Genomic DNA, 47,284 nt, shown 5'->3' with positions numbered 1-47,284 from the left:
GAACGAAGGCTGCGAGCTTTTGATCTTTAAAAGCTCGCAGCCTTCGTTCCTCGTCAGCGACTACAGAGACTTGACGCCCATGACCACCCTCACCCATTTCGATACTCCGGTCAGCGAGCCGATCAACAGCCAGATTCTGCAGATCGTCGTCGACCACCTCACCGACATCAGCGCCATGGAGATCGCGCCCAGCAATCTTCTGTACAGCATTTACCAATATGCCATTGGCTTTGAAGTACACCTTTACCTGCAAGCACTCGACGGATCCAGGGGCATTGCGGTTGAGCTGATTGTGGCGACTGACGCTCAAGACCCGGAAAAAGTGACCGGCTTCGCCCTGTATCTGCCCGTCAAGGATGATCCGCAAGCCTGCGGCATCGCCTACATGGCCGAATTGGCCAGCCATCGTCACCTGGGCGTGACCCGGGCACTGGTCGGGGAAGTTGTGCGGCGCCATCCCCATACCGAGCTGACTTGCAGCGTGGCCAAGGTGGGGGAATTTGCAGCGATGGGCCTGCAAGTCATCGGCACCCGTGGCCCGCAAGTGTTGATGAATACCCTCGATCACAGCACCGACGGCCTGATGGGCGTGCTCGATGTCGCAGCGATCTACAGCTCCACCGAAGTTCGCCAGATTCACACCTACCTGCTGCAACGCAACGGCAAGAAGGCAATGCTGGACGCCGAGAAAAAACGCGATCGCCAGATCGATCAACTGACCGCCAGGGCAAAAGCCTTTGTGGCCCAGGCAAAAGACTAAGCCGCTGAAATAACGCATCATGGGCGCATTACGTTGAGAGGGAACCTGTATGCGTACTCACTTTACCCTGGCCCGTGCTGGTGCCTTGACCCTGGGGCTGGCGTTCAGCGTTTCGGCCCTCGCCAGCGAAGAGTCACAGCTGATCGACTCGATCAACGCGTATCGCAGCCAGATCCAGCGGTGTGCGGGGCAAGCCTCGCAAGAGCTGCCGCCGCTGTCCGCTGACACCCGGCTGGTATTGCCCGCCAGCAGCTTTGGTGACTTGCAGGAAGCGCTCGGGCGGGCGGCATACCCGATGGTCAACGTACAGGCGATCAATCTCTCCGGCCCCCGTGATGCGCAGGCCGCCATGAAAGCCGTGCAGGAAAGCTTCTGCCGCGTGGTACTGGACCCCCAGTTTGTCGATATTGGCGTCAGCCATGACCAGCGTGAATGGCGCATCGTACTGGCCCGCCCCCTGCTCACAGCACGCCTGGGCGACTGGCAGGCCGAAGGGCAGAAAGTCCTGGAGATGCTCAACAGCGCCCGCAACCAACCCCGTCAGTGCGGCACGCAGGCCTTTGGCCCCGCCGCGCCACTGACCTGGAACGCCACCCTGGCAACCGCAGCCCAGACCCACTCGCGGGATATGGCCAACAACAATTATTTCGACCACAAGGGTCGCGACGGTTCAACCCCGGGCGATCGCGCAGAACTGGCGGGCTATATCGCCCAGCAGATCGGCGAAAATATCGCGGCCGGACAAGACACCACGCGCAAGCTGGTCGACGGCTGGCTGGCCAGTCCTGGCCATTGCGCCAATGTGATGAACCCGGAGTTTCGCGAGTTGGGCGCAGCCTATGCAGTAGACCCGAAAAGTGACGCAGGGATTTACTGGACGGCCCTGTTCGGTACTCAGTAAGAGCACGACACGCAGTAAGAGGCTGTGGGGAGGATGTTCGAGGGGGGGGGTGTAGCGAGGTAAAGCAGCCCCACCCGAACAGTGTCGGGTGGGGCCGTTTTTTTACAGCGCCATGTCAGCCGCTGGGTTGCTTGGCGCAGGCTTGGCCGGCGCGGCAGCAGGTGTTGCCGTGTGAGTTGCAGCCGGGATCGCCGGCGGCGGAGTCAATTGCAGGACTTCAGCCGTGTAGGCCCACTCTTGAGCAACGCGATCAGGATCACCGTTCAGCTTGGTGCCATAGCTCGGCACGATCTGGTGTAGCTTGGCTTGCCACTCTGGCGTCGCAACCTTGTCCTTGAACACGGTTTCGAGCACGGTCAGCATGATTGGCGCCGCGGTGGATGCACCAGGCGATGCGCCCAGCAGACCTGCGATGCTGCCATCTTTGGCGCTGACAATCTCGGTACCGAGTTTCAGCACGCCGCCTTTCTCTTCGTCACGCTTGATGATCTGAACACGCTGACCGGCCTGCCACAGGCGCCAGTCTTCAGATTTGGCGTTCGGGAAGTACTCTTTCAGCGCATTGAAGCGATCTTCGTCAGACAACATCAGTTGGCCGGCCAGGTACTCAACCAGTGGGTACTGTTCGATGCCGACTTTGGTCATTGGCCAGATGTTGTGGGTCGTGGTGCTGGTCAGCAGGTCGAAGTACGAGCCTTCCTTCAGGAACTTGGTGGAGAAAGTCGCGAACGGGCCAAACAGGATTACGCGCTTGCCATCCAGTACGCGGGTGTCCAGGTGCGGAACCGACATCGGTGGTGCGCCAACCGAAGCTTTACCGTAGGCCTTGGCCAGGTGCTGCTGCGCAACGGTAGGGTTTTCGGTGACCAGGAACGAGCCGCCAACCGGGAAGCCTGCGTATTCCTTGGCTTCAGGAATGCCGGACTTCTGCAGCAGATGCAGTGCACCGCCGCCTGCGCCGATGAATACGAACTTGGCATCAGTCTCGGTTTTAGTGCCGTCTTTCAGGTTTTTGTACACCACACGCCATGAACCATCTTCATTGCGCTTGATGTCTTCAACTTCGCTCGACAGTTTGAGCGAGAAGTTAGGCTTGGTTTGCAGGTAAGCCGTGAACTGGCGCGTGATTTCGCCGAAGTTTACGTCAGTACCGATAGGGGACCAGGTGGCCGCGACTTTTTGAGCCGGGTCACGCCCTTCCATCATCAGCGGAACCCACTTCTTGATCTGCACCGGGTCTTCGGAGTATTCCATGCCCGCGAACAGAGGGCTGGCCTGCAGGGCTTCGTAGCGCTTCTTCAGGAACTTGATGTTGTCATCGCCCCACACAAAGCTCATGTGCGGAGTGGAGTTGATGAACGAACGCGGGTCTTTCAATACGCCGTTCTTGACCTGCCACGACCAGAACTGACGCGAAACCTGGAAAGCTTCATTGATTTCAATGGCTTTCGGGATTTCAACGTTGCCGTTCTTGTCTTCTGGCGTGTAGTTCAGCTCGGCCAGGGCAGAGTGGCCGGTACCGGCGTTGTTCCAGCCATTGGAGCTTTCGAGGGCAACGCCATCGAGACGCTCGATCATCTCCATGGACATGCCAGGCTCCAGCTCATTGAGCCAGACACCCAGAGTAGCGCTCATGATGCCGCCGCCAATCAGCAGTACATCCACGTGTTTAGGCTCGGCAGCGTGCACGGAGGTAATCCCCATGGTCAGCGCCAGGCCCAGTAGCCCCTTGTTCACTTTTTTAAACATGTTGTAGTACCTAAGATAAAACGCCATCTACCCGACACGCAGCGCATGAAATTCTTCGACTCACCACAGGCTTGTCGCCTGCAATCGAGCCGACCCTCAAACCTTGAACGGGCAGATATATAAGGCCTGTGCACGTTACAGACCTCACTTTATGCACCTTGGGCGCTGATCTCTTGTTGGTTTTGGCTTCAGCTACTTGGGTAACATTTTTTGTGCAGCACTTGCGGCTCCTTGATGTCCGGCCTGCTCGCAGCTCCTTCCGGGGAACTGGTGTGGACACGACGATCCACTGCGGCCAGCCGACTAACCGCGTCATTCTACCTCAGGTGGCACTTTGGGCGAAGTGGCAGTCGTTGCAGTGGCCAAGCGCCCGTGTCAGGTATAATCGCGCTTTTGCTCCGCCCATCAACAGGATTCACCCATGTCTTTAAGCAAGCGCACCCAGGCACAGATCGAACGTCGCCTGATCACCACCCTGACCGAGGCCTGTGAAACAGCCAAAACACAGATCCCGGGGTTTGTCTGGCTGACTCACGTGGTCGACTACGAGGCCTTCCCGGCCAGCCTGAAAGTGGTCTGGGTATTCGACACGCAAGCCAGCAAAGACTTCGCCCTGGCAGATGGAGAAGCAAGCTTCATGGGTGAACTGACGGCCCGGGCATTGGCGGATGCCCAGGTGAAAGTACGCAATGGATCGGCCCACGTGTTTTTCGATTCCGAAGAAGAATGCCAGCGCAGCTGTGGTGGAAACTGGCCAAAACGTCTGGCCCAGAAGCAAACGGGGCGTGGCTGATCTGTGGCAAAAGACATTGAAAACCCGTGCATTGCAGTTTGCCAGTTGAGTGGCGAGCTCTGCGTGAGTTGCGGCCGTACCAAGGAAGACATCCGCAAGTGGCGGAGCATGAAGCGCCCGGAAAAAATGGCCGCCGTGCAACGCGCCAGCACGCGGCTCAAGAGTTTGCGCAAAAAGAACAGCTGAGCCCTTACGCCAGGTACTTGCCAAACCAGTCCAGCGTCCTGTTCCAGGCCAGCGTCGCCGCGGCTTCGTCGTAGCGCGGCGTCGAGTCGTTATGAAAGCCGTGATTGACCCCCGGGTAGATATGCGCCTCATAGCGTTTGCCGTTGGCCTTCAGCGCCTGTTCGAAGGCCGGCCAGCCTTCGTTGATTCGCGTATCCAGCCCGGCGTACTGCAGCATGAGCGGTGCCTGGATACGGCTGACCTCATCGGCTGCGGGCTGGCGTCCGTAAAACGACACCGCCGCCCCCAGTTCCGGATAGGCCACTGCAGCCGCATTGGCCACCCCGCCGCCATAGCAGAACCCGGTAATCCCCACTTTGCCGGTACTGGCGTCGTGCTGCATCAGCCATTCCACCGCGGCAAAAAAGTCGTTCATCAACTTGGTCGGGTCGACCGTTTGTTGCAGCGCCAGGCCTTGCGCGTCGTTGCCGGGATAGCCGCCCACTGACGTCAGGCCATCGGGCGCGAGGGCGATGTAGCCCGCTTTGCCCAAGCGCCTGGCCACATCTTCGATATACGGATTGAGCCCGCGATTCTCATGAACCACCACCACGGCGGGCAACTTGCCCTGCGCCTTGGCGGGGCGCACGAGATAGCCGCGAACCTGGCCGTTGCCCTTGGGCGAGGGGTACATGACGTACTCGGCCACGATATCCGGGTCGGTAAAAGAAACCTGTTCGGCGAGCGCGTAGTTGGGGCTCAGGGCTGTGAGCACGGAAAGCGCCGTCCCCCCCAGGGTGAACAGCGCGGCACGATCCAGAAACTCGCGACGGTTGATCTTGCCATGGGCGTAGTAGTCATAAAGCTCAAGCAACTCAGGGGCAAAGTCTTTCGCGGTAAGACGAGTCATCAGTGCACTTCCTATGGCCGGTTGTGTTTAACCATAGAGCAATTTGTAGCTAAATGCGTCTCAGAACTTTTACCTGATCCTGTGGGATACCATACGCGCCATGCCCGATGCATGTCGGGCCCCAACGCTTCGACTACACAACCTGAAGGGGTATCAAACGGTGAGAATTGCACTTGTGCTGCTGTTGAGCGTGCTGTCCATGCAGGCCTTCGCGGCGAATATCGGCGAGCGGCTGACGCCCTGGACCCTGCAGGACCAACACGACCAGCCCTATACCCTGGACACGAAAACCCGGGTTCTACTGGTGGCGCGCAACATGGACGGTTCCAAACTGCTCAAGGCGGCCCTTGAAAACCAGGCTAAAGGCTATCTGGAAGCACGCCATGTAGTGTTCCTGGCCGATGTTCAGCGCATGCCATCGCTGATCAGCAAGTTCATCGCCATTCCCGCCATGCGTGACTACAACTACCGCGTGGTCCTCGACCGCGACGGCACCATTGCCGCCAACTACCCGGGCGCCGAAGACAAGGTGCTGTGGCTGCAACTGGACAACGGCACCCTGGTTTCCCAGCAAGAATTTGCTACCGCTGACGAGTTGCGCGAGGCGCTGGAAAAACTGCCGGTTCAATGATTGTCCGGGGCTCCGCCATCACGGCTTCGGGCCCCTTCCTCCTGCCTCACTCTTGAGCGCTGTGCACCACCACCAGCAGTTGTGCCTGTTGCTCGCCCACCGAACGGATGCGGTGAGGTTTCTGCGCGTTGAAATGCAATGCATCCCCGCGATTGAGCAACACACGCTCGTTCATGAAGTCCACTTCGACCTGCCCTTCGTGAACAAACAAAAACTCCTCGCCCACGTGCTCCTTGAAGGCCTTGTCGATGAAGTCGGCCGGCGGGTAGATCATGAACGGCAGCATGCTGCGCTCACCCACCTGATGGGCCAGCACGGCATAACCCAGGCTCTGGTCATTGGCCGCCAACGATTGACGTTCATCGCTGCGCACCAGGCTGTAGCTGTCGAGCTGGACGCTTTCTTCGCTGAATAACTCTTCGACCTTCACATTCAGCGCTTTGGCCAGCTTCAGGGCCGCCGCAATCGACGGCGTATTAAGCCCGCGCTCGATTTTCGACAGATAGCTCTTGGTCATGCCGGATTTTTCAGCCAAGACCTCCAGGCTCATCCCCAGTTTTTTTCTTAGCAATTTCAATCGGATAGACATAAAAAACGGCCAGCTCACAAAAAAGGAAACGACTCATGCTTGCCAATGACACAATGTGTCATATATGATCTTTCGTGTCATTTGCATTCACCCATACCCTTCCCGGAGATGAGTGAACGGCGCACTAGACGCTTATTGAACGCATCAGAGGACACCTTAATGGGTAAGACGCTAACACTCCCCAAGGACCAATTGATCAAGCAAGCACTGCAGCAGATGCAACACACCCTGGCGGATAATACGTGGACTGACCGGCAAAAGCTGGCACTTACCTGCCGTATCTTGTTTGAAAACGGCCATGACTCAGGCCTGGCCGGGCAAATTACGGCTCGCGGCCCGCAACCCGGTACCTACTACACCCAACAGTTGGGGCTCGGGTTCGACGAAATCAGCGCGGGCAATCTACTGTTGGTCAACGAGGACCTGGAGGTGCTTGAAGGGCACGGCATGCCCAACCCGGCCAACCGTTTCCACAGCTGGGTGTACCGGGCCCGCCCGGACGTAAACTGCATCATTCACACCCACCCTACCCATGTCAGCGCATTGTCGATGCTGGAAGTTGCGCTGCAGATTTCCCACATGGACCTGTGCCCGCTGTATGACGACTGCGGGTTTCTTGACGGCTGGCCGGGTGTGCCGGTGGGCAATGAAGAAGGCGAACTGATTGCCGCTGCACTGGGCAACAAACGGGCGGTGCTGCTTTCCCACCACGGTCAGTTGTCGACCGGCGCCAGCATTGAAGAAGCCTGCGTGATTGCGCAGTTGATCGAGCGTGCCGCCAAGCTGCAATTGCTGGCCATGGCCGCCGGTGAAATCAAGCCGATCCAGCCTGAGCTGGGCCGCGAAGCCCATGACTGGATTGCCAGGCCCAAACGCCACACCGCCGCCTTCAACTATTACGTGCGCCAGAACCTTCGTCGTCATGCCGATTGCCTGAACTGACCACCACTTCCCTCAAGGACATTGACATGTCGACACCTGATATCCACGGCATCATCGGCTATACCATCACCCCTTTTTCCGCTGACGGCGAACACCTGGACCTGGATGCCCTGGGGCAATCCATAGACCGCCTGATCGACAGCGGCGTACAGGCCATCGCGCCTCTGGGCAGCACCGGCGAGGGCGCCTACTTGAGTGACCTTGAATGGGACCAGGTGTGCGACTTCAGCATCCAGCACGTGGCCAAGCGGATCCCGACCGTGGTCAGCGTTTCCGATTTGACCACCGCCAAGGCCATACGCCGCGCGCGCTTTGCCCAGGCCCGGGGTGCCGATGTGGTCATGGTGCTGCCTGCGTCCTACTGGAAGCTCAGCGAAGCCGAAATCCTGGCCCACTACCAGGCCATCGGCAGCAGCATCGAATTGCCGATCATGCTCTATAACAACCCGGCCACCAGCGGCACGGACATGTCGCCCGAGCTGATCCTGCGGATCTTCAACGCCGTGGAGAACGTCACCATGGTCAAGGAAAGCACGGGAGACATCCAACGCATGCACCGCCTGCAACTGCTGGGCGAGGGCCAGGTGCCGTTTTACAACGGCTGCAATCCTCTGGCACTGGAAGCCTTTGCCGCAGGCGCAAAGGGCTGGTGTACCACTGCCCCCAACTTGATTGCAGCACTCAATCTTGAGCTGTACGCGGCCGTTCTGGCCAATGACCTGATACAGGCGCGGGCGTTGTTTTACCGCCAGTTACCCCTGCTGGATTTCATCCTCAAGGGTGGCTTGCCGGCAACCATCAAGGCCGGTTTGCGCACCACCGGGCTGGACGTCGGCAACCCGCGCTTGCCGGTATCGCCACTGGACGATGGCGCCTGCAAACAGCTTGAACGTCTGATCGCCGCCTTGAGCTGATGAGTCCGGTATTTTTCTGGGTTTATGTGGTGTCCGTTCGCAGCCTCGCTCCGCTCCTCAGCGACTACACCATCCTTGCGACGACGAAAACTCTTCCAGCACTTGCAGGGTTAATGGCACACAACATCCAACACCAGCGGCACCGCTCTTTTGGTGATCACGATCCGTGATCACGGCATCACCATATACGATTGGCACTCAAGGCCGGGAGGGGTTGAAAGTGGTGGCATTGCCCCACTCATAAATCCAATTCAAGGAGGCACCCATGCCCCAATCCCTGCCAACCCTGTGCGGTTCGATCATGGGGTCGCCGTTTTCCCTCTCCGCAAAAATCCACAACGCTGCCTACGCCGCGCTGGGCCTGGACTACACCTTTGTCTGCTTTGGCGTTGAAGACCCGGTGGCCGCCGTAGCGGCCATCCGGGCATTGGGCATACGCGGCATGAACGTGTCCATGCCTTACAAAACGGCTGTCATGGCACATCTGGATGTGATCGACGAGTCCGCCCAGGTGATTGGTGCGGTCAACACCATCAATAACATCGACGGTGTTCTCACCGGCTACAACAGCGACTACCTGGGCGCTGTGCGCGCCCTGCAGGAAGTCTGCGAACTGAACAACAAGCGGATTGCCGTGATCGGTGCCGGTGGCGCTGCCCGGGCGGTGGTTTACGGCTGCCTGCAAGCTGCCGCGCAGGTCACGGTGTTTAACCGCAGCAGCGAGCGCGGCAAGGCACTGGCCGAGGATTTGGGTGCGCAATGGGGCGGCTGCGTCGATGCCTTTTCAGCCCATGACTTCGACATCGTCATCAACGCAACATCGGTGGGTTTCAAGCAACCGGACAGCAACCCGCTGGACGGCCTGCTGGCCAGCCACCTGATTGTCATGGACGTGGCGTTCATGCCCGTGCAGACCGCCCTGCTGCTGCAAGCCGCCGCGCTGGGCTGCACCACGATTTGCGGCACGCGCATGCTCGTGCACCAGGCTTGCCGGCAAATCGAGTTGTACACCGAACACGACGCTCCCATCGACATCATGGAGCAGGCCATGCTCCAGGAAATACAGAGACTGAAATTGTAAGCAACCCTGCTGCCTATCGATAACAAGATGCCGTAAAGGCACCTACCAGAAGGTACCAACATGACTCATGATCATTCTCCATCTGACATTGACCTGGTCCCCGAACCGCAAGCACACAAGAAAGACTTGCACCGCGCTGCCTGGGCCTGCTCCCTGGGCAGTGCTCTTGAATACTACGATTTTGCTCTCTACACCCTGGCCGCAGCACTGATTTTCGGGCCGCTGTTCTTTCCTGAACAGACCCGCACCATGAGCCTGATAGCCAGCTTCGGCACTTACTTCCTGGGGTTTGCAATACGGCCTCTGGGCGGTGTTCTGTTCGGCATGATCGGAGACCGCGTAGGGCGCAAGTTCGTGCTTACGTCCACGGTGCTGCTGATGGGTGTTTCCAGCACCCTGATCGGCGCCCTGCCCACTTTTGAACAAGTGGGCTACCTGGCACCGGTACTGCTGGTGGTTCTGCGTCTGCTTCAAGGCCTGGGCGCGGGTGCCGAACAGGCAGGCGCAGCCGTCATGATGACCGAGTACGCCCCCGAAGGCAGACGCGGCTTCTATGCCGCCCTGCCGTTCCTGGGCATCCAGCTGGGCACCATTCTCGCGGCCCTGGTGTACTTCATGGTGATCAGCAGCAGTGACAACGTGCTGGAGAGCGGACTGTGGCGCATACCGTTTTTCAGCAGCGTGGTGATTGTTGCCCTGGGCCTGTATATGCGCTTGTCGCTCAAGGAGTCGCCGACATTTATCCGCCTCAAGGCACTCAAGCGCGTCTGTGAGAACCCGCTTAAAAGTGCAATGAAACACTCCAGGCCCACCTTGCTGCTCGGCATTGGCCTGCGCCTGGGAGAGAACGGTGGATCTTCGATTTATCAGGCCCTGGCGGTGAGCTACATCGTTGGCGTGGTGGGTCTGCAAGGGCCGGTGGGCGTGCTGACATTGATCTGCGCCGCCAGCCTTGGCGCGCTGACGGTGCCGATTGCCGGCAAGCTCAGCGATCGCTTTGGTCGTGTGGTGGTCTACCGGGCCTTTGCCATGCTGCAACTGGTACTGGCCTTTCCGGTGTGGTGGGTGCTGAGTCAGGGCAACGTGGTGGCGAGCATCATTGCCATCTCCATCGCTCTGGGAATCGGTACATGGGGGATGTTCGGCACTCAGGCTGCGCTCATGCCCGAATTGTTTGGCTCGCGTCACCGCTATATGGGCGTATCGATCGCCAGGGAAGCTTCGGCCGTGATCGCCGGAGGCATCGCGCCACTGATTGGCGCAGGCCTGATAGCCCTGGTCGTGGCAAGCCACGATGCCAGTGCCGGTATCGGCGCCTGGCTGCCGATTGCCTGCTACTTGTCGCTACTGACACTGATTACCCTGTACACCACCTTCAAGACCCCGGAAACCCTCAACCGCGATCTGGACGAGCCCCGTGATGCCTGGGAAATGATGCCCGCCCATAGCGTCACGAACGTGACACCGCAGCCCGTCGTGCCGTGATGTTCATCGACTGCGGGGGCGAGCCTGATCCCTCCCGCAGCCGTACTGCCCTGCTTCAACCCTCGATAAACACCTTCAGGGGTGGCTCGTGCATCAGGAAGTTCTGGTGCGAGATGTTCCAGGCATAAGCGCCCGCCAGGGTGAACACCAGCAAGTCACCTATCGCGAGGTGCGCCACTGGCTGCTTTCGGGCCAGCACGTCCTTGGGTGTACACAGCTGCCCCACCAGCGTGACCTTCTGATGGCTGATCTGTGCGGGCTGCGCACCTCGAACTACCGTGAACGGATGGTCGTGGCCTTGAGCCGCAGGCGTGCGGAAGTGATGGGTACCGCCGCGGCCTATGGCAAAGAATTCGCCGTGACTGCTTTTAATGTCCAGTACCTGCATGACGTAGTAGCCGCATGCAGCGCTGATAAAGCGGCCGATCTCGAACCGGATGCGGGTGGCACCCATGTCGAACTCATCGATCAGCCCCTGCAGGCCCTGACAGAACCCTGGCCAGTCGAACGACTGCGCCGGGTCCTGATAGTTGATGCCCATGCCTCCACCGACATTCAGGATCGGCAGTTGCAGGTTGTGATCGGTACACAACTGGCGGAAGGTCAGGCAATAGCTGCGGATCAAATCCAGGTGCGCGTCAACATCCAGCTGGTGCGACAACAGATGAAAATGCAGCCCCTTGAGCGCCAGGGACGGCTCTTCAGCCAATACTTGAAGGGCCGTTGCGAGCCCCTCTTCATCCAGACCGAACGGCGTGGGTTTACCGCCCATGACCAGGCGGCTGCGGGGTGCCTGGGCCAGCTTCAAATTCAACCTCAGCATCACCGGGGCCTGCACGCCACGTTCGCGGGCGATACGTGCCAGGCTGCGCAGCTCAGTCACGCTCTCCACATGAAACGCCGATATCCTGTACTGCAGGGCGATATCCAGCTCACGATCGAGCTTGCCGGGGCCTCCAAAGATCAGCGGCTGGTCGGGGCACTGCTCATGCAGCCACGTCAGTTCGCCCCCCGAGGCCGCTTCAAAACCGTCGACCCAGGGCGCAAGGGTTTTCAGCACCCGGGCTTCCGGATTGGCCTTGGCGGCGTAAAACAATTCACAGTTTCGGGGCAGCACCTGACGCATGGCCTTTACGTGCCGTTCAAGGGCAGGCAGATCGTAGACGTAGGCACACAACGGCGCATCGTGCTCAGCCTTGAGCTGCTCGATGCAGTGAGTGACGGATGCAGGCAGGTTCATGCGCATTGACTCCTTTCAATGATTGCCAGCGGGCTGGGCAACTGGGTGTAACCGGCTTCACGATCAGCCCGCATCATCAGGCGTGTCATGAAGTTCTCCTTGCTCGGGAATGGCGCCCCGGCGCACAACTCACGCAGTTGCCGAGGGTGGCCAAGACACGCTGATTGCGCCTGCAGCAGCTCGCCGATACGTGCCCACAACTGTTGCTCCAGCTCAGCACTGGCATTGGCCAGATGGAACACCGCCTCCCCCAGATTATTCACCAGGGCGCAGTAGCCCACCCGTTGCCAGGCCTTTTGCGCGCTGTAATACACCGAGTTTCGGGTACGTTCATCCAGTGCACTCAGGCGTTCAACTGGCCAGATTTCCGGGACCAGCTTGGTGCCTTCAAGATCGCGAATCCACACCTGACTTGGCAGCCCGTCCTCAGCGAAACCGATGACTGTGTTCTGCAAGTGCGGCTCCAGGGCCACACCCTGACGGAACAGGCAATACAGCACGCCGCCGAGCATCCGGGCGGCATAGGCATCCAGCCAGTTCAGCGTGGCGTGCTCCATGCTCAAACCGGCGCGGTCGGCATAGCGCTGTACCTGCTCACGGCACACGCTGCGACCTTGCTGGTCCCAGGTGAACAGGGCCATTGCCACTTGCGGCTGATAGCGCTCGCGGTCAGCGGCGCTAAGGTTTTCCCGGTACACGATGCCGAAGCATTCAGTGACTTCCCGGGCCTGTTCAAGGGTGCCCAAAGCACTGAGGTCCAGGCTGGTGGCACTGGGTTCGGGCATCAGCCTGAAACCAGGTTGCTGCGTCGCCAGCTCGTTCATGACAGGGCCGAGCAGCCGGGTCAGAGCGACGGCACTGTCCAGCTCATACCAGGCGTTCTTGCGCACGCAGTTGGTCAGCCGCACGTGCATCGAGAACTTCATGAAATACGGCAGCTGCGGATGATAGAGCGTGCGCACCGACGACGTCGGGTACATGGACTGGCCCAGAACGCCGAGGTAGGCAATCAGCCCCTGTTGCCGGGCCCGCTGAACCAGCGGATCGGCGAGAATGCGCGCGACTTCCCAGGGGTGGCATGGATAGGCGTCGTCGCGCCCCGACAGTTCGTGCAAGGTGCTGCGCGGGTCTTCGCCCTGATGCCTGATCAGCGCCGGATCGACCTTGAACCAGTGCAACTGAAAACGCGCACCGACTTCCGGCGAGCAGGCCAGCAAATCCTCATGGGAAATACCCTCGCGGCTCTTCGGGGTCGGGTGCAGTGCGTGGCCCCACAGCTGATGTTGCTCGGATGCCAGCAGGCTGTCGGTCGCTTGATTGGCAGGACGGGAATGGCGCAGAAAGGTACGAGTGATCTGCAGGCTGTTGGCGACTTGCTGCAACATCTCGCCGACGCGTTCGGCGCCACTTAGCGGGGTACACAGCAGGCGTGCCAGTTCATGGGCGTCCAGCGGGCGCCAGCTCTGGTTATTGCCTTTGAAATAAGGGGCGCTGGTGTAGTGACAACGACCCAGCAGGCTGGCGCGGTCGATGCGTACAACCAACCGGCCGCCTGACAGGCGAATGCTGATGCAACGGCCATTGCCCTGGCGCAGGCTCATCGGCAAGTCCTGTGCCTGATAGTCCAGGCTGGCTTCATTGCGTGGCAATGCGTATTCGCGCAAATAGCAATTGAGCAGGCACTCGATGGCATGTCGCTGCGCTTCGCCATCAAGGGCATGGTCATGCAGGGATACGGTGTTCAGGGATGGGGGGCTGCTAGCGAACGTCATGCCGGAATCTCCCGGGAAGTCATCAATAGAGGTCGCGCCAGGACCATGGCCGTCATGGCCGCCAGGCACGCAACAAGAAACGGAGAAGCAATGCCGCAGGTCTGGCTGACCACGGCGGCGGTGACGCCGGCAGCGGTTCCGGCCCATTTGCCGCTGGAGTCGAACCAACCGAACAGGCGCCCTGCACTGCCCTGGCGGCTGCGCTGGCTCAGACAGCGGTGCAACCCGACAAAACTGAGCAACATGCCCGCCCCGCTGAGCAGTCGCAGGGCGAATAAAGGCTCGGCCTGCACACTCCAGAACTGCAGTGCGTTACTGATTGCCAGCAGCGCCAGCCCCGGCAACAGCAGGTTGCCCTGATGCCTGTGCACCCAGGGCAAGGCCAGCAGGTACACCAGGTGCGGCAGGCTGTAGAGCACGCCGATCAAGGTGTCGCTGCCAATTCCCAATTGCTCGCCGAACGGCATGAAGTAGGGAAAGGTGACGACCATCGCGAAGCTGAATAAAAACTGCACCGCCAGCAACCGCGCCATATCGGGCGGCAGCTCGCCCAACACCTCGGCTTTTTTGCTGTCCAGGGCCCGCCCGGGCTTGTCGTTGGGCAATGCCAGCACCAGCACAAAGGCCAGCAGCGGCAACCAGGCCAGATAGCTGTAAAGGCTCAACCCCAGACCTTTGGAGGTCATCAGCCCGAGCAAAATCGGACCACTGATCATCGCCAGGCGTGCGGAGTACTGCGTCCAGTTCAGGGCTCGGGACAGGTCCCCGCCCTTGAGCTGGGTCGACAGGTAGGCGTTGGACGCTGCCATCGCACCTCCGAAGGTGCCCTGGATGATCAACGCCAGGACGAACACGGTCAGGTTGGGACTAAAGCCTGCCAGCAGAAACCCCGCAAACAGCCCGGCATGAGCGCGCAGCAACGACAGGCGACAGCCGTTGCGGTCGGCCCAGCGCCCCCAGATCGGCGCTGCCAGTGCGGTGCAGAGTGTCGGCAATACAAACAGCACGCCAATGGCCCAGCCGGGGGTGTTGGGCGCCAGATCGGCGAGGATGCGCGGCAGGTACAGCGGAATCCCCAGCGCCGTAAACGCCGACAGGAAATGCCCCAGCAGGACGCTGATGATCAGACGGCGTTGCATGGCGCCTCCGCCAGCAGGAAGTTCGCCGCGCTGTAGCCATAGAACTTGTTGATGTCACTGGCACCGGAATGCGCCTTGCTGAACAGACTGCCTGCGCTGAGCAGGTATTTGACCGGCAGCCTCGGGCTGTCGAGCAGCCACAGGCGTGCATCGTCACAGTTGATGCCTTCTGCTTCGAGCTGCTCCAGACAGTGCGTCAGACGCTGACGCAACGCACCGTACAGGCTGGACCGGGAGGCCAGCCCCGCGACCGCAATGGCCTCGACAATGGCCACGATGTTCAACTGCAAGGTGATGGTGCAGAACATCTCGGCCAAGGGCTGGGTGCTGTCGACCCGAATGCGCTCATCCTGCAGCGTCGTCGGCAGGTCGGCGAGATCCGGACAGGCAGCAGCGAAGCGCAGAGGCCACAGGCGCGCGGCGTCGTTGTCCTTCATCAACAGACGCAATGGCTGACCTTCTTCGAAAATCAGCACGGCGTTCTGCTGATTGGCCTCCAGTGCGATGCCGTAGTGCAACCACAGCCTCAGATGGACCTGCAGCAGCAGGTCGAAATAATCGTTGAGCCAGTGGTGCAATGAACCTGCGTAGAAACCCTCGACCAGTTGTTCGAGAAACAGTCGCCCATCGGGTAGCGGACTGGCCAGCGCAGCGACAGGCACGAGCGTGGTGTTTTCCAGCCCCTCGGGGTAGCGGCGCACGATATAGGCCAGATGACGGCTCTGGTCGGCATGTCCGCCATGCTTTTCATCAACGTGCAGATACCGCGATGCAAGCGCCGTATCGCGCTCGGTCAAGGCCAGCAAGGTGGTTTGAAACCAGTGGCCGTCATACAGGGTGCTCGGTTTGATCAGGCGCAAATTGCGCGCCCCTAGGGTGCTGACCAGCAATGGCAGCTTGATGTGCCACTGCGGTTGGTCGATGCACACCACCGTTCGCACGGACAGCGTGGGCTCCACCTGCATGGCGGTGCGTGGAGCCTTGAGTGTGCCTTCAGGCAAGCCATGGTGCTCAAGCTCGGCCCAGGTCAGCGGATGAACCGGCAACAGTGAATGGCTGTTGTGCAAGGTCGGTGACAGGCCGACCTCCTCGAAGTCCGGCCAGTGCGGCGGTTGCGGGCTGGTGAGGGTCAGTGCCTGGTTGGGAATCGCCAGCCAGTTGAGTTCGAAACACGGTGCAAACTCCGGGGCGTAGCCTTTGAGCGCAGCCCCGTCGAAGCCGCTTTTGGCCCGCGCCGTCGGATAGAACGGGTGATCCAGATAGCTCGCCAGCTGGTCAATCTTCAGCAGCCGCCGGGACCAGTCCTTGAGTGCAATCACATGACCTAGCTCGGGTGCAAAGCGCAGGTAAGCCTGATTGCACTGGGTCCGATGTTCAGTGGCGCAATCCGCTTCTTTCAGATACGCCGCGAACAGCGTCAGGCTCTCTTCATCCAGCCCCTGGCTCAGATGCCCCAGCCAGAGCGAATAGCCGCGCTGGACCTCGACCGGGTGTTGCGACGAAACCTTGATCCAGGCGTCGCCTGTACCGATCCAGTCCTGCAACGGATAGGCCCTGACAACGGGCAGCCATAGCTCGTCGGCGCCCAAATGGGCGATACGCAGCCAGTGGGCGCCGGGCTGGTGATCCAGACAGGGGCTCAACGCTTCGGGCAGCGGGCCAACCTGCCCCTGGCTGACAACCCCGCGAATGTCTTCGCGCAGGCAACAATCGATGATGCGCCGGGTGATGAAGCCCTGATCGGCGACCTCTGGTTGCAGGCTCATGCCACCACCCATTTCAGGTCATTCAGGGTCGAATTCAGTTGCGCATCGAGGCTGACATCATCCGGCGCGATCAGGCGCAGCACACCGACATAGTCCTTGTTGGAATGGCTGATGGTTACCGTATCCCCCGCATGCTGCAACGCCCGGTAATCACACCAGTGCCCTTCTCGCTCGACGTTGAAACTGGCGCTGGCCTGGTCCAGACGCCCGCTGCGGTCGGCTACCAGATAATGCACGGTGGCCTGGGCTTGCGCCGGTTGCGCAGCGCTCAGGGCGTGCCCCAAATGCACCGCGACAATACGATCGAACCACCCTTGCGGCAGCAGGCGGTCAAGCAGGAACTCCCGGCCATCCCCGATACTGCGATAGTTGATTTCAACCAGTACCGGACCTTGGGCGGTCAGAATGAACTCGCTGTGGCACACACCGAAATTGACCCCGAATGCAGCCACTTGTGCCAGCGCCGCAGAACGCTGCGCGCAACTGAGGTGGCCGTTCCAGCGTGCGGCGAGCTCCACAAAATGCGGCGGCGCAGATAGGGTCACGTCGAAGCCGCCAATGGCTTGCAGATGACGCCCGTCGCCCAGGGTTTCGAGGGTGAACAGCGGCCCCTCCATGTAGGCTTCAAGCAACAGCGCCCGGTCCGGTTGCTGTTGCCAGAACTGCTCGCAGTAAGCGCTTAGTTCGGCCGCGTTGTGACAGAGCCTGACGTCCAGGCTGGCGACGCCTTCACGAGGCTTGGCGACCACTGGCCATGGCGCATCGCTCGGCACCCGGGTGTTCGATGTCAGTACCTGAAACCACGGTCCGGGCAAACCCAGTCGCTGCATGCGCTCGCGCATGGCTGCCTTGTTCTTCGCCGCATAACACAGTCGCCAGTCCTTGCCCGGGCATTCGAACGCCTCGGCCACCACTGCCGTTGCGGTTTGCAGGTGATCACTGTTGGAGAACACGGCAACCGGGCGAAGACCCTGGGCGTTGAGCGTCTCGATCACAGCCAGCGGATTGAACACATCACACTCGATAACGTGCAGTTGGTCCGGTGCAATGGGCGAGGTGGCGAGCAGGCGCCGGTGTTCCTGGGCGTGGTCAGTGATCACCACGATCGGCAGCCCGCGCTTGTGGGCTGCAGGCAAGAAACCCTCGAGAATGGCTGGATGTGCGACGTGGGCAAGGATGACGAATGGACGTTGCATGGCAGTTTCCTGGAGGCAGCAGTTGCCCGTCCCTGAGGATCGGGCAACTGGTTGACGTAGGCGCGTGTGCGCGGTTTAGAAGCGGTAATTGACGCCTAGGGTGAGCGAACGCTCGGGCGCGGCTTGACGACCCCAAGGGGCGGTATCGATACCGCGGAAATAGTATTCGCGGTTGAACAGGTTGCTGATGCCCGCAGAAGCGGTCAGGACGCTCTTGTCTGCCAGCGGGAACTCGCGCTCCACGGCCGTGTTCCAGACCCAGTAAGCAGGCAGCTCACCCACACTGGCCGAGGCATTTTCATCGCGGGTATTCGCGGCATCGGTGTAGGCCTTGCTGATGTACAGGCCGTCAAGGTTGTAGGTCCAGTGCTCGGCAAAACGGTAGCGGGCGTCAACCATGAACTGGTTACGCGAGGAGTACGGTACTTCGTTGTCCTTGAATGTTCCGTTGCGTTGCTTGGCATCGAGGTAGGCATAACCGGCATGCAGGTCCAGATCACGCATGGCTTGCGGGGTCCAGAAGATATCGGTCTCGAAACCCTGGTGACGGGTGCTGCCAAGGTTGTCGAAGCGGTCGGTCGTGGCGTTGTAAGCGATCTGGTCATCAAAGTCGATGCGGTACAGGTTGAAGTCGACGCGCATGCCGTCCCACGGGGTATAGCGCACACCGGTCTCGTAGTTCCACGCCAGTTCGGCACCTACAGCACCTTCCTTGACGATCTGCGTGACCTGGGGCGGACGCAGGGACTTCTGGGCGTTGGCGTAGACATACCAGGCGTCGTTTGCCTGATACCCCACGGTCAGGCCCGGCAGCCATTCCTCGGATTTGTTCTCGCGCTCGAACCCGGTGATGCCGTCGCTGTAATTCATGCGGGCGTTTTCATAGCGCACGCCCGGCGTGATGGTCAGGCGGTGATCGAGCAGGCTGATGGCGTTGCTGATGTAGAAGGCACGGGCGTTGTCATCGAACTTCCAGTCGCGGAACGGCGCCGTCACGCCGGTCGCGAGGCTCTGGCGGTTGACCTTGTAATCGATGTCTTCGCTGACATAGCGGGCGCCGAGCAGCCAGGTCTGGCCGACGTTGTCGCCATCGACCGTGGCACTGATGCGCGGCTCCGTACCCCAGACCTTGAAGTCACGGGGACCGTCCTGTTTGGTGACTGCCGTTCCGTCCGGGGTGAACGGCAGGCCGACCACGAAGTTGCGGTAACTGTTGTGAGCGAAGTTGGTCCAGCTCACTTCCACGGAATCGAATGGCCCCATCGCACCCAGGCGCTGGGTGTAGGTGCCCCACACGCGATCGGTATCGCCTTCGAAGCGGTCCAGCGGACGCGTCGACTGGCGCGGATCAGCCTTGTAATCCTTCACGCTGAGTGCCCCGGCCAGGTCCATGTCGGCCTTGTAGTGCTGCACACCGAAACTCAGGTCACGATCGTCGTCGATGTTCCACTGGCCGCGCAGGCGGTAGTTCTGGACATCGGTGTCGGAGTGTTCGCGACCGTATTCGCCGCTCAGGGTGTTGATATCCAGTTGCAGGCCGAAGTTGTCGGTCAGGTAGCCGCCGGTGCCCAGATAGGTGTCCCACAACTGGCGCCCGCCAGGGTTGAAGGTGGTTTTCTCCTGCAACGTGGTTTCCCACTCGCGGGGAATCGGCTTGCTGATGAAGTTGATGACCCCGCCAACGTTGTTCGGGCCGTATTGCACCGCTGCGCCCCCGCGCACGATATCAATACGATCGACCGTGGCCATGGTCATCGGAAACAGCGAAAGACCGGTCTGGCCATAGGGCGCCAAGGCCAGGGGGATACCATCGGACAAGGCCTGGATCCGGCCGCTGCGGCTCTCATAGAGCCCGCGCACGGAAATCTGCGGCAAGGCGCCGGTGCCGGTCTCGTCAAAGATCTTGATTCCGGGTACCCGTTGCAGGGCGTCGTCCAGGCCACGGGCGCTGGCTTTTTTCAAGTCGCTTGCATCGACCACGCTGCGACTGCCGGCGTAAGTACGCACGTCCTGATCGCTGGCAGCACCGAGCACGTCACCCTGAATCGTCATGGGCGCCAGCTCCAGACTGCTGGCAGGGGGTTGATCGGCAGCCAGGGCGGCGTGGCAAATGCCAAGCGTGATGAGACTGAGTGAAAAGTGTAGGTATGTTGTTGTTTTCATTGATCTACGTCGACTCTTTATTGCTGTTGGAGAGAATGCAGGCGGGCTTTCAATGCGTTGTGCAATAAGCCGCGGTCTTCACCGGCCAGAAAACTGCGTACACCCCGGGCTCGCCAGAACGCGTTCTGTTCAGCGGTGCGGGGGTTTGCGCAAAAAGGCACTTCAGCGGCGAGGCAGGCGTCAGCCATGTCTTGCAGCATTTGCCAGACGTGAGGGTTGAGAGGGTCGGGCCCCAGACCGAGATCAAGGGACAGGTCCAGCGCGCCTTCCATGACCATGCCGACCCCCGGCAATTGCAGGATGTCGCCCAGGGCATCGACCCCGGCGCGGCTTTCGATCATGGGAATGATGGGAGTCTGGTGGTTGGCCAGTTCGATGTATTCGGGTAATGGCACACGACCGAATCCGGTGATGCGCCCGCCGGTGATTCCACGCTTGCCCAAGGGCGGGAAACGGGCGGCTTCGATGGCGCGCTGAACGTGCGCTGCACTTTCGGTACGTGAAAGGACGATCCCTTCGATACCGGCATCCAGTGCCCTGCCGATCAGCTTTTCGTCAACCTGGGGCAGGCGCAGCCAGGGAGAAATACCGGCCGCCTCACACGCCCGAATGCAATGCATGAGGTCTTCTTCGGAGCGCAGCAAGTGCTCAAGATCGAGGATTACAAAGTCATACCCGGCAAACGCGAGCATTTCACAGAGCATGGGTGAAGGCAGGGAGTTGAGCATGCCGTAGACGCTCTTCCCGTCTTGAAGTCGGGAAAATACCGGAGAAGTTCTGATCACTGACACAGGTCCTTTGAGCGAGCAAACACTGAAGCCAATAATAATCATTCTCAGATAGGTGTAAACGATTTTTATTATCGAATAGCGATATTCGTGATGGAGCGCATAAAAAAACGGTGCTGGTCGCAAATAGCTGGCTAAACGCCAGTGCTTTCTTGAACTTCAGACGCTGAGCTGTGGAGTGCTTGGTCATTTGCACATAAATAGCGATACTGCCGATAAGCCATCATTCAAGCTGCAAGGCTCAATTGCGCTCTGGAATCTGAGAATCTCCCTATGGCAAGCACTTCCAGCTCAGACTTCTTCACCATCAATCTTGGCACTCGCCCTGCAAGGGCATACAGAATCCCCGCTCCCCCCACTCAAAGCGTGAGTGGGGCTTCGGTCTCGTCGGCGTCTGCTGAAGGCGCTGTCGCAGCGCGCTGGTTAAAGAAAGGCCAACCCCTTTCGGTCGGCAACTTCCTGATCCCGGGTGGGTTGATTTACACAACGCTGTGCGTAGATCCCCAATCCGCCTTGTGTGAGCCATCGCTTATCAATACCTGGCTCAAGCTTTGGCCTGAAAATGTTGACTCATCTTCATCATTGATGACCTATTGGCCAGACTACAAAACCATATCTGCACAAGCTCGACGCGGGTATGTGCAATGGCTGGCAGAGGGCCGTTGCGATCCTCGGGCTGATATCGGGTACGTGTTCATCTTTTTCTACGGGCTGGAGCGACGCGCCCTGATAGACACAGGCGATGATCAAAAAGCTATTGACGACCTGCCGGATATTATTGAGGCAGTCGAACATCTGCTGGGCATCTATGGCTCAAACAGCTCCTTGCGAGGCTATGCAGAAAATTTTCTGGATTATCTGGGCCATTCGCAAGTAGACGAAAAACTGTATTTACACTCTCCGCCAGTCACCTCTGCAGCGCGATCCAGTATGCCAATGGGGCTGAGAGTCGGCCTCGGGCAAATGGCTATCAATCAGTATCCGGTTAACGGGCAATGGGCTTTGGCCTGGGCCCTCTCAGACCCGGACATTACACGACGCACCCCTGCAACTCGTTGCCCGGACTTGCTGGCCACTCTGTTTATTGATGAGTTTGAGCGGATCTATCCCGATGGCATTGTGCTGAGCCATAACAAAACGAAGCTCAAGCACGGTTACCGCACCGCTTCGAGAGCGGTTGGCGCCCCAGTAATGGATTTGGGAGAGATTCCCGATGTGACAGCCAGCTCGCTGAATCGCAAAAAGCTTCAGTTCTTGCTCGACCGCTGCTCCAGTGATCTGGACGGGTATAGCCGTTTTATTGGCCGTTACCCTGAAAACGCGCAGAAGCTTGAAGGTTTACTTCAACTGCCCATCTCACTATGGCCATCAACCCTGCGCGATGAGCTGGAGCGCTTGAAAGCCCGTATAGAAGATGACCTGGAAGTCATGACGTTTGCTGATCTGGGCAAACGCTTCAACAGTGCCGGTGTTTTGTCCCGCCCGCTGCTGCTGGCCATGGCCCGGGCTTTGGAATCCTTGCAAATAGGCATGGAGCCCGACGTGCTGGCGGGCAGCAGGACACCCAAGCCTGATGACTGCATTGCCCTGTTTGTCACACTCCCTGACGATGGTGCACTTCGGGCAACACCGGCTTACAACGCGGCGTGTCTGACGCTGGACCTGGCTAGCGCCGTAACGGTTGCCGACGGAAAAATATCGGCAGAAGAAGTATCACTGCTGTTGAACCAGATCGATGCCTGGCAGCATCTGAGCATTGCTCAGCGCAAGCGTTTGAAAGCTCACCTGGGTATTCAACTGCAACAACCCCCCACGCTTGCAAGCCTCAAAAGCAGACTAGAACCCTTGGCAATCACAGAGAAGCAGGCAATCGCCCACTTCCTTGCGAGCCTTGCCCAGGCAGATGGTTGTGTCAGTGCTCAAGAGGTGAAACTACTGGAACGGGTCTACAAAGTCCTTCAGTTGGATCCTCAGTCCCTTTACGGCGACTTGCATGTTGCTACTGCGTCACGGGCGTTCTCGGAACACTTCGGCGTACCGCTGACCACCCCTGAACCGCAACTCATGCCTGAATTGGGTGGTGTGGTGCTCAATCTGGATCGCATCGCCCTGCTGCAGAGGGAAACCGAGGCGGTCTCGGCATTACTGGCTAAAGTGTTTACCGAAGAGCCGGTCATCGAGCCTGAGCCAGCCCCCCCGGTGAGCGAAACGCAAGATGATGCCGCCGTCATCATCCCGGGGCTAGAAGGTGACCATCTTGCATTCCTGAGGCTGCTGCTCTCCCGCCCCCAGTGGAGCCGCTCAGAGCTGGAAGACAGCGCCAGCGATATGGAGTTGATGCTCGACGGAGCTCTGGAACATATCAACGAACTGGCTTATGAACACTTCGACATGCCCATTACCGAAGGTGAAGAGCCCGTCGAAATCAACCCGGACATTCTGGAAAAATTGGCCCTATGAGCACTATTCGAACAAAAGATCGCGATGCGCTTATTCAATCACTGCGTGCTGGCGTTGTACCGCGCGTGGGTCAACACCTGATCCAGGTTGGACGTGTCGGTGAGCTGGATGCTCTGCTCAAGGACGTGGATCGTTTGGCGGACGGTGGCTCGTCATTTCGGGTAGTAATCGGCGAATACGGCGCAGGCAAGACCTTCTTTCTGAATCTGGTTCGTGCAATTGCCATGGAGCGCAAGCTGGTCACCCTGCACGCAGACTTGAACCCGGACCGACGTTTGCACGCCAGCGGCGGGCAGGCCCGGTCGCTCTATGCCGAACTGGCGAAAAACATGTCCACTCGCGCAAAACCGGACGGTGGCGCGCTGCAGGGTATCGTCGAAAAGTTCATATCCCAGGCAAAAGCAGAAGCCAAGGCATCGGGCGTTAGTACCGAAAACGTCATCCAAGCACGCCTCAATGAGCTGACTGAAATGGTCAACGGGTATGACTTTGCACACGTGATTGCGGCCTACTGCCGTGGCTTTGACGAGGGCAATGAGCAACTCAAGGGAGATGCCATTCGGTGGTTGAGGGGGGAGTTTTCGACAAAAACCGACGCACGAGCGGCCCTCGGGGTACGGACAATTATTGACGACGCTTCGATCTACGATCAGCTCAAACTGTTATCCCGATTCGTGCGTTTGGCCGGCTATGCCGGATTGATGGTTTGCCTGGATGAGCTGGTGAACCTGTACAAGCTGGCCAACACCCAGGCCCGTAACGCCAACTATGAACAGATCCTGCGCATTCTCAACGACTCCTTGCAGGGATCCACACAAGGATTGGGTTTTGTCCTGGGGGGTACGCCTGAGTTCCTGATGGATACTCGCCGCGGTTTGTTCAGCTACCCTGCCCTTCAATCCCGGCTGGCGGAAAACGCCTTTGCCAAAAGTGGCCTGGTGGATTTGTCCGGGCCGGTTCTGCGCCTGACCAGCCTGACACCTGAAGACTTTTACGTATTGCTGCAAAAACTGCGACACGTGTATGCCTCTGGGGATCCCCAGAAGTACTTGCTGCCCGACGAAGCCTTGCCGCAATTTATGGCGCACTGTCATCAACGTCTTGGTGAAGCCTATTTCCGTACACCCCGCACAACGATCACAGCCTTTATCAACCTGCTGGCCATTCTTGAGCAGAACCCGGGTACGGACTGGCGCGAATTGATTGGTAGCGTTGAAGTGGCCAGGGACAACGGTGGCGCATCTGACCTGACCGTGGAGCAAGACGATGAACTTGCCACCTTCGAACTCTGATTCCCGCTCTTTCAGCCTGCTCGACTCGCGGATTCAGCGCTGGATCTGGGACGAAGGCTGGACGTCGCTCAGGGATGCCCAGGAGCAGGCTGTTCCCGCTTTGGTCGACGCCAATCAGGACGTCATTATTGCTGCAGCCACCGCAGCGGGTAAAACCGAGGCGGCTTTCCTGCCAATCCTGACCCACCTGCTCAACCACCCCGATGTACCGGGCTCGGTGCTGTATATCAGCCCCCTCAAAGCGCTGATTAACGATCAATGGGATCGCTTGGGTCGCCTGTGCGAGCAGTTGGAAATCCCGGTAGTTGCCTGGCACGGGGATATTTCGGCCAGCAAGAAACACCGCTTCCTGAAATCACCTGAAGGTGTGCTACTCATCACCCCGGAATCCCTGGAAGCGCTTTTTGTAAATCGTGGTTCCAACCTTGGCGCAGTGTTCAAAAACCTGCGCTACATCGTCGTTGATGAATTGCATGCCTTTATTGGCAGTGAGCGCGGCAAACAACTGCAATCGCTGATGCACCGCGTCGAGCTGGTGGTCGGTCGAACCTTGCCAAGGGTCGGGCTCTCGGCAACGCTGGGTGATATGAAGATGGCCAGTGAGTTTCTTTGCCCTCGTCGCGCAGAGAGCGTCAAGATCATTGAGTCCAGGAATGCGGGCCAGAAACTTCAGATCCAGGTAAGAGGCTACATCCTGTCCCCGATGTGCAAACTGCTCGAAACCGGGGATGAGCCTCAAACAGACTCCGATGAAGAACCTGAAGATCAGAGCACACCTGATTTTGCTATCGCCGAGCATCTGTACAAGGTACTCAGAGGTAGCAATAACCTGGTCTTCCCCAACAGCCGCGGCCAGGTCGAGGTTTACGCGGACCGGCTTCGTCGATGCTGTGAACGGGATGCCGTGCCCAATGAGTTCTGGCCCCACCATGGCAGTCTGTCCAAGGATCTGCGCGAGCAAACCGAGCATGCCTTGAAGTCCGGGGAATATCCCGCCACAGGCATCTGCACATCAACCCTGGAGCTGGGTATCGATATTGGCTCCATCAAAAATGTCGTACAGATCGGCTCCCCGCCCTCGGTCGCGAGCCTTCGTCAACGCCTGGGGCGCTCCGGCCGGCGCCCCGGTGAACCCGCCATTTTGCGTGCTTACTGTAAAGAGCCGGTGCTGACAACCAACTCCACCCTTTCGGACCAGTTGCGCCAAGGGTTGGTACAGACCATCGCCATGATTCGCCTGCTCACCCAGTCATGGTTTGAGCCGCCACGTACTCAAGGTGTGCATGCCTCCACACTCGTTCAGCAGTGCCTTTCCATCATTGCCCAATGCGGAGGGGCTACAGCGCCCGAGTTATGGCGGCGTCTGGTTGCGGACGGTGCATTCACCCGAACCGAAAAAGCAGACTTTGTTGAACTGCTCAAAAACCTCGGTGCAAAAGAGCTCATCACACAAGAAAGTTCGGGCCTGTTGCTGCCAGGCACCATTGGCGAGCGCATGATCAACCATTATGAGTTTTACAGTGCATTCACCAGTGATGAGGAGTTTCGACTGGTCTGCGCTGGCAAACCTTTGGGCTGCGTTCCGGTCAGCCGCCCCCTGACCAAGGATCAGCGAATCATATTCGGCGGCCGCCGCTGGCAAGTTCAGGATGTTGATCTGGAGGCCAAAGTGATTGTTGTGTCCCCCTCTCGTGGCGGTGCTCCCCCTCATTTTGAGGGACTGGGCGCCATGATTCACGACCGGGTCAGGCAGGAGATGCGAGCATTGCTCACTGAAGACACGCCCTGCCCCTTTATTGACCGCACTGCTCAAGCACTACTGGATGAGGCGCGACAGACTTTTGCAGATCTTGGCCTGGCACAACAGCACATCATAAAAAAAGGCAGCCGTTGCCAGATCGTTAGCTGGCTGGGTGATCACGCCAATGACGCCCTGTGTTTGTTGCTTAATCATGTCGGGGTGAGTTGCGAGACGGAAGGATTACTGATTTCGACGCAGGCCGACACCGGCGAGATGATGCAAGCACTTGAACAGGTGGCAGCTCTGGACGCCAGCGATCTAAAAACCCTGCTGGCAGATGTTGAGAACATGAACCGAGAAAAATGGGACTGGGCGCTACCTGAGTCGCTGCTTATGAAGTCCTTCGCTTCTACCTCCCTGGACATTGAGACGGCCATAGGCTTTGCAAAGGCGCAGGCTCAATTGTCAGGAACATCCGAAGCGAAAGCAGGCCAGCATCAGGCTGCAACGAGTTGAATTCAAGGTGTTAGCGGGGCCCGATGACCGGTTACTGATGTGGATGTATGTCGGTGTAGTATGTTGTATTACACATCACTACACCGAGGCTCCCATGTCCGTTATGTCTATACGCCTGCCTGACGAAATGGCCGACACCCTCGCCAATTTGGCAAAAGCCACAGGCCGCAGTAAATCGTTTCTGGCCGTCGATGCGCTGCGGGATTATCTGGCACGTGAGGCGTGGCAGATAGCCGAGATCCAGCAGGCACTGGAAGAAGCAGATGCAGGCGACTTTGCTACCGATGAGGAAGTCACCGCCACGCTTAACAAATGGTCCGTCCATGAAGGTTGAGTGGCTGCGCACGGCACTCAAAAATCTGGATGACGAGGCACGCTACATAGCCAAGGACAACCCCCACGCGGCGGCCCGATTCGTCAAAACCATCAAGGCCAGCGTTGAACAGCTTTCACAGTTTCCATCAATGGGCCATGAAGGCCGATTGCCAGGCACCCGAGAGTGGCCACTGCCCGACTTGCCTTATGTAATCCCCTATCGGATTCGTCTTGGTAAATTGCAGGTATTACGAATTTTCCACACCCGCCGACTCCCGCCCAACACGTGGTAAAACCCACTGTCCCCAAGAATTTCAGAGTTGACTCTGGTCGCAATACACCAAATTTCAGGCAAAAAAAAGCCGCTATCGCTAGCGGCTTTTTTACTATCTGGCTCCACGACCTGGACTCGAACCAGGGACCCAATGATTAACAGTCATTTGCTCTACCAACTGAGCTATCGCGGAATGGCGTCTATCTTACTGATATAAATAGAGAAGTCAACACTTTCGATGACTTCTCCATGGATTTTTCAGATGACCTGAACAATGGCGTCGGTTACGGCTTCAATGTTGCGCTGATTCAAGGAAGCAACGCAGATTCGGCCGGTGTCCAGGGCGTAGATGCCGAACTCGGTACGCAGGCGCGTCACTTGTTCAACAGTCAGGCCGGAGTACGAGAACATGCCGCGCTGACGCGCCACAAAGCTGAAATCATGCCCAGGAGCCTTTTTCGACAGCAGCTCCACCATTTGCAGACGCATGCCGCGAATGCGCAGGCGCATTTCGGCCAGTTCTTCTTCCCACATGGCACGCAGCTCTGGGCTGTTGAGCACTGCAGCGGCGATGGTTGCACCGTGGGTTGGCGGGTTGGAGTAGTTGGTGCGGATCACACGCTTGACCTGGGACAGAACGCGAGCGCTCTCTTCCTTGGACTCGGTGATGATCGACAGTGCGCCTACACGCTCGCCATACAGCGAGAACGACTTGGAGAACGAGCTGGAAACAAAGAAGCTCAGGCCCGACTCAGCGAACAGGCGCACTGCCGCGGCGTCTTCGTCGATGCCGTCGCCAAAGCCCTGGTACGCCATGTCCAGGAACGGGATCAGGCCCTTGGCCTTGACCACGTCCAGCACGTTCTGCCAGTCGGCCGGGGTCAGGTCGACACCGGTCGGGTTGTGGCAGCACGCGTGCAGCACAACGATGGAACCGGCTGGCAAGGCATTGAGGTCTTCGAGCATGCCGGCACGGTTGACGTCATGGCTGGCAGCGTCGTAGTAGCGATAGTTCTGAACCGGGAAGCCCGCGGTTTCGAACAGGGCACGGTGGTTTTCCCAGCTTGGATCGCTGATAGCGACCACAGCATTTGGCTGCAGTTGCTTGAGGAAGTCAGCACCGATTTTCAGCGCGCCAGTACCGCCCACGGCTTGAGTGGTGATCACTCGGCCAGCAGCCAGCAGTGGCGACTCGGCGCCAAACAGCAGTTTCTGAACAGCTTGGTCGTAGGCAGCAATACCGTCGATCGGCAAGTAGCCGCGCGACGCATGCTGAGCAACCCGAATCGTTTCGGCTTCGACAACGGCACGCAAGAGCGGAATTCGTCCCTCTTCGTTGCAGTAAACACCAACCCCCAGATTCACTTTGCTGGTACGGGTATCGGCGTTAAATGCTTCGTTGAGGCCCAGGATAGGATCGCGTGGTGCCATTTCGACAGCGGAGAACAGGCTCATTATTACGGCGGCTCTGAATGGAGAATGGAGGGGGTGACAACGCTCCAGCCGATTGCACTAGAGCGGTGCACAAACGGGGAGCAAGTATAAGCCCGATCACGATTCGGGCAACAGGCTATTACCGGTTTTGGCCAAGAATTTGAGTTTATTTTCAGGCCACTGGTCCAATTGCAATCTTTGCCAGGATGGCCGTGTCAGAGCAGCGCCTTGAAACAGTCAGGCATCACCTCCATATTTACCCATATCCTGTTTTTTCCTGCGGCTTGAGTCGCATGCGCTTATAAGGGCCACTGCCTTTATAGAAGCAAACCCCGAGGTCCTTCATGTCCGATTTCCAGCTTGTTACCCGCTTCGAGCCTGCGGGTGATCAACCCGAAGCCATTCGTCAGATGATCGAAGGCATCGAAGCCGGTCTGTCGCACCAGACCCTGCTCGGGGTAACGGGCTCAGGCAAAACCTTCAGCATCGCCAACGTGATCGCCCACGTGAATCGCCCCACGCTGGTACTGGCGCCCAACAAAACCCTGGCAGCTCAGCTGTATGGTGAGTTCAAGTCGTTCTTTCCGAACAACGCCGTGGAGTACTTCGTTTCGTACTACGACTACTACCAGCCCGAAGCCTACGTGCCCTCCTCCGATACCTTTATCGAGAAAGACGCCTCGATCAACGACCACATCGAACAGATGCGCCTGTCCGCGACCAAGGCGCTGCTGGAGCGCAAGGACGCGATTATCGTGACCACGGTGTCGTGCATTTATGGTTTGGGCAGCCCTGAAACCTATCTGAAGATGGTGTTGCACGTCGATCGCGGGGACAAACTGGACCAGCGTGAGCTGCTGCGCCGCCTGGCCGACCTGCAATACACCCGCAATGACATGGATTTCGCCCGTTCGACGTTTCGGGTGCGTGGCGATGTGATCGACATTTACCCGGCAGAGTCGGACCTGGAAGCCGTGCGCATCGAGCTGTTCGATGATGAAGTCGAAAGTATCAGCGCCTTTGACCCGCTGACCGGCGAAGTCATCCGCAAGATGCCGCGCTTTACCTTCTATCCCAAAAGCCACTATGTGACCCCGCGCGAAACCCTGCTGGACGCCGTCGAAGGCATCAAGGAGGAACTCAAGGAGCGTCTTGAGTACCTGCGCGCCAATAATAAGCTGGTCGAAGCCCAGCGACTGGAACAGCGCACCCGATTCGATCTGGAAATGATCATGGAGCTGGGTTACTGCAACGGTATCGAAAACTACTCGCGCTACCTTTCGGGCCGCGAATCCGGTGCGCCGCCACCGACCCTGTTCGACTACCTGCCGGCGGATGCCTTGCTGGTCATCGACGAGTCCCACGTCAGCGTGCCGCAGGTAGGCGCCATGTACAAAGGCGACCGCTCGCGTAAAGAGACTCTGGTGGAGTACGGCTTCCGCCTGCCTTCGGCACTGGACAACCGGCCGATGCGCTTTGATGAATGGGAGCGCATCAGCCCGCAAACGATTTTCGTCTCGGCCACCCCCGGCAATTACGAAGCTGAGCACGCGGGCCGTGTGGTCGAGCAAGTGGTGCGTCCGACCGGCCTGGTCGACCCGCAAATTGAAATTCGCCCTGCACTGACCCAGGTGGACGACTTGCTGTCCGAGATTGCCAAGCGGGTCGCGCTGGAAGAGCGGGTACTGGTCACCACGTTGACCAAACGCATGTCTGAAGACCTGACCGACTACCTGGCCGACCACGGCGTGCGCGTGCGTTACCTACACTCGGACATCGACACCGTGGAACGGGTCGAGATCATTCGCGACCTGCGCCTGGGCGTGTTTGATGTGCTGGTGGGCATCAACCTGCTGCGTGAAGGCCTGGACATGCCCGAAGTGTCGCTGGTAGCGATTCTCGATGCCGACAAGGAAGGCTTCCTGCGTTCAGAGCGCTCATTGATCCAGACCATTGGCCGCGCGGCGCGCAACCTCAATGGCCGGGCGATTCTCTATGCGGACCGGATCACCGGGTCGATGGAGCGGGCCATTGGCGAAACCGAGCGTCGTCGCGAGAAACAGATCGCCTTCAACCTCGCCAACGGCATCACCCCCAAAGGTGTGTTCAAGGACGTTGCCGACATTATGGAAGGTGCGGTCGTACCGGGTTCGCGCAGTAAAAAGCGCAAAGGTATGGCCAAAGCCGCCGAAGAAAACGCCAAGTACGAAAACGAACTGCGCTCGCCGAGCGAGATCAGCAAGCGCATACGCCAGCTGGAAGAAAAAATGTATGCCCTGGCCCGAGACCTGGAGTTCGAGGCCGCCGCGCAAATGCGCGATGAAATCGGCAAGCTCAGGGAGCGCTTGTTGCAGGTGTGACCCTCCTGCGGGAGCGGGCTTGGTGTACCTGAATCACCGAGGTGCTGCTATCACGAGCAAGCCCGCTCCCACATGTGAACATCTCACACGGCTACTGCCGCCACGGCCTCAACCTCGAACAACATCTCGTCCAGCGCCAACCGCGGCACCGGGATCAAGGTGCAGGCCGGTGCTGGCAGCGCGCCCCACACCCGCGCCACTTCAGCGCCCAGAATCTGCAACCTCTCCATGCTGTGATCCACGATCAGTACGGTGATCTTGGCCACGTCCTTGATCTGCGCATCAGCTGCTGCCAGGGCAATCTGCAGGTTGGCAAATGCCTGGCGCACCTGTTCGGCGAAGTCGGGTGACAACTGGCTGTCGGCGTTCTCACCACCCTGGCCTGCGGTGTACACCAGGCGCACATTGGGTGCCAGGCGGGCAACATGGGAATAGCCGTTGGGTGCAGGGTCATACAGGCCGGCCGGGTTGAGCAATTGCACTGCAGGGTTAGAGTTCTTATCCATAAAATACGCACCATAGGCAGTTGAGTGAGCAGCGCGCTATTCAACCACTCTCGCAAACCCCTGTGCCAGCGCCCTCGCGACACCGGCTGCAAATATGCAAGGATGTCACGCCGCACCGCACCACAGCCCGTATTCCAAGGATGACCATGACCGCCATCAACACCCAAATGCCCCTTGTGCCGGGGCGTCTCGAACAAATGTCGACCCGCATTGCCTTTTTTATCGCCGGTTTCGGGCTCGCGGCCTGGGCGCCACTGGTGCCCTATGCCAAAGCGCGGGCCGGGCTGGATGAGGCCACCCTGGGGCTGTTACTGCTGTGTCTGGGCGCAGGCTCCATCCTGGCCATGCCCATCGCCGGAATTCTGGCCACGCGCTTTGGCTGCAGGCGGGTATTGATCGGTGGAACCCTGCTGATCTGCCTCGCGCTGCCGCTCTTGGCGACTGCCAGTTCCCTGGCGCTGCTGATCGCGACGCTGTTTGTATTTGGTGCAGGGCTGGGCGCCGTCGACTCTACCGTCAACCTGCAGGCCGTAATCGTTGAACGCGCCAGCGGACGCAACATGATGTCTGGCTTTCATGGCTTGTTCAGTGTGGGCGGGATTGCCGGTGCTGCCGGTGTCAGCGCGCTGCTTGCGTTGGGCCTGTCACCCCTGTGGGCGATTGTCGTGGTGATTGTGCTGATCCTCGCAGCCTTGCTCAAAGCCGCTCCCCACCTGCTGGCGTATGGCAGCGAAAGCACCGGCCCGGCGTTTGCCGTGCCCCACGGCGTGGTGCTGTTTATCGGGTTGCTGTGCTTTACGGTGTTTCTGGCCGAAGGCGCAATGCTCGACTGGAGCGCGGTATTCCTGACCACCGAAAAAAACATCGGCGAAGCCTACGCCGGGCTCGGCTATGCCGCGTTCGCCCTGACCATGACCGCAGGTCGATTGATGGGCGACACCATCGTCAAGCGTCTGGGTGCCAGAAAGGTGATTGTGCTGGGCGGAATGTTCGCCGCAGCCGGCATGGCCCTGGCAACACTGGGGACCGGCTGGGAAGTGGCGCTGCTGGGGTATGCATTGGTGGGCGTGGGGTGTTCAAACATCGTCCCGGTGCTGTACACCGCCGTTGGCAAACAGACCGTGATGCCGGAAAACATCGCCGTGCCGGCCATCACCACCCTGGGTTATGCCGGGATTCTGGCAGGGCCTGCGGCCATCGGCTTTATCGCCCATGCCAGCAGCCTGAGCATTGCCTTTTTGCTGATCACCGCCATGCTGATGGCCGTGGCCATCAGCGGGCGGATCTTGCGCGTCTAGGTCAAGCATCCCCCCTGTACCGGCCTCTTAGAACCCTACACTCGCCTGCACGAAGAATGTACGCGGCTCACCCAGGTAGATGCCTGAGTTGTTGTCGCTGGAGCGGGTGTAGTACGTCTGGTTGAACAGGTTCTTGATGCCCGCACCGACCTTCAGGTTCGACGCCTCTGGCCCGAAGTCGTAGCCCACCCGGGTGCTCCAGGTGGCATAACCCGGAATATCACCGTACTGGCCATCCGGCGTCGGGTCAGTGATATATACCCCGCCCGTGCCGGGCGCGTGCTGCTGGGACTGGGCAAACATGTCCAGGTTGTAGGTCCAGCGGTTGACCACATAACGCGCCCCCAAGTTGACCACTTGACGCGAATACAGCGGCAGGTCACGGCCCTTGAAGTTCGGGATGTCACCCTCGGATGTCGCCTTGGTGTAGGTAAAACCCGCATTCAGCGACAACCCGTCAAGGCGCGCGTCCAGTGCCGACATGTCGTAGTGGACCGAGGTTTCAAGGCCCTGATGCTTGGTGGCCCCCAGGTTGGTCCAGCCCACATCGTTGCTGACGTATTGCAACTCGTCGGCAAAATCGATGTAGAACAGCGTCACTTCACCACCCCACACGCCATTGTCGTAGCGCGTACCCAGTTCGTAGGTCTTGGCCTTTTCAGGGCGCAGGCCTGCCGCTGTCGCATCGCCGACACCGCCCTGCCCCAGCTGGAAGTATTGCAGGCTGCCGAACGAGGTTTCGTAATTGGCAAACAGCTTCCAGGCGTCCGAGAGGTGATACATCACGCTCAGGGCAGGCAGGGCTTCGCTGCTGTCGATGCTGCGCTTCTTCTCAAGCACGGGCACACCGTTGTTACCCAGCACCGGGCGGTCGTGCCATTGGGTGCTGATGCGTTCGAAACGGATACCCGGAGTGACTGTCCAGTTACCCACATCGATCTTGTCATCGATATAGAAGGCGTTGGCCTCGGTGCCTCCGGTGCGATCCTGGTACACATGACCGTCAGCTCCCGGCCCCGGCACTGGCACGTTATTCACCAGCAAGACCTGGCTGGCCTCCTCGTGCATCGCCTCCTTGAGGTAGCGATAGCCCACACCCACTTCCTGTGTCACGGGCCCCAGCGTGAACACATGGGACACCCGCGGCTCGATGCCGAAGGTGTGGTAACTGCGCGGATACGAGGCCAGCGTCTGCAGGTTTCGTGCAGCAATCGTGCTGCCACGGAAGCTGTCGGTGTAATAGGTCAGGACTTCAAACTGGGTCTGGTCGTCAATCTGGCGCAGGTACTTGAAGGACACGTCCTTGCGCCGCCCGGTGAAGCTGTCGTAGTCGCGCAACGATTGGTACGGATCGGCATCGAACTGCTTCTGGGTCAGGCCGCCGGGCATGTCTGCGGTGGCGTCGTAGTAGTGAAAGTTGAGCGTGAAGTCATCCTGGTCGGTGGGCGCCCAGTGAGTTTTAAGCAACACGTCATCGATATCGTTGTCATTGTTGCGTGCCCGGTAGCCATCGCCCTTGACCCCCGAGTACAGCAGCGCGGCACCCATGCCGTTGTCTGCCGTGCCGCCCAGAAACGCCGACTCAATGTGCTTCCAGCCACCGCGCTCGGACGTTTCCAGCGTCGTGCCCACTTCGCCCTGGAAAGTTTCAGGAATGGCCCGGGTGACAAAGTTGATCACCCCGCCCACGTTTTGCGGTCCATAACGCACCGAGCCGGCACCGCGCACCACATCGATGCTGTCCAGGTTGCCCGACGAGATCGGGGCCATCGACAACTGTGGCTGGCCATAGGGCGCAAACGCCGCCGGAATACCGTCGATCAACACGGTGGAGCGCGGCGACAGCCGTGAAGTCAAACCGCGTACGCCTACGTTCAGCGAGATATCGCTGCCGCCGGTACCGTTGGATGCCTGCACCTGCACCCCCGGAATACGCTTGAGCGCGTCACTGACGTTCATCGCGCCCTGCTCGACCATTGCCTCGCGACGCACCACCGTCCGGGCGCCCGGATGATTCTGCACCACCGCGTCATTGGCATCGCTCAGCCAGTTACCGACCACCTTCACATCCACCGGCCCCAGTTCCAGCGGGCCGGATGGTGCGGCACTGACCGTTGGCGCCACCCCCAGGGTCACCGCATCGCCATCCAGCGCGTAGCTCAAGCCACTGCCTTGCAGCAGCTGCGCCAGGGCCTGCTCGGGCGACAGGTTGCCATCGACTGCAGGCGCCTGCTTGCCCGCCACCAGTTGCGGGTTGAAAAACACCTGCAGCGAGGTCTGTTGAGCCAACTGGCTCAATGCGCCACCCAAGGGCTGGGACTGAATGTGGATGGCATTGGACCGGGATTGCCCGGCAAAGGCACCCGGCATCGCTGCGCTGACCGCCAGGGCCAACGCCAGCGGCAGCAAGCGCGTTCGGGGAACAGGAGCTGGAGTGCTCAAAGGTGTTTCAAGCGAAAAAAGTCGCCCACGAAGATTGTTGTTTTTCACGTCGAGTCTTGCCCTGTGGATCGCACTTGAGAGCGACTGTTAATGAAAACCAGTTGCAGTTGTTCAAGAAGACGAAGAACTCGAAAAAAACCTGAATCGATTGCCCAATTATTTTCTGGCAATGATTTCCTGGCTGCCGTCTGCCCGCGCCCTGACAGCGACCGGCAGGATCTGTGGCAAGGCCTTGAGCAGCGCATCGGTGTCATCGGTTTTGAACACGCTGGACAACCTCAACCGGGCAATCGCCGGGGAACTCACGTGCACAGGCTTGTCGCGATAACGGGACACTTGCGCGGCCACTTCACCCAGGGTGGCGTCCTCAAACACCAGTTGCCCCCTGCGCCAGGCCGTCAGCGTTCGAGTGTTGACCGGCTGCACGGCAGCCACCTGCCCCTGTGCGTCGACGACCGTACCCAGCCCCGCCGTCAGGTTGATCGCTGCGTCCGGATTGGCACCCTGCACCCGCACATGCCCTGACTCCACCGCGATCCGAGCCTGGTCCCCCTCACGCAACACATCAAAACGGGTACCGGTCACCGTCACCTGCCCGGCTCCGGCCTGAACCACAAACGGCCTGTCGGCATCCCGGGCCACGCTGAACATTCCCTCGCCCTGTTGCAGCTCGACAGTGCGCTGGCGGCGTTCGAAATTGACCCGTATCTGGCTGCGGCCATTGAGTTCAATGGATGAACCATCGGGCAAGGTCACTGTGCGCCGCTCGCCCATCGCCGTGGCGAACTCTGCCTGGTAGCCCGCTGAGGAGTGCAGCTGCATCCAGAGACCCGCCCCGGCCACTGCTGCCACAACACTCGCAGCCAGCCCGTAAGCCAGGAACGAGCGACGCTCAAGCCTGGGTGCCGGCGCTTCGCACAACGCCTGCAGTCGGGCCTTGGGCAACAGGTCGGCAGCGGACCACAGGCTGGCCAGCCATTGGTATTCCACTTCATGGCTGGTGTGCTGAGCAAGCCAGGCCTCAAATTCGGCCTGCTCTGCCACGCTCAGGGTTTGCGCCTGCACCCGCGCAAACCAGGTCGCGGCAGCATCGCGCACGCTCGCGCTGTCACACGTACAGTTACGTGTATCCATCATGCAATCCTTTACCGATGTCATCACGCAGACCCCACACGTTCACGCAGATGGCGCAGGGTGCGGATCATATACTTTTCCACCATGTTCCTGGACAGCCCCAGGCGCTCGGCAATTTCGGCCTGGGTGAGGCCTTCGATCTTCTGCCAGACAAAGACTTTACGGCAATTGATCGGGAGTTCCTGCAGTGCCCTTTCGACCGACTCAGCCAACTGCAGGGCGCGCATGTACTGCTCCGGATCGCCCGTTTCGCCCGCCCCTGAAGCAGCACATGCCTGCTCCTTGGCGTCGCGCAGTTCTTCACGACGAAAACCGTCCACCGCGATATTGCGTGCTGTCTGGTGCAAATACGCACGCGGTTGCTCGACCGCATCCAGATTGGATTCGAGCACGCGGACAAAAGTGTCATGGGCGAGGTCTTGGGCCTGCTGTCGGTTGCGCAGGCGCCGGGTCCAGGTTCCGATCAACTCTTCGTAATGGTCAAAGAAGCCCGTTTTACGGGGCACTTTCTGAGTCATCGCAGGGGACTACACAGGTGGGGCGCGAATAGTAATGCTTCCTATTAAAGCCAGCAATCACTGCGATGACAGAAGGTCAAACCCTTACATCTCGGCCTTGGCCAACAAGCGCTGCTCGACCTGAGTGGCACCGCTGGAACCATAGCGCCGGGCCGTGAGCAACCCGACCACCCCCATCACCCCGCAGAACGCTACGCACACCCACGGACTCCACGGCATCAGCGCGATCAGCAGCAACGGCGTGGTGCTGGCCCAGAGTGCGTAGGCGATGTTGTAGGTAAACGAAATGCCCGAGACGCGGATCGGCGCAGGAAACAGGCCAACCATCACCGACGGCACCACCCCGACAATCCCGCAGGTCAAACCGGCGAATGCATAGGCCAGGCCTGGCAGTGCCCACTGACCTACCAGGCTGGCGTACAACAGGCCGATACCCAGTGGCAGCAGAACGCTGTACAGCGCAATGCTGCGCCAGACGCCGATACGGTCGACGATCAGACCGGCCAGCACACAGCCGATATTCAAAAACACAATGCCCAGGCTGCTCAACGCAAAGGTGTGACTGGCAGTCATGCCAAAGCGTTGCTGCATCACGGTCGGCGTGATCACCACAAACACCACCACGGCGCTGGTAAGGACGCAGGTCAGCAACGCCGCCGGCAGCAAAGACCCACGGTGATCACGTAAAACCGTGCGCAACGGGAACTCTGCCCGGCCTTCCTTGCGCTCGCGCAGGGCCAAAAACACCGGGGTTTCACTGAGCCAGCGACGCAGCCACACGCCAATCACACCGAATACGCCACCGAGCAGGAAGGGAAAGCGCCAGGCGTAATCGAGGATTTCTGCTGGTGTGAACATCTGGGCGAGAAGCGTCGCGGTCAAGGCGCCAATCAAATAGCCAAAGGTCAGCCCGGCTTGCAGGAAACCCAGGGCAAAGCCCCGGCGACCGGCCGGAGCGTGCTCGGCCACAAATACCCAGGCACTGGGCACCTCCCCCCCTACCGCCGCGCCCTGAAGGATGCGCAGCGCCAACAGGATCAGCGGCGCGAAGTAACCGATATCCGCGTAAGTGGGCATGATCCCGATCAGCAGGCAGGGCAGCGCCATCATCAGGATGCTCAGGCTGAAGACCCGCTTGCGCCCCAGATGGTCGGCAAAGTGCGCCATCAGAATCCCGCCCAACGGACGCGCCAGATAACCGGTCACGAAAATCCCGAAGCTTTGCAGCAAACGCAGCCATTCGGGCATGTCCGGCGGAAAAAACAGCTGGCTGAGGGTCAGGGCGAAGAATACGAAAATGATGAAGTCGTAAATTTCCAGCGCCCCGCCCAGGGCGGCAAGGCCCAGGGTTCTGTAGTCGGAACGGGAAAAACGCACCGTTGTGGCTTGAGTATCAGCAGACATAAATAGGCTCAATGTGAACTGGACACGCCTATGTTGGCGCTTGCGGTCGAGGGCGCGAGCATAGCAAATCCTGTAGAAACCACTGCAAAACCTGTGGGCTGGCTCGCGATGGCACTCAGGCGAAGTCATAGCAAACCCGCTAATTGAACACGATCTGAACTGATGTACGGGGCGTTGCTCGGCTTGACATAGGTGAGGTAAATACTAAAAATGTGTTTTGAGGACTGCAATCGCGCATTCGTCGGGACTGGGAACCTGCTTTATCCCCCCCGCATTTTGGCAGCAGAGAAAACGGGTTTCTCTGAAGTAGTGACGGTCAGCCTGCTGACCGGATTCTGAACCCAAGGCATTCGTGCCGGAGCTAAAGAATCGCTGCGACTACTCCTTGATAACATCTGAAAGGCGTCCACTGGACGCCTTTTTTTATTTCAGCGCGGGCTGTTGGGCACGCGTACCACCTGGCCCACAAGTGTCCCGCTGGCTTTACGCTTGGGGTACCAGGTCACAATGTAGTAGCCAAAGCCGCTGCGCTCTTCTCGTGGTTCCAGCACCAAGGAGCCTGCCGGTGTTTTCATGACCGTTAGCCGGTGATTGCCGCGCATCTCGCGAAACTCGCAATAAATCGGCGCTTTATGCACGATCATGTTCGCGATGTGGAACGCAACCCGATCGATGCTCACACAGCCGCACTTGGCCAGTTCCGCTTGGTGAGCCTCCCAGATATGGCGAATGCCAAACCCGCGGCCTTCGCCTTTGTGAACCCCCACACGCAAAAAGATCTCCCCGCCTTTCAAGCCGAAGGTGGGCATGCACGGGATGGTTCCAAAGCTGTATGAGCCTGAGGGGTGAGCAATCAAGACATTCTGTTTTAGATTCAGCAGTTCAGACAAAACACATACCTGGCCAAAGCAAGTGATAAGCGGGCCAGGTAATTGTGGCCTCTAAAATCAACGTCTGAACGACTGCTTATATACCAAGTAATACGGCAAACGAGATTGCTAAAGTCGCGGGGGTTTAGCAGCAACCTGTATCTGCCTCACTCCTGAACACCCAATAGCCTCATCAGGCAACTACCCCTGCCACCCTCCGCCCAATGCACCAAACACATCCACCAGCGACAGCGACACCTGCGCGGTGCTGTCTACCAGTGCAGCTTCGTTGGCCAGCAGCGCGTTTTGCACGGTCAACACGTTCAGGAAGTCCACCGTGCCCTGGGCATACTGTTGATGAACGCTATCCAGCGCACGCTGGCTGTGCATCACCGCCTGCTGCAGGCTGTCACGACGACGCTGGCTGGCCTGGTACGCTACCAGCGCATCGTCCACCTCATGCCAGGCCCGCAACACGGTTTTTTGATAGGCAATGCCCGCCTCTTGCTGTCGCCCTTCCTGCAATTGCAAGGCCCCCTGCAAACGCCCACCCTCAAACACCGGCACGCTCAACCCCGGCCCGAACGCAAAGTTGCGCGCCCCCCAACTGCCCAGGTCCGATAGCTGCATGGCCTGCACTCCCAGGCTTCCAGACAAGGTAATACGGGGATAAAAGTCAGCCTTGGCCATGCCGATCGCTGCCGTCGCCGCATGCAGTTGCGCCTCGGCACGGCGGATATCGGGACGACGCCGGGCCAACTCGCTGGGCAAGCCAATCGGCACATCCGCGCCATAGGCCGGCACCGGCGCCACTGCGCTCAATTGCTGCTGCAAGGCCCGTGGCTCGCGGGCCAGCAGCAGGCTCAGGGCATTGATCAATTGCGCACTTTGCTGCTGCAACGGTGCCATGCGCGCTTCAATCTCGGCCACCTGGGCGGCGGCTTCCGAGACTTGCAGGTCGGTGGCCACTCCCTCCTTGAGCTGCAATCGGGTCAGCTCCAGGCTACGGCGGGCAATCTGCAGGTTTTGCTCCACCACCGCCAGTGCCTGCTGCGTACCGCGCAGCTGAATGTAGTGCTGCGCGGTCTGCACGATCACCAGCAACTGCACCCCGTGACGATCCTCTGCTGCCACTTGCACCGAAGCATCAGCCGCTTCGACCGAGCGCTTGACCCTGCCCCACAGATCAGCCTCCCAACTGAAACCCAGGCCACCATTCCACAGGTTGAACGCCTGCTTGCCGCTGTACCCCGAAGGATCACCCAAGCCCTGCTGGCTGTTACGGCTGCGACTGTAAGCAGCCGTACCGTCCACCTTGGGCAAGGTGTCGGCGTTAATCTGACGGCGAATCGCAAGGCTTTGCTCCAGACGGCTGGCCGCCAGCTGCACATCAAAGTTGCTGTGTTGCGCCTCGCGCACCAGGGCCGACAATTGACGATCGCCAAAGCGGTCCCACCAACGCGGGTCTATTGCCGACTCGACGGCCCGGCTATGTCCCGCCTGGGTGGCAACGGGCGCCCAGTTTTTTGCCAGCGCGGGCACGGGCGCCTCAAAATCCGGGCCCACCACGCAACCACTTAAAGTCAGCACGCTGTAACAGGCCACAGCCCAGGCCAATGCAGTGTTTTTCATCGTGTGCTGACCTGCTGGTCGTGCGCAGTCGCCGTATCGATGGACGCATTCACCGACATCCCGAGGCGCAATTGACTGGCCAGCAACTGCCCTTGATCCAGAGTCACTTTCACCGCAATGCGCTGCGCCACCTTGGTGAAGTTGCCCGTTGCGTTATCCGGGGCAATGGCGGAGAACGTCACACCGGTTGCCGGCGCAATACTGTCGACGGTGCCTTGCAAGGTCTGGCCGGGAAAACTGTCGACCTGGATCGTCACACGCTGCCCCGCCTGCATATTCGTAAGCTGATGCTCCAGAAAATTGGCAACCACGAAGGCATCCGCCAGCGGTACAACCGCCAGCACGGTATCGCCGGGTTTGACGTAGGCGCCAAGACGCACGCTGCGTCGTCCCACCACACCGTCAAAAGGGGCCGTCAGTTGGGTGTGGGACAGGTCCAGTTCGGCCCGCGCCTGCAAGGCCTCGGCATACTGAACCGACGCTTGCGCTGCGGTGGCCTGGGCGGCCAGCACGCGGGTTTGCTGGCGGGCGGCTTCCAGGGCGGCCTTGTGCTGGGCCAGCTCGGCCCGGGCGGTCAGCGAGCGGTTTTTTGCCTGCTGGGAATTTTGCAGCGTGCCTGCACCCTGTCCCGCCAGATGTTGATAGCGTTGCAACTCATGTTCGGCGAACTCGACCTGTGCCAGATCTGCATCGACCGTGGCCTTGGCCTGTTCGATCAGCGAACGCTGACGTTCCAGCATCGCCAGTGCATTGACCCGTTGTGCCTGCGCCGTCGCGACGCTGGCTTGCGCCGCCTGCACGGCAGCCTGGTAGTCCTGCGGATCGATCCGCGCCAGCAACTGCCCGGCCTTCACCGGCTGGTTGTCCTGCACCAGCACCTCGTCGATAAACCCCGCGACTTTTGGCGCAATCAGGGTGTAATCGGCGCTGACAAAGGCATCGTTGGTGTTCTGCACCGTGCCCGTGGCAAATACCAGCCGCCACAACCCGTACAGCACGATAAAGGCCGCCAGACCCGCGCCGGCCACGATCAAAGGCTTGCGCCCGCTTGTTGTACTCATTTCACTGCTCCAACAGGTGTGCCCGGCGCGTAGATCCGCGTGGGGCCAAAAGGGATTAACACAATCAATAAAAGCGCCAGGACGGCCATGTACAGATAAAGATCGGCAGACGTCAGCACCACCGCTTGCTGATGAACCCGGCGCGCCAGATCTGTCCCGGTACTGACCAGCGGCGAGTTGCCCAGGCGATCGAGCAACATCGTTGAATGGAAGTGCTCGCGATTGAGGGTCAACACGCCCAGCACACTGCTTGCTGCGACCGCTGAAAAGCCTTTGACGGTGTTGAACCAGGCCGATGCAAACGGGCCGTCTGCCGGATTCAGGCCACCCGTGGCCAGCATCAACAGAGGAATCACGGCCATTGGCTGGGCGATGATTTGAATCGCCTGCAACCCGTAAAAATTCTCGCGAGTCCACATCGAAGTCACCTGCGAACCAATCCCGCACGCCAGCGCCAGCAGCGCCAGACCAATGGCCAGCACCCAGCGGCAATCGACCCAGCGCAGGTTGCACAGCGCGACCACCAGCGGTAGGGCTATCAGTTGTGGCAACGCCACCATCAACATGACCGGCGCGGTTTCAAGGGGACGATAACCCTGCACCTGAGCCAGGTAACTGGACGGGATCTTGATCACCGCCAGCAACACAAACAGCACCCCGCCCAACGTCAGCAAGGCATGGGCAAGGTTGCGGATTTTCAGCAACTGCAACTTGAAAAACGGCAGCGGGTGCGACCATTCATTGATAAAAAACAACACCATCAGGGCCGAGCCCCCGACAATAAAAAACTGAATCATCGGCGATTCGAACCAGTTCATCCGCTGGCCCAGTTCCAGCCCCAGCACCAGCATGACCAGGCCCGGAAAACCCAGAAGCAGACCGCGCCAGTCAAACTGCTTGAAGCGCTCCAGCCGCAATGGGTCCTGGGGCAAACCCCAGGCCACGCAGGCCATCGCCAACAGGCCCAGCGGGATGATTTGCCAGAACGCCCATTGCCACCCGGCGTACTCCACCCACCAGGCAGACAGTGGCGTACCAAAACTGGGACCAAAGGTTGCCGTCAGCGCATAACTGCCCAGCCCGTACAGACGAATGCCCGGCGGCAAAAAACGCAGCGCCACCGACATCAGCATTGGCGGCAAGGCACCACCGGCAAAACCCTGCAAGGTGCGCAGCAGCATCAGCACATCAACATTGGGAGCCAACGGACAGAGGATGCCCAACAGCAAAAAGGCGCCTATGGCACACAGGGTAAAACGTCGCAAAGAGAAGGTTGCCGCACACCAGGGCGCAAAGGCCATGGCGCTGATGGACGTGGCCGGATACACCGCCAGCAACCAGGTACTTTCGTCAAAACCGATGCCCATTGCCCCACGAATATCGGGCATGGCCACCTTGGTGACATTCTCGTTGAACCCCGATACCAGCACCGCCAGCAAGACGCCCAACAGACCGGTAAAAATCCGCAGGCCAAATGCCGCACTGACAGCCGGGGACGGTGCCGGGGCCGCGACGCCTGCGACCAGCGCCGTCACACCCCTGCTCCAGGCGCCAGACTGCGCCCATGATCAAACCGCCAATACATGGCTCACTCCGTCGACTTGATAGATGACGGACAGTTTAATCAGGCGAAATAGCTATAAAAATTGATAAATAACTAACTCTGGAGTGCGCCAGACGCAACAATCTGCGCCTACGAGCATCCACCCTGTGGGAGCGGGCTTGCCCGAATCGCGAGCAAGCCCGCTCCCACAAAGGCGGCCAACCCCTAAGTCAGCGCATTGTCACAGAAGGTTTTGAGGGTGCGACGCAGCCAGCGATGGGCATGATCGTTGTCCAGGCGCGGGTGCCAGGCCTGGACGATATCGACCGGCTGCAACGTGAGCGGCAACTCGAACGGACGCAGTTTGAGGCCCAGTGGCTCAAGGGTTTTGAGCAACATCTGGGGCATCAAAGGCAAGATCAGATCACCCCCCGTCAAGGCAAAGATCGCCGAGTAAAACGTCGGCGTAGTGAACGACACCCGGCGCTCCAGCCCCAGCTCGGCCAGCAGCGTATCGATCGGTCCACGGGCATGTCCCCTGCGTGACACGCTGATATGGTCGAAACCGGCAAACCGCCCGGCCGTAATGGGCTCATCGAAAATCGGATGCCCCTCCCGGGCCAGCCCTACAAAGGGGCAGGTAAACAATCTTTGCACCTTGATATCCGAGCTGAAGCGGTTGGTGGCGCAGATGGTCAGGTCAATGCGGCCTTCATTCAACGCCTCATCATCGGTAAACCCCTCAGGCACGACCCGCAACGTAGCCTTGGGCATTTCCAGGGCCATTTGCTGACGCAACGCTGCGCCATAAACACCAAAGAACACGTCATTGGCGCGAATGCTGAACGTGCGCTCCAGCTCACGTAAATCACTGTTCTGGCTTTGGGTGAACACACCGTGCGCCAGCTCAACCACACCCCTCACCTGCTCACGCAACTCCAGTGCCCTGGGAGTGGGGACAAGCCCACGGCCTGAACGCACCAAAATAGGGTCATTCAAGACTTCACGAATTCGGGTCAAGGTGCGGCTCATGGCCGGAGCGCTCAGGTTCATGCGCCGGGCAGCGCCCACCACCGAGCCTTCTTCGAGCAAGACGTTCAAGGTCACAAGCAGATTCAAGTCAGGTATTTGCATGGCGCAAAGGTTATCGGGTAACGCTTGGCGTGCCTAGCCGGCTCGCCATGCACCATTGTTGCGCATCAGGTAAAACAGTTTCGCGCACACTTAGCTAGCTAACTAAGTTTGACCTTGATACATTGCCGCCCGTCAGGTTGATGCCTGACGCTCTCTTTGGTTGAGAATTTTTGGTCATTACCGGATCCCCATGAAGGTAATGGCCTTTTTTACGCCTGCCATTTCTCTGCGCCCCAAAGCAGAGCCATCCCAAGTGGTGGACCCTCCCATCCTGAACTACGCTGGCAGCCCAATCCATTACAACGATTGGGGACTCTATGCAGCTGGGTAAAAAGATTTCAAATCTGGAAAAACTGGCCTGCAAATACAACCACTGGATCCATGCCACCCGTATCAGCCTGGCGTTCCTGATTACTTTTGTTGTCATCCGTTACTTCAAACTCGACGGCGCCTCCTATGCCCTGATCACCATGCTCATTGTGATGGGGCCGCAGCCTTATTGGGGCAATGTGTCCTCCCGGGCCGTGCAACGTACCGGCGGCACCATCATTGGTGCGCTGTCGGGGCTGGTGGGGTTGTACCTGGAAACCTATTCGTTCTCCCTCATGCTGGTGTGGTCCGGCGTCATGATGTTCATCGCCGGCTACCTGACCCTCGGCAAACACCCTTACATGGCCCTGCTGATCGGCGCAACACTGGCGGTGGTCAGTTGCGCTCCGCCCAATGACATGGAGTCCGCACTCACCCGCAGTGGCTACGTACTGGCAGGTTCCTTGCTGGCCATGCTCTATACCAGCATTTACCCCCTGCGGGCCTACACCGACCTGCGGATCAAACTCAGCGAAAGCCTGGGCAAGATCAATGAGCTGTACGCGGCGTACTTCTCCCCCCGGATCGCCGAGCGCCCCGACCTGGAAGACCAGTTGAAGGATGAACTGGATGCGATTATCAAGTTACGCAACTACATCGCCCCCGCGAGCAAAGAAACCAACCTCAAGCCACAAGTGTTCGAGGCCGTGCAAACCCTGCACCGCAACATGCTGGCGACCATGAGCCTGATGATCGATGCGTACTGGTCTTCGCGCGAGAGCCATCTGCTGATTGAGAGCGAACCGGCGTTGAGTGACCTTCACCAACTGATTCCACAAGCCCTCGAATCACTCCAGAACAAATTGTGCCTGGGCATCGCAAACAATCAGATCAGTGGCGAACTGCGCCAGAAAACCCACGATTTGCATGAGCTTGTTCTCAAGAGCCTTGATGGCAAGATCAGCGAAACGCCCTTTTACGCCTATGTCTGGCTGAGCCTGGAAATGCTCAGGCAACTGACTGAATTCAATGACCAACTACACAGCGCGCTCTATCAAAACACCCATAGGCACTTGTTTAAAAACGACAAACTTCCAAATGAAAAATAGCGTTTTGGCATCGACCTGAACGGTTCGTCGACCGGGCGCAGTGCAAAAGTCACCTGTGCTGCTCTCGCCATTCAGGTCCCTGCCTTGCGCGCTGAGGACAGCTATTAATCGAGCGCGCACATCAATTTCGATGACTTAAAGCACAAAAGATAAGGTTTTTTCGTACTCAGAAAACGCTTTTTTAGCTAAAAAACACGATTCAAGAACACACAAAAAATCAAATAAGCCTTTGTTTTATAACGGAATATATTAAAAAACATTGATTTCAGCATGTGTCAACTCCCTCTTGGCCACCCTCCTGCTTCGCCTGGCCTGCTGGAAATTATGGTCTAGGCTCTGCCTCGCACCCGTATTAATGGATTTGAACGGTTGAGCCTATGAAACGACCACCTGCACCCAAAAACCACCCGAACCTCAACCCGCCTTTGCACGCTCCCGACGTGTGGAGTGTTGGGCATGCGCGCACGCCTGACCTGCACTCCAGAACTTTAATTCCTACCGCACTGTAAATAGGAGGGCTTATGCAGCTCACCCCCAGAGAAGTCGAAAAACTGATGGTTTACACCCTCTCGGACGTCGCATTCCGGCGCAAGGCTCGCGGCTTGAAATTGAACTATCCAGAGGCTGTTTCAATTATCACCGTGACCGCACTGGAAGGCGCGCGGGACGGCAAGTCGGTTGAAGATGTCATGACCGAGGCCAGCAAGGTGCTGACCAAAGATGACGTGATGGAAGGTGTCAGCGACCTGATTCCCAATGTTCAGGTTGAGGCGATTTTCACCGACGGCAGCCGTCTGGTCACGGTCCATGACCCGATCAAGTAACCGCTGTTCCACACCCGGTTAACGCAAAACTTCCACGTTTTGAGGAATCAGTCATGAGCACCAAAGAGACCGCAGGACCGCACCAGGATACCCATCCAAAGCACACTATCCCCCACGCCAAAAAT

39 protein-coding genes and 1 tRNA gene are annotated in these 47,284 nt (G+C 59.1%); 18 read left to right on the top strand and 22 right to left on the bottom strand.

Annotated elements, in window-relative coordinates:
• Positions 1–79: 79 nt before the first annotated feature.
• Both KO536_RS04675 and KO536_RS04670 read left to right on the top strand, forming a co-directional pair.
• Positions 80–760, top strand: coding sequence for a GNAT family N-acetyltransferase (locus tag KO536_RS04675; RefSeq protein ID WP_133077638.1), 681 nt, complete (start codon positions 80–82; stop codon positions 758–760).
• Positions 761–809: 49 nt separating this feature from the next.
• On the top strand, positions 810–1,661 hold the full coding sequence (locus tag KO536_RS04670) for a CAP domain-containing protein (RefSeq protein ID WP_219261261.1): 852 nt from the start codon (positions 810–812) through the stop codon (positions 1,659–1,661).
• Positions 1,662–1,763: 102 nt separating this feature from the next.
• On the opposite strand, the gene mqo is transcribed toward KO536_RS04670, so the two are convergent.
• Complete coding sequence (gene mqo / locus KO536_RS04665) at positions 1,764–3,410, bottom strand: malate dehydrogenase (quinone) (protein WP_133077636.1); 1,647 nt, start codon at positions 3,408–3,410, stop codon at positions 1,764–1,766.
• A gap of 421 nt (positions 3,411–3,831) precedes the next feature.
• On the opposite strand from mqo, the gene KO536_RS04660 reads away from it, so the two are divergent.
• On the top strand, positions 3,832–4,203 hold the full coding sequence (locus KO536_RS04660; protein WP_133077635.1) for a hypothetical protein: 372 nt from the start codon (positions 3,832–3,834) through the stop codon (positions 4,201–4,203).
• Between the two features lie 3 nt (positions 4,204–4,206).
• Positions 4,207–4,389 carry a DUF1289 domain-containing protein gene (locus KO536_RS04655; RefSeq protein ID WP_048361010.1) on the top strand — a complete coding sequence of 61 codons (183 nt, stop codon included), beginning with the start codon at positions 4,207–4,209 and terminating at the stop codon, positions 4,387–4,389.
• 4 nt (positions 4,390–4,393) lie between these two features.
• Here the strand turns inward: KO536_RS04655 and yghX are convergent, their stop codons facing one another.
• Positions 4,394–5,278, bottom strand: coding sequence for a YghX family hydrolase (yghX, locus tag KO536_RS04650; RefSeq protein ID WP_219261260.1), 885 nt, complete (start codon positions 5,276–5,278; stop codon positions 4,394–4,396).
• A 160-nt stretch (positions 5,279–5,438) separates the two neighbouring features.
• Between yghX and KO536_RS04645 the strand changes: the two genes are divergently transcribed.
• Positions 5,439–5,909, top strand: coding sequence for an FAD/FMN-containing dehydrogenase (locus KO536_RS04645; protein ID WP_219261259.1), 471 nt, complete (start codon positions 5,439–5,441; stop codon positions 5,907–5,909).
• A gap of 46 nt (positions 5,910–5,955) precedes the next feature.
• Here the strand turns inward: KO536_RS04645 and KO536_RS04640 are convergent, their stop codons facing one another.
• Positions 5,956–6,498: a helix-turn-helix domain-containing protein gene (locus KO536_RS04640; protein WP_219261258.1), complete on the bottom strand. Its 543-nt coding sequence runs from the start codon at positions 6,496–6,498 to the stop codon at positions 5,956–5,958.
• 159 nt (positions 6,499–6,657) lie between these two features.
• On the opposite strand from KO536_RS04640, the gene KO536_RS04635 reads away from it, so the two are divergent.
• The 4 genes from KO536_RS04635 (at position 6,658) to KO536_RS04620 (ending at position 10,920) form a co-directional block, all read left to right on the top strand.
• Positions 6,658–7,440 (top strand): aldolase, encoded by a 783-nt coding sequence (locus tag KO536_RS04635; protein ID WP_219261257.1) that lies wholly within the window; start codon positions 6,658–6,660, stop codon positions 7,438–7,440.
• A 26-nt stretch (positions 7,441–7,466) separates the two neighbouring features.
• The gene (locus KO536_RS04630) at positions 7,467–8,354 is read left to right on the top strand and encodes a dihydrodipicolinate synthase family protein (protein WP_219261256.1); all 888 of its coding nucleotides are present in this window, start codon (positions 7,467–7,469) and stop codon (positions 8,352–8,354) included.
• A gap of 265 nt (positions 8,355–8,619) precedes the next feature.
• Complete coding sequence (gene aroE / locus KO536_RS04625) at positions 8,620–9,435, top strand: shikimate dehydrogenase (protein WP_219261255.1); 816 nt, start codon at positions 8,620–8,622, stop codon at positions 9,433–9,435.
• Positions 9,436–9,495: 60 nt separating this feature from the next.
• Positions 9,496–10,920 carry an MFS transporter gene (locus KO536_RS04620; protein ID WP_219261254.1) on the top strand — a complete coding sequence of 475 codons (1,425 nt, stop codon included), beginning with the start codon at positions 9,496–9,498 and terminating at the stop codon, positions 10,918–10,920.
• A gap of 55 nt (positions 10,921–10,975) precedes the next feature.
• On the opposite strand, the gene KO536_RS04615 is transcribed toward KO536_RS04620, so the two are convergent.
• From KO536_RS04615 to KO536_RS04585, 7 genes are all read right to left on the bottom strand, one after another.
• The gene (locus KO536_RS04615) at positions 10,976–12,160 is read right to left on the bottom strand and encodes a type III PLP-dependent enzyme (RefSeq protein WP_219261253.1); all 1,185 of its coding nucleotides are present in this window, start codon (positions 12,158–12,160) and stop codon (positions 10,976–10,978) included.
• On the bottom strand, positions 12,157–13,932 hold the full coding sequence (locus KO536_RS04610) for an IucA/IucC family siderophore biosynthesis protein (protein ID WP_219261252.1): 1,776 nt from the start codon (positions 13,930–13,932) through the stop codon (positions 12,157–12,159). Before KO536_RS04610 ends, KO536_RS04615 begins: the two co-directional genes overlap by 4 nt.
• Positions 13,929–15,071, bottom strand: a complete 1,143-nt coding sequence (locus KO536_RS04605; RefSeq protein ID WP_219261251.1) for an MFS transporter — start codon at positions 15,069–15,071, stop codon at positions 13,929–13,931. Before KO536_RS04605 ends, KO536_RS04610 begins: the two co-directional genes overlap by 4 nt.
• A complete protein-coding gene (locus KO536_RS04600) occupies positions 15,056–16,837 on the bottom strand; it encodes an IucA/IucC family protein (RefSeq protein WP_219261250.1) in 1,782 nt (593 codons plus the stop codon). Before KO536_RS04600 ends, KO536_RS04605 begins: the two co-directional genes overlap by 16 nt.
• On the bottom strand, positions 16,834–18,033 hold the full coding sequence (locus tag KO536_RS04595) for an acetyl-CoA carboxylase biotin carboxylase subunit family protein (protein ID WP_219261249.1): 1,200 nt from the start codon (positions 18,031–18,033) through the stop codon (positions 16,834–16,836). Before KO536_RS04595 ends, KO536_RS04600 begins: the two co-directional genes overlap by 4 nt.
• Before the next feature lie 75 nt (positions 18,034–18,108).
• On the bottom strand, positions 18,109–20,196 hold the full coding sequence (locus tag KO536_RS04590; RefSeq protein ID WP_219261248.1) for a TonB-dependent siderophore receptor: 2,088 nt from the start codon (positions 20,194–20,196) through the stop codon (positions 18,109–18,111).
• A gap of 17 nt (positions 20,197–20,213) precedes the next feature.
• Entirely contained in the window at positions 20,214–20,981 is a 768-nt protein-coding gene (locus KO536_RS04585; protein ID WP_374105686.1) for an HpcH/HpaI aldolase/citrate lyase family protein, read from the bottom strand.
• 276 nt (positions 20,982–21,257) lie between these two features.
• Here KO536_RS04585 and KO536_RS04580 point away from each other — a divergent pair, with 276 nt between their 5' ends.
• The 5 genes from KO536_RS04580 (at position 21,258) to KO536_RS04560 (ending at position 27,601) form a co-directional block, all read left to right on the top strand.
• Complete coding sequence (locus KO536_RS04580; RefSeq protein WP_219261247.1) at positions 21,258–23,444, top strand: TerB N-terminal domain-containing protein; 2,187 nt, start codon at positions 21,258–21,260, stop codon at positions 23,442–23,444.
• Positions 23,441–24,736 (top strand): ATP-binding protein, encoded by a 1,296-nt coding sequence (locus KO536_RS04575; RefSeq protein WP_133077620.1) that lies wholly within the window; start codon positions 23,441–23,443, stop codon positions 24,734–24,736. Before KO536_RS04580 ends, KO536_RS04575 begins: the two co-directional genes overlap by 4 nt.
• 43 nt (positions 24,737–24,779) lie before the next feature.
• Positions 24,780–26,993, top strand: coding sequence for a DEAD/DEAH box helicase (locus KO536_RS04570; RefSeq protein ID WP_374105689.1), 2,214 nt, complete (start codon positions 24,780–24,782; stop codon positions 26,991–26,993).
• Between the two features lie 94 nt (positions 26,994–27,087).
• The gene (locus tag KO536_RS04565) at positions 27,088–27,327 is read left to right on the top strand and encodes a CopG family ribbon-helix-helix protein (protein ID WP_219261245.1); all 240 of its coding nucleotides are present in this window, start codon (positions 27,088–27,090) and stop codon (positions 27,325–27,327) included.
• Positions 27,317–27,601 carry a type II toxin-antitoxin system RelE/ParE family toxin gene (locus KO536_RS04560; RefSeq protein WP_133077617.1) on the top strand — a complete coding sequence of 95 codons (285 nt, stop codon included), beginning with the start codon at positions 27,317–27,319 and terminating at the stop codon, positions 27,599–27,601. Before KO536_RS04565 ends, KO536_RS04560 begins: the two co-directional genes overlap by 11 nt.
• 98 nt (positions 27,602–27,699) lie before the next feature.
• On the opposite strand, the gene KO536_RS04555 is transcribed toward KO536_RS04560, so the two are convergent.
• A tRNA-Asn gene (locus tag KO536_RS04555) sits at positions 27,700–27,775 on the bottom strand.
• A 65-nt stretch (positions 27,776–27,840) separates the two neighbouring features.
• Complete coding sequence (locus KO536_RS04550; protein ID WP_219261244.1) at positions 27,841–29,037, bottom strand: amino acid aminotransferase; 1,197 nt, start codon at positions 29,035–29,037, stop codon at positions 27,841–27,843.
• A gap of 323 nt (positions 29,038–29,360) precedes the next feature.
• Between KO536_RS04550 and uvrB the strand changes: the two genes are divergently transcribed.
• On the top strand, positions 29,361–31,376 hold the full coding sequence (gene uvrB / locus KO536_RS04545; protein ID WP_133077615.1) for an excinuclease ABC subunit UvrB: 2,016 nt from the start codon (positions 29,361–29,363) through the stop codon (positions 31,374–31,376).
• 83 nt (positions 31,377–31,459) lie between these two features.
• Here the strand turns inward: uvrB and KO536_RS04540 are convergent, their stop codons facing one another.
• The gene (locus tag KO536_RS04540) at positions 31,460–31,882 is read right to left on the bottom strand and encodes a RidA family protein (RefSeq protein WP_219261243.1); all 423 of its coding nucleotides are present in this window, start codon (positions 31,880–31,882) and stop codon (positions 31,460–31,462) included.
• Positions 31,883–32,028: 146 nt separating this feature from the next.
• Between KO536_RS04540 and KO536_RS04535 the strand changes: the two genes are divergently transcribed.
• Positions 32,029–33,180 (top strand): MFS transporter, encoded by a 1,152-nt coding sequence (locus tag KO536_RS04535; RefSeq protein WP_219261242.1) that lies wholly within the window; start codon positions 32,029–32,031, stop codon positions 33,178–33,180.
• A gap of 27 nt (positions 33,181–33,207) precedes the next feature.
• Here KO536_RS04535 and KO536_RS04530 read toward each other — a convergent pair whose 3' ends face one another.
• The 9 genes from KO536_RS04530 to KO536_RS04490 all read right to left on the bottom strand — a co-directional run bounded on the left by KO536_RS04530 (position 33,208) and on the right by KO536_RS04490 (position 44,917).
• Positions 33,208–35,550: a TonB-dependent receptor gene (locus KO536_RS04530; protein WP_257622800.1), complete on the bottom strand. Its 2,343-nt coding sequence runs from the start codon at positions 35,548–35,550 to the stop codon at positions 33,208–33,210.
• A 228-nt stretch (positions 35,551–35,778) separates the two neighbouring features.
• On the bottom strand, positions 35,779–36,756 hold the full coding sequence (locus KO536_RS04525) for a FecR family protein (protein WP_219261240.1): 978 nt from the start codon (positions 36,754–36,756) through the stop codon (positions 35,779–35,781).
• 23 nt (positions 36,757–36,779) lie between these two features.
• Positions 36,780–37,274, bottom strand: coding sequence for a sigma-70 family RNA polymerase sigma factor (locus KO536_RS04520; protein WP_219261239.1), 495 nt, complete (start codon positions 37,272–37,274; stop codon positions 36,780–36,782).
• An 84-nt stretch (positions 37,275–37,358) separates the two neighbouring features.
• Positions 37,359–38,678 carry an MFS transporter gene (locus tag KO536_RS04515; RefSeq protein WP_219261238.1) on the bottom strand — a complete coding sequence of 440 codons (1,320 nt, stop codon included), beginning with the start codon at positions 38,676–38,678 and terminating at the stop codon, positions 37,359–37,361.
• Between the two features lie 428 nt (positions 38,679–39,106).
• Positions 39,107–39,487: a hypothetical protein gene (locus KO536_RS04510; protein ID WP_257622773.1), complete on the bottom strand. Its 381-nt coding sequence runs from the start codon at positions 39,485–39,487 to the stop codon at positions 39,107–39,109.
• A gap of 261 nt (positions 39,488–39,748) precedes the next feature.
• Positions 39,749–41,179 (bottom strand): efflux transporter outer membrane subunit, encoded by a 1,431-nt coding sequence (locus KO536_RS04505; RefSeq protein WP_219261236.1) that lies wholly within the window; start codon positions 41,177–41,179, stop codon positions 39,749–39,751.
• Complete coding sequence (locus KO536_RS04500; RefSeq protein ID WP_219261235.1) at positions 41,176–42,240, bottom strand: HlyD family secretion protein; 1,065 nt, start codon at positions 42,238–42,240, stop codon at positions 41,176–41,178. Before KO536_RS04500 ends, KO536_RS04505 begins: the two co-directional genes overlap by 4 nt.
• Positions 42,237–43,775, bottom strand: coding sequence for an MFS transporter (locus tag KO536_RS04495; protein ID WP_219261234.1), 1,539 nt, complete (start codon positions 43,773–43,775; stop codon positions 42,237–42,239). The genes KO536_RS04500 and KO536_RS04495 overlap by 4 nt, the downstream gene beginning before the upstream one ends.
• 233 nt (positions 43,776–44,008) lie before the next feature.
• Entirely contained in the window at positions 44,009–44,917 is a 909-nt protein-coding gene (locus KO536_RS04490) for a LysR family transcriptional regulator (protein ID WP_219261233.1), read from the bottom strand.
• 317 nt (positions 44,918–45,234) lie between these two features.
• Here KO536_RS04490 and KO536_RS04485 point away from each other — a divergent pair, with 317 nt between their 5' ends.
• Both KO536_RS04485 and KO536_RS04480 read left to right on the top strand, forming a co-directional pair.
• Positions 45,235–46,335, top strand: coding sequence for an FUSC family protein (locus tag KO536_RS04485; RefSeq protein WP_219261232.1), 1,101 nt, complete (start codon positions 45,235–45,237; stop codon positions 46,333–46,335).
• A 521-nt stretch (positions 46,336–46,856) separates the two neighbouring features.
• On the top strand, positions 46,857–47,159 hold the full coding sequence (locus KO536_RS04480) for an urease subunit gamma (protein ID WP_016781195.1): 303 nt from the start codon (positions 46,857–46,859) through the stop codon (positions 47,157–47,159).
• Positions 47,160–47,284: the final 125 nt, after the last annotated feature.

The organism is Pseudomonas sp. NKUCC02_KPG (genome assembly GCF_019345465.1).
In the GTDB taxonomy this organism is placed as follows: Bacteria; Pseudomonadota; Gammaproteobacteria; order Pseudomonadales; family Pseudomonadaceae; genus Aquipseudomonas.
The sequence above is the reverse complement of the archived record's forward strand: the minus strand, read 5'-3'. Positions and strand labels throughout refer to the sequence as shown.

Excerpts from the sequence above, each read along its gene's own strand:
- KO536_RS04675 (WP_133077638.1), top strand. The coding sequence starts at position 80 with ATGACCACCCTCACCCATTTCGATACTCCGGTCAGCGAGCCGATCAAC.
- KO536_RS04670 (WP_219261261.1), top strand. The coding sequence starts at position 810 with ATGCGTACTCACTTTACCCTGGCCCGTGCTGGTGCCTTGACCCTGGGG.
- mqo (WP_133077636.1), bottom strand. The coding sequence starts at position 3,410 with ATGTTTAAAAAAGTGAACAAGGGGCTACTGGGCCTGGCGCTGACCATG.
- KO536_RS04660 (WP_133077635.1), top strand. The coding sequence starts at position 3,832 with ATGTCTTTAAGCAAGCGCACCCAGGCACAGATCGAACGTCGCCTGATC.
- yghX (WP_219261260.1), bottom strand. The coding sequence starts at position 5,278 with ATGACTCGTCTTACCGCGAAAGACTTTGCCCCTGAGTTGCTTGAGCTT.
- KO536_RS04640 (WP_219261258.1), bottom strand. The coding sequence starts at position 6,498 with ATGTCTATCCGATTGAAATTGCTAAGAAAAAAACTGGGGATGAGCCTG.
- KO536_RS04635 (WP_219261257.1), top strand. The coding sequence starts at position 6,658 with ATGGGTAAGACGCTAACACTCCCCAAGGACCAATTGATCAAGCAAGCA.
- KO536_RS04630 (WP_219261256.1), top strand. The coding sequence starts at position 7,467 with ATGTCGACACCTGATATCCACGGCATCATCGGCTATACCATCACCCCT.
- aroE (WP_219261255.1), top strand. The coding sequence starts at position 8,620 with ATGCCCCAATCCCTGCCAACCCTGTGCGGTTCGATCATGGGGTCGCCG.
- KO536_RS04620 (WP_219261254.1), top strand. The coding sequence starts at position 9,496 with ATGACTCATGATCATTCTCCATCTGACATTGACCTGGTCCCCGAACCG.
- KO536_RS04615 (WP_219261253.1), bottom strand. The coding sequence starts at position 12,160 with ATGAACCTGCCTGCATCCGTCACTCACTGCATCGAGCAGCTCAAGGCT.
- KO536_RS04610 (WP_219261252.1), bottom strand. The coding sequence starts at position 13,932 with ATGACGTTCGCTAGCAGCCCCCCATCCCTGAACACCGTATCCCTGCAT.
- KO536_RS04605 (WP_219261251.1), bottom strand. The coding sequence starts at position 15,071 with ATGCAACGCCGTCTGATCATCAGCGTCCTGCTGGGGCATTTCCTGTCG.
- KO536_RS04600 (WP_219261250.1), bottom strand. The coding sequence starts at position 16,837 with ATGAGCCTGCAACCAGAGGTCGCCGATCAGGGCTTCATCACCCGGCGC.
- KO536_RS04595 (WP_219261249.1), bottom strand. The coding sequence starts at position 18,033 with ATGCAACGTCCATTCGTCATCCTTGCCCACGTCGCACATCCAGCCATT.
- KO536_RS04590 (WP_219261248.1), bottom strand. The coding sequence starts at position 20,196 with ATGAAAACAACAACATACCTACACTTTTCACTCAGTCTCATCACGCTT.
- KO536_RS04580 (WP_219261247.1), top strand. The coding sequence starts at position 21,258 with ATGGCAAGCACTTCCAGCTCAGACTTCTTCACCATCAATCTTGGCACT.
- KO536_RS04575 (WP_133077620.1), top strand. The coding sequence starts at position 23,441 with ATGAGCACTATTCGAACAAAAGATCGCGATGCGCTTATTCAATCACTG.
- KO536_RS04565 (WP_219261245.1), top strand. The coding sequence starts at position 27,088 with ATGTCCGTTATGTCTATACGCCTGCCTGACGAAATGGCCGACACCCTC.
- KO536_RS04560 (WP_133077617.1), top strand. The coding sequence starts at position 27,317 with ATGAAGGTTGAGTGGCTGCGCACGGCACTCAAAAATCTGGATGACGAG.
- KO536_RS04550 (WP_219261244.1), bottom strand. The coding sequence starts at position 29,037 with ATGAGCCTGTTCTCCGCTGTCGAAATGGCACCACGCGATCCTATCCTG.
- uvrB (WP_133077615.1), top strand. The coding sequence starts at position 29,361 with ATGTCCGATTTCCAGCTTGTTACCCGCTTCGAGCCTGCGGGTGATCAA.
- KO536_RS04540 (WP_219261243.1), bottom strand. The coding sequence starts at position 31,882 with ATGGATAAGAACTCTAACCCTGCAGTGCAATTGCTCAACCCGGCCGGC.
- KO536_RS04535 (WP_219261242.1), top strand. The coding sequence starts at position 32,029 with ATGACCGCCATCAACACCCAAATGCCCCTTGTGCCGGGGCGTCTCGAA.
- KO536_RS04530 (WP_257622800.1), bottom strand. The coding sequence starts at position 35,550 with ATGCCGGGTGCCTTTGCCGGGCAATCCCGGTCCAATGCCATCCACATT.
- KO536_RS04525 (WP_219261240.1), bottom strand. The coding sequence starts at position 36,756 with ATGGATACACGTAACTGTACGTGTGACAGCGCGAGCGTGCGCGATGCT.
- KO536_RS04520 (WP_219261239.1), bottom strand. The coding sequence starts at position 37,274 with ATGACTCAGAAAGTGCCCCGTAAAACGGGCTTCTTTGACCATTACGAA.
- KO536_RS04515 (WP_219261238.1), bottom strand. The coding sequence starts at position 38,678 with ATGTCTGCTGATACTCAAGCCACAACGGTGCGTTTTTCCCGTTCCGAC.
- KO536_RS04510 (WP_257622773.1), bottom strand. The coding sequence starts at position 39,487 with ATGCCCACCTTCGGCTTGAAAGGCGGGGAGATCTTTTTGCGTGTGGGG.
- KO536_RS04505 (WP_219261236.1), bottom strand. The coding sequence starts at position 41,179 with ATGAAAAACACTGCATTGGCCTGGGCTGTGGCCTGTTACAGCGTGCTG.
- KO536_RS04500 (WP_219261235.1), bottom strand. The coding sequence starts at position 42,240 with ATGAGTACAACAAGCGGGCGCAAGCCTTTGATCGTGGCCGGCGCGGGT.
- KO536_RS04490 (WP_219261233.1), bottom strand. The coding sequence starts at position 44,917 with ATGCAAATACCTGACTTGAATCTGCTTGTGACCTTGAACGTCTTGCTC.
- KO536_RS04485 (WP_219261232.1), top strand. The coding sequence starts at position 45,235 with ATGCAGCTGGGTAAAAAGATTTCAAATCTGGAAAAACTGGCCTGCAAA.
- KO536_RS04480 (WP_016781195.1), top strand. The coding sequence starts at position 46,857 with ATGCAGCTCACCCCCAGAGAAGTCGAAAAACTGATGGTTTACACCCTC.